The organism is Mycolicibacterium pallens (assembly GCF_019456675.1).
In the GTDB taxonomy this organism is placed as follows: Bacteria; Actinomycetota; Actinomycetes; order Mycobacteriales; family Mycobacteriaceae; genus Mycobacterium; species Mycobacterium crocinum.
This window is the reverse complement of the sequence record NZ_CP080333.1, coordinates 3,872,714-3,928,697: the sequence shown is the minus strand read 5'-3', so window position 1 is coordinate 3,928,697 and position 55,984 is coordinate 3,872,714. Positions and strand designations below refer to the sequence as shown.

The 55,984-nt window shown below is 67.3% G+C and carries 56 protein-coding genes and 1 tRNA gene (2 of these 57 cut by a window edge); 31 read left to right on the top strand and 26 right to left on the bottom strand.

The window, feature by feature from the left end; translation table 11 throughout:
• The 3 genes in view from cysT to K0O64_RS19260 are tightly spaced (at most 22 nt apart) and all read left to right on the top strand, a layout consistent with a single transcriptional unit that may run on beyond the window.
• Positions 1-406, top strand: the 3' end of a protein-coding gene (gene cysT, locus K0O64_RS19270; protein WP_071943188.1) for a sulfate ABC transporter permease subunit CysT. Its footprint begins 473 nt before the window's first position; 406 of the gene's 879 nt are visible here — the last part of the coding sequence; the start codon falls outside the window, past its left edge; its stop codon occupies positions 404-406.
• Entirely contained in the window at positions 403-1,215 is an 813-nt protein-coding gene (gene cysW, locus K0O64_RS19265; RefSeq protein WP_071943190.1) for a sulfate ABC transporter permease subunit CysW, read from the top strand. Before cysT ends, cysW begins: the two co-directional genes overlap by 4 nt.
• A 22-nt stretch (positions 1,216-1,237) precedes the next feature.
• Positions 1,238-2,260: a sulfate/molybdate ABC transporter ATP-binding protein gene (locus tag K0O64_RS19260; protein ID WP_071943192.1), complete on the top strand. Its 1,023-nt coding sequence runs from the start codon at positions 1,238-1,240 to the stop codon at positions 2,258-2,260.
• On the opposite strand, the gene K0O64_RS19255 is transcribed toward K0O64_RS19260, so the two are convergent.
• The 3 genes from K0O64_RS19255 to K0O64_RS19245 are packed head-to-tail and all read right to left on the bottom strand — an operon-like array spanning position 2,257 to position 5,338.
• On the bottom strand, positions 2,257-2,979 hold the full coding sequence (locus tag K0O64_RS19255) for a sirohydrochlorin chelatase (protein WP_071943194.1): 723 nt from the start codon (positions 2,977-2,979) through the stop codon (positions 2,257-2,259). The two genes, K0O64_RS19260 and K0O64_RS19255, sit on opposite strands and share 4 nt — an antisense overlap.
• A complete protein-coding gene (locus K0O64_RS19250; protein ID WP_071943196.1) occupies positions 2,958-3,671 on the bottom strand; it encodes a phosphoadenylyl-sulfate reductase in 714 nt (237 codons plus the stop codon). The genes K0O64_RS19255 and K0O64_RS19250 overlap by 22 nt, the downstream gene beginning before the upstream one ends.
• Positions 3,668-5,338 (bottom strand): nitrite/sulfite reductase, encoded by a 1,671-nt coding sequence (locus tag K0O64_RS19245; RefSeq protein ID WP_071943198.1) that lies wholly within the window; start codon positions 5,336-5,338, stop codon positions 3,668-3,670. Before K0O64_RS19245 ends, K0O64_RS19250 begins: the two co-directional genes overlap by 4 nt.
• 307 nt (positions 5,339-5,645) lie before the next feature.
• Here K0O64_RS19245 and hemW point away from each other — a divergent pair, with 307 nt between their 5' ends.
• On the top strand, positions 5,646-6,821 hold the full coding sequence (gene hemW / locus K0O64_RS19240) for a radical SAM family heme chaperone HemW (protein WP_071943200.1): 1,176 nt from the start codon (positions 5,646-5,648) through the stop codon (positions 6,819-6,821).
• Between the two features lie 75 nt (positions 6,822-6,896).
• Here the strand turns inward: hemW and K0O64_RS19235 are convergent, their stop codons facing one another.
• Positions 6,897-7,130, bottom strand: coding sequence for a hypothetical protein (locus tag K0O64_RS19235; protein WP_071943202.1), 234 nt, complete (start codon positions 7,128-7,130; stop codon positions 6,897-6,899).
• A 148-nt stretch (positions 7,131-7,278) separates the two neighbouring features.
• Positions 7,279-9,504, bottom strand: a complete 2,226-nt coding sequence (locus tag K0O64_RS19230; protein WP_220045667.1) for a SulP family inorganic anion transporter — start codon at positions 9,502-9,504, stop codon at positions 7,279-7,281.
• A gap of 369 nt (positions 9,505-9,873) precedes the next feature.
• Between K0O64_RS19230 and K0O64_RS19225 the strand changes: the two genes are divergently transcribed.
• Positions 9,874-10,653, top strand: coding sequence for a response regulator transcription factor (locus tag K0O64_RS19225; RefSeq protein ID WP_071943206.1), 780 nt, complete (start codon positions 9,874-9,876; stop codon positions 10,651-10,653).
• A complete protein-coding gene (locus K0O64_RS19220; RefSeq protein ID WP_225933485.1) occupies positions 10,650-12,155 on the top strand; it encodes a sensor histidine kinase in 1,506 nt (501 codons plus the stop codon). Before K0O64_RS19225 ends, K0O64_RS19220 begins: the two co-directional genes overlap by 4 nt.
• On the opposite strand, the gene K0O64_RS19215 is transcribed toward K0O64_RS19220, so the two are convergent.
• On the bottom strand, positions 12,137-12,460 hold the full coding sequence (locus K0O64_RS19215; protein ID WP_071943210.1) for a type II toxin-antitoxin system VapB family antitoxin: 324 nt from the start codon (positions 12,458-12,460) through the stop codon (positions 12,137-12,139). The two genes, K0O64_RS19220 and K0O64_RS19215, sit on opposite strands and share 19 nt — an antisense overlap.
• Before the next feature lie 193 nt (positions 12,461-12,653).
• Here K0O64_RS19215 and hrcA point away from each other — a divergent pair, with 193 nt between their 5' ends.
• The 3 genes from hrcA to K0O64_RS19200 are packed head-to-tail and all read left to right on the top strand — an operon-like array spanning position 12,654 to position 15,644.
• Positions 12,654-13,691 (top strand): heat-inducible transcriptional repressor HrcA, encoded by a 1,038-nt coding sequence (gene hrcA, locus K0O64_RS19210; RefSeq protein WP_071943212.1) that lies wholly within the window; start codon positions 12,654-12,656, stop codon positions 13,689-13,691.
• A 54-nt stretch (positions 13,692-13,745) separates the two neighbouring features.
• Positions 13,746-14,888: a molecular chaperone DnaJ gene (gene dnaJ / locus K0O64_RS19205; protein WP_220045666.1), complete on the top strand. Its 1,143-nt coding sequence runs from the start codon at positions 13,746-13,748 to the stop codon at positions 14,886-14,888.
• Between the two features lie 3 nt (positions 14,889-14,891).
• A complete protein-coding gene (locus K0O64_RS19200; protein WP_071943216.1) occupies positions 14,892-15,644 on the top strand; it encodes a 16S rRNA (uracil(1498)-N(3))-methyltransferase in 753 nt (250 codons plus the stop codon).
• A 1-nt stretch (position 15,645) separates the two neighbouring features.
• Here K0O64_RS19200 and K0O64_RS19195 read toward each other — a convergent pair whose 3' ends face one another.
• The gene (locus K0O64_RS19195; protein WP_220046512.1) at positions 15,646-16,830 is read right to left on the bottom strand and encodes a LuxR C-terminal-related transcriptional regulator; all 1,185 of its coding nucleotides are present in this window, start codon (positions 16,828-16,830) and stop codon (positions 15,646-15,648) included.
• Positions 16,831-16,942: 112 nt separating this feature from the next.
• Between K0O64_RS19195 and K0O64_RS19190 the strand changes: the two genes are divergently transcribed.
• The 6 genes from K0O64_RS19190 to era all read left to right on the top strand — a co-directional run bounded on the left by K0O64_RS19190 (position 16,943) and on the right by era (position 22,459).
• Positions 16,943-18,184 carry a cytochrome P450 gene (locus K0O64_RS19190; protein WP_071943220.1) on the top strand — a complete coding sequence of 414 codons (1,242 nt, stop codon included), beginning with the start codon at positions 16,943-16,945 and terminating at the stop codon, positions 18,182-18,184.
• On the top strand, positions 18,181-18,597 hold the full coding sequence (locus K0O64_RS19185; protein WP_071943222.1) for a nuclear transport factor 2 family protein: 417 nt from the start codon (positions 18,181-18,183) through the stop codon (positions 18,595-18,597). The genes K0O64_RS19190 and K0O64_RS19185 overlap by 4 nt, the downstream gene beginning before the upstream one ends.
• Positions 18,598-18,678: 81 nt before the next feature.
• Positions 18,679-19,707 carry a PhoH family protein gene (locus K0O64_RS19180; RefSeq protein ID WP_071943224.1) on the top strand — a complete coding sequence of 343 codons (1,029 nt, stop codon included), beginning with the start codon at positions 18,679-18,681 and terminating at the stop codon, positions 19,705-19,707.
• A 13-nt stretch (positions 19,708-19,720) separates the two neighbouring features.
• Positions 19,721-20,257 carry an rRNA maturation RNase YbeY gene (ybeY, locus tag K0O64_RS19175; RefSeq protein ID WP_071943226.1) on the top strand — a complete coding sequence of 179 codons (537 nt, stop codon included), beginning with the start codon at positions 19,721-19,723 and terminating at the stop codon, positions 20,255-20,257.
• Positions 20,254-21,546, top strand: a complete 1,293-nt coding sequence (locus tag K0O64_RS19170) for a hemolysin family protein (RefSeq protein ID WP_071943228.1) — start codon at positions 20,254-20,256, stop codon at positions 21,544-21,546. Before ybeY ends, K0O64_RS19170 begins: the two co-directional genes overlap by 4 nt.
• A gap of 10 nt (positions 21,547-21,556) precedes the next feature.
• Complete coding sequence (gene era, locus K0O64_RS19165) at positions 21,557-22,459, top strand: GTPase Era (RefSeq protein WP_220046511.1); 903 nt, start codon at positions 21,557-21,559, stop codon at positions 22,457-22,459.
• Positions 22,460-22,462: 3 nt separating this feature from the next.
• On the opposite strand, the gene K0O64_RS19160 is transcribed toward era, so the two are convergent.
• Together K0O64_RS19160 and K0O64_RS19155 are read right to left on the bottom strand one after the other, a co-directional pair.
• The gene (locus tag K0O64_RS19160; protein ID WP_225933484.1) at positions 22,463-22,777 is read right to left on the bottom strand and encodes a nuclear transport factor 2 family protein; all 315 of its coding nucleotides are present in this window, start codon (positions 22,775-22,777) and stop codon (positions 22,463-22,465) included.
• Between the two features lie 36 nt (positions 22,778-22,813).
• On the bottom strand, positions 22,814-24,268 hold the full coding sequence (locus K0O64_RS19155; protein ID WP_220045665.1) for an amidase: 1,455 nt from the start codon (positions 24,266-24,268) through the stop codon (positions 22,814-22,816).
• Between the two features lie 64 nt (positions 24,269-24,332).
• Between K0O64_RS19155 and recO the strand changes: the two genes are divergently transcribed.
• From recO to K0O64_RS19140, 3 genes are read left to right on the top strand one after another with little or no spacing between them, the layout of a single operon-like run.
• The gene (gene recO, locus K0O64_RS19150; RefSeq protein WP_220045664.1) at positions 24,333-25,154 is read left to right on the top strand and encodes a DNA repair protein RecO; all 822 of its coding nucleotides are present in this window, start codon (positions 24,333-24,335) and stop codon (positions 25,152-25,154) included.
• Complete coding sequence (locus K0O64_RS19145) at positions 25,114-26,028, top strand: decaprenyl diphosphate synthase (RefSeq protein ID WP_220046510.1); 915 nt, start codon at positions 25,114-25,116, stop codon at positions 26,026-26,028. The genes recO and K0O64_RS19145 overlap by 41 nt, the downstream gene beginning before the upstream one ends.
• Before the next feature lies 1 nt (position 26,029).
• Positions 26,030-26,413: a hypothetical protein gene (locus tag K0O64_RS19140; protein ID WP_220045663.1), complete on the top strand. Its 384-nt coding sequence runs from the start codon at positions 26,030-26,032 to the stop codon at positions 26,411-26,413.
• A gap of 110 nt (positions 26,414-26,523) precedes the next feature.
• Here K0O64_RS19140 and K0O64_RS30315 read toward each other — a convergent pair whose 3' ends face one another.
• The 3 genes from K0O64_RS30315 to K0O64_RS19130 form a co-directional block, all read right to left on the bottom strand.
• Positions 26,524-27,045: a GIY-YIG nuclease family protein gene (locus K0O64_RS30315; protein ID WP_344791261.1), complete on the bottom strand. Its 522-nt coding sequence runs from the start codon at positions 27,043-27,045 to the stop codon at positions 26,524-26,526.
• Positions 27,046-27,247: 202 nt separating this feature from the next.
• Positions 27,248-27,670: a Fur family transcriptional regulator gene (locus tag K0O64_RS19135; RefSeq protein WP_220045662.1), complete on the bottom strand. Its 423-nt coding sequence runs from the start codon at positions 27,668-27,670 to the stop codon at positions 27,248-27,250.
• Complete coding sequence (locus K0O64_RS19130; RefSeq protein WP_220045661.1) at positions 27,667-27,972, bottom strand: ArsR/SmtB family transcription factor; 306 nt, start codon at positions 27,970-27,972, stop codon at positions 27,667-27,669. The genes K0O64_RS19135 and K0O64_RS19130 overlap by 4 nt, the downstream gene beginning before the upstream one ends.
• Before the next feature lie 139 nt (positions 27,973-28,111).
• Between K0O64_RS19130 and K0O64_RS19125 the strand changes: the two genes are divergently transcribed.
• Positions 28,112-29,494, top strand: coding sequence for a glycine--tRNA ligase (locus tag K0O64_RS19125; protein ID WP_220045660.1), 1,383 nt, complete (start codon positions 28,112-28,114; stop codon positions 29,492-29,494).
• Here K0O64_RS19125 and K0O64_RS19120 read toward each other — a convergent pair.
• Positions 29,491-31,497: a TPM domain-containing protein gene (locus tag K0O64_RS19120; protein WP_096311779.1), complete on the bottom strand. Its 2,007-nt coding sequence runs from the start codon at positions 31,495-31,497 to the stop codon at positions 29,491-29,493. The two genes, K0O64_RS19125 and K0O64_RS19120, sit on opposite strands and share 4 nt — an antisense overlap.
• 44 nt (positions 31,498-31,541) lie before the next feature.
• On the opposite strand from K0O64_RS19120, the gene K0O64_RS19115 reads away from it, so the two are divergent.
• The 3 genes from K0O64_RS19115 to K0O64_RS19105 are packed head-to-tail and all read left to right on the top strand — an operon-like array spanning position 31,542 to position 35,109.
• Complete coding sequence (locus K0O64_RS19115; RefSeq protein WP_071949711.1) at positions 31,542-32,810, top strand: deoxyguanosinetriphosphate triphosphohydrolase; 1,269 nt, start codon at positions 31,542-31,544, stop codon at positions 32,808-32,810.
• 9 nt (positions 32,811-32,819) lie between these two features.
• Positions 32,820-34,742 (top strand): DNA primase, encoded by a 1,923-nt coding sequence (gene dnaG / locus K0O64_RS19110; RefSeq protein WP_071949712.1) that lies wholly within the window; start codon positions 32,820-32,822, stop codon positions 34,740-34,742.
• Positions 34,743-34,797: 55 nt separating this feature from the next.
• Positions 34,798-35,109 carry a DUF7155 family protein gene (locus K0O64_RS19105; protein ID WP_071943250.1) on the top strand — a complete coding sequence of 104 codons (312 nt, stop codon included), beginning with the start codon at positions 34,798-34,800 and terminating at the stop codon, positions 35,107-35,109.
• A 73-nt stretch (positions 35,110-35,182) separates the two neighbouring features.
• On the opposite strand, the gene K0O64_RS19100 is transcribed toward K0O64_RS19105, so the two are convergent.
• Entirely contained in the window at positions 35,183-35,431 is a 249-nt protein-coding gene (locus K0O64_RS19100) for a hypothetical protein (RefSeq protein ID WP_036344477.1), read from the bottom strand.
• 151 nt (positions 35,432-35,582) lie between these two features.
• Here K0O64_RS19100 and K0O64_RS19095 point away from each other — a divergent pair.
• A tRNA-Asn gene (locus K0O64_RS19095) sits at positions 35,583-35,655 on the top strand.
• A gap of 9 nt (positions 35,656-35,664) precedes the next feature.
• On the opposite strand, the gene K0O64_RS19090 is transcribed toward K0O64_RS19095, so the two are convergent.
• The 5 genes from K0O64_RS19090 to K0O64_RS19070 all read right to left on the bottom strand — a co-directional run bounded on the left by K0O64_RS19090 (position 35,665) and on the right by K0O64_RS19070 (position 40,668).
• Positions 35,665-37,056: an MBL fold metallo-hydrolase RNA specificity domain-containing protein gene (locus K0O64_RS19090; protein WP_096311777.1), complete on the bottom strand. Its 1,392-nt coding sequence runs from the start codon at positions 37,054-37,056 to the stop codon at positions 35,665-35,667.
• Between the two features lie 99 nt (positions 37,057-37,155).
• Positions 37,156-37,419, bottom strand: a complete 264-nt coding sequence (locus K0O64_RS19085; protein ID WP_071943254.1) for a cytochrome C oxidase subunit IV family protein — start codon at positions 37,417-37,419, stop codon at positions 37,156-37,158.
• Positions 37,419-37,997: a cytochrome c oxidase subunit 3 gene (locus tag K0O64_RS19080; protein ID WP_096311776.1), complete on the bottom strand. Its 579-nt coding sequence runs from the start codon at positions 37,995-37,997 to the stop codon at positions 37,419-37,421. The genes K0O64_RS19085 and K0O64_RS19080 overlap by 1 nt, the downstream gene beginning before the upstream one ends.
• Positions 37,994-38,650: a hypothetical protein gene (locus K0O64_RS19075; protein ID WP_220046509.1), complete on the bottom strand. Its 657-nt coding sequence runs from the start codon at positions 38,648-38,650 to the stop codon at positions 37,994-37,996. The genes K0O64_RS19080 and K0O64_RS19075 overlap by 4 nt, the downstream gene beginning before the upstream one ends.
• Positions 38,651-38,748: 98 nt before the next feature.
• Positions 38,749-40,668 (bottom strand): acyl-CoA dehydrogenase family protein, encoded by a 1,920-nt coding sequence (locus K0O64_RS19070; protein ID WP_220045659.1) that lies wholly within the window; start codon positions 40,666-40,668, stop codon positions 38,749-38,751.
• 101 nt (positions 40,669-40,769) lie between these two features.
• Here K0O64_RS19070 and K0O64_RS19065 point away from each other — a divergent pair, with 101 nt between their 5' ends.
• Together K0O64_RS19065 and K0O64_RS19060 are read left to right on the top strand one after the other, a co-directional pair.
• Complete coding sequence (locus K0O64_RS19065; protein WP_220045658.1) at positions 40,770-41,498, top strand: VIT1/CCC1 transporter family protein; 729 nt, start codon at positions 40,770-40,772, stop codon at positions 41,496-41,498.
• Positions 41,499-41,514: 16 nt separating this feature from the next.
• Positions 41,515-42,402 (top strand): bestrophin family protein, encoded by an 888-nt coding sequence (locus tag K0O64_RS19060; RefSeq protein WP_220045657.1) that lies wholly within the window; start codon positions 41,515-41,517, stop codon positions 42,400-42,402.
• A 4-nt stretch (positions 42,403-42,406) separates the two neighbouring features.
• Here K0O64_RS19060 and K0O64_RS19055 read toward each other — a convergent pair whose 3' ends face one another.
• Genes K0O64_RS19055 through K0O64_RS19045 form a run of 3 tightly spaced genes read right to left on the bottom strand, consistent with a single transcriptional unit; the run spans position 42,407 to position 45,020 of the window.
• Entirely contained in the window at positions 42,407-43,279 is an 873-nt protein-coding gene (locus K0O64_RS19055) for a TIGR03619 family F420-dependent LLM class oxidoreductase (protein ID WP_220045656.1), read from the bottom strand.
• Positions 43,280-43,309: 30 nt separating this feature from the next.
• Entirely contained in the window at positions 43,310-44,521 is a 1,212-nt protein-coding gene (locus K0O64_RS19050) for an MFS transporter (protein ID WP_220045655.1), read from the bottom strand.
• Between the two features lie 22 nt (positions 44,522-44,543).
• A complete protein-coding gene (locus tag K0O64_RS19045) occupies positions 44,544-45,020 on the bottom strand; it encodes a MarR family winged helix-turn-helix transcriptional regulator (RefSeq protein WP_220045654.1) in 477 nt (158 codons plus the stop codon).
• A gap of 135 nt (positions 45,021-45,155) precedes the next feature.
• Between K0O64_RS19045 and K0O64_RS19040 the strand changes: the two genes are divergently transcribed.
• On the top strand, positions 45,156-47,204 hold the full coding sequence (locus K0O64_RS19040; protein ID WP_220045653.1) for a DUF2232 domain-containing protein: 2,049 nt from the start codon (positions 45,156-45,158) through the stop codon (positions 47,202-47,204).
• Positions 47,201-48,025 (top strand): energy-coupling factor transporter transmembrane component T family protein, encoded by an 825-nt coding sequence (locus K0O64_RS19035; protein ID WP_071943268.1) that lies wholly within the window; start codon positions 47,201-47,203, stop codon positions 48,023-48,025. The genes K0O64_RS19040 and K0O64_RS19035 overlap by 4 nt, the downstream gene beginning before the upstream one ends.
• Here the strand turns inward: K0O64_RS19035 and K0O64_RS19030 are convergent.
• From K0O64_RS19030 to K0O64_RS19020, 3 genes are read right to left on the bottom strand one after another with little or no spacing between them, the layout of a single operon-like run.
• Positions 48,022-49,296, bottom strand: coding sequence for an ABC transporter substrate-binding protein (locus K0O64_RS19030; RefSeq protein WP_220045652.1), 1,275 nt, complete (start codon positions 49,294-49,296; stop codon positions 48,022-48,024). The genes K0O64_RS19035 and K0O64_RS19030 overlap by 4 nt on opposite strands.
• Positions 49,293-50,105, bottom strand: a complete 813-nt coding sequence (locus K0O64_RS19025; RefSeq protein ID WP_220045651.1) for a carbohydrate ABC transporter permease — start codon at positions 50,103-50,105, stop codon at positions 49,293-49,295. Before K0O64_RS19025 ends, K0O64_RS19030 begins: the two co-directional genes overlap by 4 nt.
• The gene (locus K0O64_RS19020; protein WP_220045650.1) at positions 50,092-50,961 is read right to left on the bottom strand and encodes a carbohydrate ABC transporter permease; all 870 of its coding nucleotides are present in this window, start codon (positions 50,959-50,961) and stop codon (positions 50,092-50,094) included. Before K0O64_RS19020 ends, K0O64_RS19025 begins: the two co-directional genes overlap by 14 nt.
• Before the next feature lie 18 nt (positions 50,962-50,979).
• Here K0O64_RS19020 and K0O64_RS19015 point away from each other — a divergent pair, with 18 nt between their 5' ends.
• From K0O64_RS19015 to K0O64_RS19005, 3 genes are read left to right on the top strand one after another with little or no spacing between them, the layout of a single operon-like run.
• Complete coding sequence (locus K0O64_RS19015; protein WP_220045649.1) at positions 50,980-52,497, top strand: TldD/PmbA family protein; 1,518 nt, start codon at positions 50,980-50,982, stop codon at positions 52,495-52,497.
• Positions 52,494-53,855 carry a metallopeptidase TldD-related protein gene (locus K0O64_RS19010; protein ID WP_220045648.1) on the top strand — a complete coding sequence of 454 codons (1,362 nt, stop codon included), beginning with the start codon at positions 52,494-52,496 and terminating at the stop codon, positions 53,853-53,855. Before K0O64_RS19015 ends, K0O64_RS19010 begins: the two co-directional genes overlap by 4 nt.
• A 7-nt stretch (positions 53,856-53,862) precedes the next feature.
• Complete coding sequence (locus K0O64_RS19005; RefSeq protein WP_096311766.1) at positions 53,863-54,705, top strand: carboxymuconolactone decarboxylase family protein; 843 nt, start codon at positions 53,863-53,865, stop codon at positions 54,703-54,705.
• Here K0O64_RS19005 and K0O64_RS19000 read toward each other — a convergent pair.
• Positions 54,687-55,727, bottom strand: a complete 1,041-nt coding sequence (locus tag K0O64_RS19000; RefSeq protein ID WP_096311765.1) for a threonine aldolase family protein — start codon at positions 55,725-55,727, stop codon at positions 54,687-54,689. The genes K0O64_RS19005 and K0O64_RS19000 overlap by 19 nt on opposite strands.
• A 66-nt stretch (positions 55,728-55,793) precedes the next feature.
• On the opposite strand from K0O64_RS19000, the gene K0O64_RS18995 reads away from it, so the two are divergent.
• Positions 55,794-55,984, top strand: partial view of a GAF domain-containing protein gene (locus K0O64_RS18995; RefSeq protein WP_096311764.1) — the beginning only. Its footprint extends 307 nt past the window's final position; only the first 191 of its 498 coding nucleotides appear in the window; its start codon is at positions 55,794-55,796; its stop codon lies off the right edge, out of view.

The following is a 55,984-nucleotide window of genomic DNA, read 5'->3' as shown; positions in this document are numbered from 1 at the left end:
GGGTGTGGCGCTGCTGTTCGTCACGTTGCCGTTCGTGGTGCGGTCGGTGCAGCCGGTGCTGCTCGAACTCGACCGTGAGGTCGAGGAGGCCGCGGCATCGCTGGGTGCGACGAACTCCGTCATCTTCACCAAGGTCGTGCTGCCTGCGCTGCTCCCGTCGCTGTTGTCCGGTGCCGGACTGGCCTTCTCCCGCGCGATCGGTGAGTTCGGCTCGGTGGTCCTGATCGGTGGTGCGGTGCCGGGTGAGACCGAGGTCTCGTCGCAATGGATCCGGACGCTGATCGAGAACGACGACCGCACCGGTGCCGCCGCCATTTCGATCGTGCTGCTGGTGATTTCGTTCATCGTGCTGCTGGTGTTGCGGGCGATCGGCTCACGCGCGGCCAAGCGGGAGGAGCTGGAGTGATCCTGTCTCCGGTGGTGCGGTATCTCACCCGCTACCTGGCGCTGGCCTACATCCTGGTGCTGGTGCTCGTGCCGGTCGGATTGATCCTGTGGCGGACGTTCGCACCTGGTTTCGGCGAATTCATCTCGGCCATCACGACGCCCGCTGCGATCTCGGCTCTGCAGGTGTCGCTGCTGGTGGTCGCGATAGTCGTGCCACTCAATGTGATCTTCGGCGTGCCGACCGCTTTGGTGCTGGCGCGCAACAAGTTCCGCGGCAAGGCCGCGCTGCAGGCCGTCATCGACCTGCCCTTCGCGGTGTCGCCGGTGGTCGTGGGTGTGGCGCTGATCCTGTTGTGGGGCACCGCGGGACTGTTCGAATTCGTCGAAAACAATCTCGGTCTGAAGATCATCTTCGGCCTCCCCGGCATTGTGCTGGCGAGCATCTTCGTCACCGTTCCGTTCGTCATCCGCGAGGTCGAACCGGTTCTGCACGAACTCGGCACCGATCAGGAAGAGGCGGCCGCCACCCTGGGATCCAGCTGGTGGCAGACGTTTTGGCGGATCACCCTGCCGTCGATCCGCTGGGGCCTGACCTACGGGATCGTGCTCACCGTCGCCCGCACCCTCGGCGAGTACGGCGCGGTGATCATGGTGTCGTCGAACCTCCCCGGCAAATCCCAGACATTGACCCTGCTGGTCTCCGACCGCTACAGCCGCGGTGCCGAATACGGCGCCTACGCCGTTTCGACGCTGTTGATGGCCGTCGCGGTACTGGTCCTCGTGGTTCAGGTGATCCTGGACGCCCGGCGGGCCAAGGCGAGCGAGTAATCCAACGAGGAGAACGACTTCCATGACCAATGCCATCACTGTCCTGGGCGCCAACAAGCGCTACGGTGACTTCGCCGCCCTCGACAACGTCGACTTCGTGGTGCCGGCCGGCTCGTTGACCGCACTGCTCGGTCCCAGCGGCTCGGGGAAGTCGACGCTACTGCGCGCCATCGCCGGCCTGGACCAGCCCGACACCGGGACCATCACCATCAACGGGCGCGATGTCACCAACGTGCCCCCGCAGCGGCGCGGTATCGGCTTCGTGTTCCAGCACTACGCCGCGTTCAAACACCTGACGGTGCGCGACAACGTCGCGTTCGGGCTCAAGATCCGGAAAAAGTCCAAGGCCGAGGTCAAGGCGAAGGTCGACGATCTGCTGGAGGTCGTCGGGTTGGCCGGCTTCCAAACCCGTTATCCCAACCAGCTTTCCGGAGGGCAGCGCCAGCGGATGGCGTTGGCACGCGCACTGGCCGTCGATCCGGAAGTGCTGCTGCTCGACGAGCCGTTCGGTGCGCTGGACGCCAAGGTGCGCGACGATCTTCGGGCCTGGCTGCGACGGCTCCATGACGAGGTGCATGTCACGACGGTGCTCGTCACCCACGATCAGGCCGAGGCGTTGGATGTCGCCGACCGAATCGCGGTGCTCAACAAGGGCCGCATCGAGCAGATCGGTTCGCCCACCGATGTTTACGACAGCCCAGCCAACGCGTTCGTGATGTCGTTCCTGGGCACAGTCTCGGCGCTCAACGGAATCCTGGTGCGGCCGCACGACATTCGAGTCGGCCGCAATCCCGAAATGGCAATCGCCGCAGGCGACGGCACCGCGGAGTCGACCGGGGTGACCCGAGCGACCATCGACCGGGTCGTCTACCTGGGCTTCGAAGTGCGGGTGGAACTCACCAGCGCCACCAACGGCGCGCCGTTCACCGCGCAGATCACCCGCGGTGATGCCGAGGCGCTGGGGCTGAAAGAGGGCGACACCGTCTATGTGCGGGCCACCCGCGTACCGCCGATCGCCGGTGAAGTTCAGGTCGCCGCCAGCTAGGCGGCAAGCCTGGCCGCGACCGCGTGGTCGAATCGGTCGAGCAGCGTCTCGGCCACCAGCCGATGCGCGCCCAGCGGTGCGACCATGGAAAGCCCTGCGGCATCGGCGATTGCGGCCACCCGGTCGGTGATGCGCCCCGGTGCGATGAACCACGGCGCGACGACGATCCGGCGTGCTCCGCGTGTGCGCAGCAGCTCAATGCCGTCCTGCACCGACGGATTCGGTCCGGTGGCGTAGGCGACCTGCACTCCGGACCACCGGGTGCCGCGGCCCAACGCGTCGGCCAGCGCGGCGGTGCGCGCGTTGGCGGCGGCATGTGACGAGCCGACGGCCACCACCAGCACCCCGAGCCCACGCTCGAACTGGTGAATCTGGTGCTCCGCCAAGCGTTCCCGCATGACTTTCAGCAGGCGCGGATCCTCGCCGAGCGTGTCGGCCTGCACCACATCGGCGCCGGCATCGGCGATCATCGCCGGGATGTCGACGCGAGCGTGATAGGCGCTGGCCAGCAGCAGGGGCGTGACGACGGCCGGGCCGTCGAGCGTGCGCAGAACATCACTCAGATTAGGAGAGTGCTTCTCGCAGAACGCCACTCGCACATCGAGCTCGGGTCGCAGTGCGCGGACATGGTCGGCCACCGCGTATGTGGTGACCGCTGAACGCGGATCGGCGCTGCCGTGTGCGGTGAGGATGAGGCTCACGAAACGTGGAGCCCGCATTCGGTTTTGGCCAGCCCCTGCCAGCGTCCGCTGCGCGGGTCGGCGCCCTCGAGCGGCTTGGCCGTGCACGGCGCGCATCCGATCGACGGATAGCCTTCCTCGACAAGCGGATTCACCAGCACGCCGTTGGCCTGGATGTAGGCGTCCATGTCCTCATCGCTCCACGCGGCCAGCGGGTTGATCTTCACCAGCTTGAAGCCTTCGTCGAAGCTGATCAGCGGGGCGTTGGCACGCGTCGGTGCCTCGACACGGCGAATGCCGGTGACCCAGGCGGTGTAGCCGCGCAGCGCCTTGCTCAGCGGCTCCACCTTGCGCACTCGGCAGCATTCCGTCGGATTGCTGGCGAACAGATCCTTACCCAGCAGCTGGTCCTGCTCGGCCACCGTGCGCTCGGGAGTCACGTTCACGACATGGATGTCGTAGACCGCCTCGACCGCGTCGCGGGTGCCGATGGTCTCGGCGAAGTGGTAGCCGGTGTCCAGGAACAGCACGTCCACGCCGGGGCGCACCTTGGCGGCCATGTCGACCAGCACCGCGTCCTGCATGTTGGAGGCCACGACGTATTCACCGCCGAAATGCTTGTCGGTCCACTCCAGCAGTTCGACCGCACTGGCATTGGCCAGCTCGGCAGCGCCCTGTGCCGCCAGCTCGCGCAGCTCGGCCTCGGTCACTCGATCCACCCCAATACTCATCGCAATTCCTCTTCTTCTGCCCGGATTGCCCACTGGGCGAAACGCTCTCCGTCGTTTCTTTGTTTCACGAAGTTGCGCACCACTCGCTCGATGTAGTCGCCGAGTTCCGCGCTGGTGACCTTGTGCTGGCGCAGTTTGCGGCCGAATCCGCTGTCCAGGCCAAGGCTGCCGCCCAGGTGAACCTGGAAACCCTCGACCGAGTTGCCGTCACCGTCGTCCACCATCTGGCCCTTGAAACCGATGTCGGCGACCTGGATACGGGCACACGAGTTCGGGCAGCCGTTGATGTTGACGGTGACCGGCACGTCCAGAGTGGAGTTGAGATCCTCCAGGCGCTGCTCGAGTTCGGGCACCAGCACCTGAGCACGGTTGCGGGTCTCGGCGAAGGACAGCTTGCAGTACTCGATGCCGGTGCAGGCCATCAGGTTCTTGCGCCACGACGACGGCCGTGACGGCAGACCCAGCGCATCGAGGCCGGCGACCAACTCGTCCAACTTGTCATCGGCCACGTCGAGGACGACCAGCTTCTGATACGGCGTCAACCGGATCCGGTCGGAGCCCGCGGCCTCGGCGAGGTTCGCGATCTTTGTCAGGATCGTGCCGGTGACGCGGCCCGCGATCGGGGCGACGCCGACGGCGTTGAGCCCGTTCTTCTGCTTCTGGATCCCGACGTGGTCGATCGGGTGCTTCAGCGGCTCCGGCGCGGGGCCGTCGATCAGCTTGCGGCCCAAATACTCGTCCTCGACGACCTGCCGGAACTTCTCGACGCCCCAGTCCTTGATCAGGAACTTCAGCCGCGCCTTGCTGCGCAGCCGGCGATAGCCGTAGTCGCGGAACGCCGAGGTGACGGCCTCCCACACCTCGGGCACCTCGTCGAGCGGCACCCACGCGCCGAGGCGCTGGGCGAGCATCGGGTTGGTGGACAGCCCGCCGCCGACCCAGAGGTCGAGGCCCGGTCCGTGCTCGGGGTGGTTCACCCCGATGAACGCGATGTCGTTGACCTCGTGAGCGACGTCCTGCAGACCCGAGATCGCGGTCTTGTACTTGCGCGGCAGGTTGGAGAACGACGGGTTGCCGACGTAGCGCCGCACGATCTCGTCGACCGCCCACGACGGGTCCAGCACTTCGTCTTTCGACTCACCGTTGAGCGGGCCGCCCAGCACCACGCGCGGGCAGTCGCCGCACGCCTCGGTGGTCTGCAGCCCGACCGCGGCGAGGCGCTCCCAGATCTGCGGCACATCCTCGATCCGGATCCAGTGGTACTGGACGTTCTCGCGGTCGGAGATGTCAGCGGTGTCGCGGGCGAACTCGGTGGAGATCTCGCCGATCGTGCGCAGCGCGGCGGCCGAGAGCGCGCCACCATCGCAGCGCACCCGCATCATGAAGTACTTGGCCTCCAGCAGGTCGGCGTTCTCATCGCCGGTGAACGTGCCGTCGTAGCCCTGCTCACGCTGGGTGTAGAGACCCATCCAGCGCATCCGGCCGCGAAGATCGGTCTTGTCGATGCTGTCGAAGCCCTGCTTGGAGTACGTGTCGAGGATGCGCGCCCGCACGTTGAGTGCGTCGTCGTCCTTCTTGAACTGCTCGTTGGGATTGAGCGGTTCGCGCTCACCGAGGGCCCACTGGCCTTCGCTGCGAGTCTTGGGCGCCTTGGTCGGCTGACTCATGAAATGTGCTCCTCAATGGTCAAGGAGCTGGCGTTCGAATCGCGCTGATCCACCGGTGAGCTGTTTCCGGCGGCGCAGATCCGGTCGGCCAGCTGAAATACAGGTGGGCGGGTCTACGGCGTCAAGCCAGACAACAACAGGTACAGACGCGCTTGAAATCGACATGCCGCCGCACCACCAGCGCAGGGCTGCGCAGGGTCTGGGGGGCTGTCATGCGGGCCATTCTGCCACGAACGACCTCGATAGCTCTAACCGGGCCAAATTTTGACTCGCGGTGAGCAAAACTCGGCTCTGGGACACTGGAGACATGTCGGTCCGTCCTGCGCCGACCGCCCTACCGGAACTCGCCCTGACGCCCGGCACGGCGTTCGGCATTTACGTCCATGTTCCGTTCTGCGCTACCCGCTGCGGGTACTGCGACTTCAACACCTATACCGCCGGTGAGCTGGGAGGCGCCTCCCCGCACGGCTGGCTGACGGCACTGCGCACCGAGCTGGAACTGACCGCAGGACTGCTGGGCGAGGTGGACGTCGACACGGTCTTCGTCGGCGGCGGCACTCCGTCGCTGCTCGGCGGCACCGGCCTGACCGAGGTGCTGAGCGCGATCCGGGACAACTTCACGCTTGCCGCCGACGCGGAGGTCACCACCGAAGCCAACCCGGAATCGACGTCCCCGGAGTTCTTCGACCAGATCCGTGCCGCCGGCTACACCAGGGTGTCGCTGGGCATGCAGTCAACCGCGCCTCGCGTGCTGGCTGTCCTGGACCGGACCCATTCGCCGGGGCGGGCGCTGCAGGCGGCGGCCGAGGCGACCGCCGCCGGCTTCGAGCACCTCAACATCGATCTCATCTACGGCACGCCGGGAGAGTCCGACGACGATCTGCTGCGTTCCGTCGATGCCGCGCTGTCCGCCGGTGTCGACCACGTCTCGGCCTACGCCCTGGTTGTCGAGGACGGCACCGCGCTGGCCCGCCGGGTGCGCCGCGGCGAGATCGCCGCACCGGATGACGATGTGCTCGCCCACCGCTACGAACTACTCGACCAGCGACTATCGGCGGCGGGGTTGGCGTGGTACGAGGTGTCCAACTGGAGTCGTCCCGGCGGTGAGTGCAGGCACAACATCGGCTACTGGAACGGCGGGCAGTGGTGGGGTGCGGGACCCGGCGCTCACGGGTTCGTCGGCGACACGCGGTGGTGGAACGTCAAGCATCCCAACGCTTATGCCGAGCAGCTCGCCGACGGCCGATTGCCGGTGGCCGATTTCGAGCGTCTCGACGCTCACGCCCGCCATATTGAGAACGTGCTGTTGGGGATTCGGTTGAGCAGCGGGCTACCGGTTTCGGCGTTGACGGACTCCGAACGGCTGCGCGCCGGTGTTGCGGTGACCGAGGGGTTGTTGATCCCGGCCGGTGATCGGTTCGTGCTAACCGACCGCGGCCGGCTGCTGGCCGACGCCGTGGTGCGAGACGTGCTCGACGACTGACGCCGGACACGGCAAGGCCGCGGGGGAGCCTGGGGGGTAGGCACTTCCCGCGGCCTTGCCCGGCATACCTGCCGGTTAGCCCAGCACCCACATGGGAATTCCGTTGAAGCCGAACGCCTGCTGGGGCGAGGTGGCAGGGGGTGTGGCGTGAATCCGCGCGTGACCGTTCTTCTGGCACATGGTCGCGCCGCCCTTGTCCAGGCAGTCGACCGGATTGGGTGCCGCGCCGGCGCTCGGGGCGAGGCCGACGGCCAGTGCTGCGGCACCGGCGGCAACGAGCGGGGCGAGGTGGCGGAGTTTGATCGTCATTGATCGTCCTTTCGTTGGTCGGGAGAGAAACCGTTGGGGGAGTGTAGGTTTCGGTGATCTGCCCGATAACTCCACTCTATGCTCCGAACCGGAGTCGGTCACGGGTTTCATGTCATAGTCAAATCTATTGACCGGCAAACGAACTCGATCATCGAACGCGGGATCCGTTGGTCTGCAACGAGGCGGTGGTCATCGGCTCGACGTGCAGCACTCTGGCGCTGGCGATGTCGTAGAACAACCCGACGACGGTCAGCCGACCCCGCTGGTGCAGATCGTGGATCAACGGGTGTCGCACCAGGGTGTCCACCTGCACCGCCACGCTGACCATGCTCAGCTGGTCCGCGGTATTGAACCCCTGCTCGGCCGCCGATTGCGCGATCGGATGCCGGCCCTCGTCGAAAGCGTCCAAAGCCGGCTGGGCATACTTCAGCCACGATCGCAGGTGTTCCTCACCGGGCTCCCGCTCGCCACCGACTCCCTGCTCGCGCAGCGCGGCATGCATTGCACCACAGGAGGAATGGCCGCACACGACGATGGACGACACCTTCAACCTGCCGACCGCATACGCGATCGCCGCTTCCACCGAGTGATCGAGCTGGTCGGCCGGCACCAGGCCGCCGACGTTGCGCACCGTGAACAGGTCGCCCGGCCCGCTGCTGGTGATCGCATTGGGCACGATCCGGGCGTCGGTGCAGGTGATGAACAGTGTCTCGGCCTGATGGGCATGCGCCAATCTCTCCATATGGGGCCGTATTTGGGGCGCGGTCCTGCGGTGGTACACCTCCAGCCCGTCGAGAACCGACTTCGGCGGGGTGTCGCGCCGGTCCTGGCCGTTGGTGGTGTCCGGGTCTTGCCAGGAACTCCACGGCACCATCCCGAGCCGCTTGTCGATCAGTGAAAAGGCCCGCTGCGGCGGTCCGTCCAGCGCGCTGCTCAGTTCGACCGAGCCGACTTCCTGCACCACCACGGTGCCGCCGGAGGCCTCATGCTGGCGCTGCCAGTCCTCGATGACCTGGTGTGCGGCGTGGTCGATGAAATCGACCGAGATCTCCAGCGTGACGCGCACACCGGGCGGCACCGACGCCAGGGTCTTGTGCAACGCAGGAAGAGACAGGAACGTGGCCGACCCCTCGACCGCGACGCGCCAGTCGTCGTTGTCCTCGTGATCATCGGCCGGCTGGGCGTGGACTCGGGCCCGCGCCACCCGCCACACGGTCAGCGCGACGGCCAGCGCCAACCCGAGCAGAACGCCCTCGAGCAGGTTGAGGAAGACCACCCCGGTGATCGTCACCAGGTACACCGCGATGTCCCCGGTCCGCCGGGCGGTCTTGATGTGGCTGAGCTTCACCAGCTGGATTCCGATGACGATCAGCAGCCCGGCCAGCGCCGCGGTGGGGATCTGCTGGGCCAGACCGGCGAACGGCAGCGCGAAGACCAGGACCCAGACGCCGTGCAGGATCGCCGAGGCGCGGGTCTTGGCACCTGCGGCGACGTTGGCCGAACTGCGCACGATCACACCGGTGATCGGAAGCCCGCCAACCGCGCCGGACACCACGTTCGCGGCACCCTGGCCCACCAGTTCGCGGTTGAGGTTCGACCGCGGACCGTCCTGCATGCGGTCCACCGCGACCGCGGTGAGCAGGCTTTCCACGCTGGCGATCAGCGCCACGGTGATTACGCCCGTCGCGAACGCGCCCCAGTTGCCGTCCGGTAGGCCGGGAGGCGCCAGGGCGTCGAGCAGCGAACCGTTGAGCTGAATGTGCGGCACGTTCAGCGCGAAGAGCACCGACACCGCACTGGCGACGACGATCGCGACCAGCGGGCCGGGCACCTTGCGAACTTTCGCGGGCACCCAGCGCCAGGCCACCAGGATTCCGATCACCAGCAGCCCGACGGCCAGCCCGGCGTGATCGGCGTTGACCAGCTGACCGGGCAGTTCGGTGATATTGCGCCAGGCTGAGCTCTCGGAGCTGCCGCCGAGCAGGACGTGGACCTGCTGCAGCGCGATCGTGACACCGATGCCGGCCAGCATGGCGTGCACGACCATCGGCGAGATCGCCAGCGCCGCGCGGCCCACCCGGCTGACCCCCAGGAGGACCTGGAGGAGGCCGGCGCAGACCGTGATCCCGCAGGTCACCGCCCAGCCGAATTCGGCGACGAGGCCCGCCACGATGACGGTCAGGCCGGCCGCGGGTCCGCTGACCTGCAGGGGTGAGCCGCCAAGGGCGCCGGCGATCACACCGCCGACGATTGCCGCGATCAAGCCCGCCAGCACCGGTGCGTCGGAGGCGATGGCGATACCCAGAGACAGTGGCAGAGCCACCAGAAAGACCACCAGCGAGGCCGGCAGGTCATAGCGCAGGATTGTGGACATCCTGCCCGGTTCTTCGGAACCTTCGAGAGGCGCGGTGGAACGCTGCAAGGCCAGACTCCTGACTGAGTAAGCGAGATCTATTAATTGACAGTCGATTCACGGATCCGGCCACTGACGCGGCGCGAATTCACAAGCGCGACAGTAGGTGTGGTTTCAGGACGCCTTCAAGGAATCCATATCGGATCCATATCTACGCGCCTGCGGCGGCATCGAGTTGTGACCAAAATGTGTCGCGCCTAACAGGTGCTGCCGGAAAGCCATGGCGGCGAACGCAATACGCCGACGCGTGCGTCAGTGCTGCGACCGGCCAAGATATGAAACAGATATGGGGTCCATGACAGATTCCTGTGTTTTCACCAGAATCGAAGTATGGCTATACCGGTCGCACAGTCCTCGTCCCGTCCGCTCCGCCCTCGTCAGGCCATCCTCGGGCAGCTTCCGCGCATCTCCCGGGCCGACGGTTCGCCCATCCGCGTGCTGCTCGTCGACGATGAGCCGGCGCTGACAAATCTGGTCAAGATGGCGCTGCACTACGAGGGCTGGGAAGTGGAGACGGCCGGCGACGGTCGCGACGCCCTGACGAAGTTCCGGGACTTCGAGCCCGACCTCCTGGTGCTCGACATCATGCTGCCCGACACCGACGGACTGCAGATCCTCAAGATGACCAGGGAGACGGACGCCTACACGCCGACGCTGTTCCTGACGGCTCGCGACTCGGTGATGGACCGGGTGACCGGACTGACCGCGGGCGCCGACGACTACCTGACCAAGCCGTTCAGCCTCGAGGAGTTGGTCGCCCGGCTGCGCGGCCTGCTGCGGCGTTCGAAGGCCACCACCGCACCCGAGGACGAGGTGCTCAAGGTCGGCGATCTGGTGCTCGACGGTGCGAGCCGGGAGGTCACCCGCGGTGACGAGCCGATCTCGCTGACCACCACCGAGTTCGAGTTGCTGCGGTATCTGATGCGCAATCCGCGGCGCGCGATCGCTCGCGCCGAGATCCTGGACCGGGTGTGGAACTACGGCTTCGGCGGCCGGTCCAGCATCGTCGACCTCTACATCTCCTATCTGCGCCGCAAGATCGACGCCGGGCGCGAACCGATGATCCATACGGTCCGCGGCGTCGGGTACATGCTCCGGCCAGAGCGGTGACGCCGGCTCACCACAACGAGAGGCGGTGGCATCCCCGCTCGCTGCGCCGGCGGTTGGTGATCTGGGTGTCGGCGATCAGCAGCATCGCGATGATCGGGATCGGTGCGGTTGCGGTGATGAGCCTGCGCGACGAGGCGGTGAGCCTGGCCAACAGTCAGGTCTCCAATTCGCTTGCCGCCTTTAGTTATTCGTATGCCAAAGCCAAACGGTACGGAGAGATCGAGCAACCGGCCGACGGTGGCGCGGGCCACGGCGACCTCAATGAGTTCCCGGGTCAGGGTCCGGGCACGGTGATCGCCATGCTGGACAACGACCGCGCGGTGTACGGCAGTGCGTTCACCGACGGCGAACCCGTCCCGGCGCCGCCGGACGTCCTGCGGGCGTTGGAGACGATCGACTGGGGCAAGGGCGACCCGCAGACCGTCGACCTCGGCAGTATGGGGTCGCATCGGGTGGGGCACCGGGATTTCCCCGGTGGTGAGCGACTGGTGTCGGCCGTGTCGCTGGATCTGGCGAACAAGACCGTGGCCGGCAAGGGCCTGACGGTGGCGGTGCTGGTGATCCTCGCCGTCGCGGTGACCGCGGTCGGGACGATGATCGTGGTGAACTACGCGCTGCGACCGCTGCGGCGGGTAGCGGACGTTGCCGGGCAGGTCGCCGCCCTGCCGCTCGATGCCACCGACTACCGGATCACCGCCCGTGTGAGCCCGGCCGACACCGACCGTCGCAGCGAGATCGGGGTCGTCGGCCACACCCTCAACCGGCTGCTCGCCAATGTCGACTCCGCGTTGGGTGAGATTGCCGCGTCGGATCGGCGGACCCGCCAGTTCCTCACCGACGCCAGCCACGAGCTGCGGACCCCGCTGGCCGCGATCCTCGGGTACGCCGAACTGACCCGGCAGGACAGCGAGGTGCTGCCACCGACCACCGAATACGCGCTCGCCCGCATCGAGGCGGAGTCACGGCGGATGACCTCACTGGTGGCCGACCTACTGCTGCTGTCGCGTCTCGACGAGGGTGGCGACCTCGAGGTCGAGGATCTCGATCTGTGCGACGTCGTCGCCGACGCGGTCAACGACGCCGCGGTGAGCGCACCGGAACACCACTTCACGATCGACCTGCCCGACGAGGCGATCTGGGTGCGCGGCGACCGCGCCCGGCTGCATCAGCTGCTCGCGAACCTGCTCGGTAACGCCCGGGTGCACACTCCTCCCGGCGTCACCGTGATCACCTCACTCACCACCGGCAGCGACGGGTGGGTAGATCTCGTCGTCACCGACGACGGGCCCGGCATCCCGGAGGAGATCATGCCCAATCTCTTCGGGCGGTTCGTCCGGGCCGACAAGTCGCGGTCGCGCGACCTGGGCTGCAGCGGTCTGGGGTTGGCGATCGTGTTGTCGATCGTCGAGGCCCACGGCGGGACCGTGACCGCTCAATCACGGCCGGGCAGAACGGAATTCAGGGTGCGGCTGCCGGCAGCCGCTCAGCTGGCCGAGAACTGATCGGCCGCGCTGCCATCCATGTCGTAGACCCGGGCATGCAGCACGGTCCGATTGCGCAGCGCGGCCCGTACCGCCCGGTGCAGGCCGTCCTCGAGGTAGATCACGCCCCGCCAGCGGACCGCGTGCGGGAACAGGTCCCCGTAGAAGGTCGAGTCCTCGGACAGCAGCCGGTCCAGCGCCAGCACCGTGGTGGTGGTGACCAACTCGTCGAGGCGGATCTGTCGCGGCGGAATCTGCGACCAGTCGCGGTAGCTCAGATTGTGCTCGGGGTATGGCTTGCCGTCCCGAACGCCTTTGAAGATCATCGGGCCGTCGTCCCGGCCGCAGCCGCCCGACCCCGCATCACCATTTGAGCAAGGCTAGTCGCTGGTGGCCGGAACGTCAGCGGTGGGCGAACATCCGTGCGTCGCCGGCACCACGCGGTGGCACTCGGCGTGCGTGGGTGCTAAAAGCGGACGTGAGAGTCCGTAAAATGGAGACGACTTGGAGGTGTACCGGATGGGAAGTGCTGACGACCGTCGTTTCGAGGTGCTCCGTGCCATCGTCGCCGACTTCGTGGCGACCAAGGAGCCGATCGGTTCCAAGGCCCTCGTCGACCGCCACAACCTGGGCGTTTCGAGCGCAACGGTGCGCAACGACATGGCGGTACTAGAGGCCGAGGGATACATCACCCAGCCCCACACGAGCTCCGGGCGGGTGCCCACCGAGAAGGGTTATCGGGAGTTCGTCAACCGCATCGACGACGTCAAGCCGCTGTCGACTTCTGAACGTCGGGCGATCATGCAGTTCCTCGAGTCCGGCGTCGACCTCGACGACGTGCTGCGCCGCGCGGTGAAACTGCTGGCCCAGCTGACCCGGCAGGTGGCGATCGTCCAGTACCCGACGCTATCCACCTCGACGGTGCGACACCTCGAGATCGTCGCGCTGACTCCGGCCCGGCTGCTGATGGTCGTCATCACCGATTCGGGCCGGGTCGATCAGCGCATCGTCGAGCTCGGCGACACCATCGACGAGCACCAGCTGTCGCAGTTGCGGGAATTGCTCGGTCAGGCGCTGGAGGGCAAACGTCTGGCGGCGGCCTCGGTCGCGGTGGCCGATCTGGCCGCGCGGCTCGACGGGTCGGGCGGCCTGGGCGATGCCGTCGGGCGGTCGGCGACCGTGCTGCTGGAGTCGCTGGTCGAGCACAACGAGGAACGCCTGCTGATGGGCGGCACCGCCAACCTGACCCGCAACACCGCCGACTTCGGCGGGTCGTTGCGCTCGATCCTCGAGGCCCTCGAGGAACAGGTCGTGGTGCTTCGGCTGCTGGCCGCGTCACAGGAAGCGGGTAAAGTCACGGTGCGGATCGGCCAGGAGACCGAGGCCGAACAGATGGCCGGAACGTCGGTGGTCACCACGACCTACGGCAGCTCGGGCACCGTGTACGGCGGTATGGGTGTTTTGGGACCCACCAGAATGGACTATCCGGGAACTATCGCCAATGTCGCGGCGGTTGCGATGTACATCGGCGATGTCCTAGGACACCGAGCCGGGTAGCCGGCGACATTAGACACCGAGCCGGCTAGCCGGCGGGGATTCGAAAGGTCAACAGTGGCACGGGACTACTACGGCTTGCTCGGGGTGAGCAAGGGCGCCAGCGATCAGGAGATCAAGCGCGCCTATCGAAAGCTGGCCCGCGAGTACCACCCCGACGTCAACCCCGACGAAGAGGCCCAGCACAAGTTCAAGGAGATCAGCGCCGCCTACGAGGTGCTGTCCGATCCGGAGAAGCGGCGCATCGTCGACCTGGGTGGCGACCCGCTGGAAGGCGCCGCGGCGGGTGCCAACGGGTTCGGCGGCTTCGGCGGCCTGGGTGACGTGTTCGAGGCGTTCTTCGGTGGTGGCGGCGGATCGCGCGGCCCGATCGGCCGGGTGCGCCCGGGTTCGGACTCGCTGCTGCGGATGCGCCTGGACCTCTCGGAGTGCGCGACCGGTGTCACCAAGCAGGTGACCGTCGACACCGCGGTGCTCTGTGATGTGTGCCAGGGCAAGGGAACTCACGGCGACTCCAGCCCGACGGCCTGCGACACCTGCGGTGGACGTGGTGAGGTGCAGACGGTACAGCGTTCGCTGCTGGGTCAGGTCATGACGTCGCGGCCGTGTCCGACCTGCCGCGGTGTTGGCGAGGTCATCCCCGACCCGTGCCACCGGTGCGCCGGTGACGGACGGGTGCGCGCCCGGCGCGACATCAGCGTGAAGATCCCGGCCGGTGTCGGCGACGGCATGCGAGTGCGGTTGGCCGCGCAGGGCGAGGTCGGTCCGGGCGGTGGTCCGGCGGGTGACCTCTACGTCGAGGTGCACGAGCAGCAGCACGACGCGTTCGTCCGCGACGGCGACGACCTGCACCTGACCGTGTCGGTGCCGATGGTGGACGCCGCGCTGGGTACCTCGGTCACCGTCGACGACATCCTCGACGGACTGACCGAGATCACCGTGGCGCCGGGCACCCAACCCGGCTCGGTGATCACGCTGCGCGGGCATGGGATGCCGCATCTGCGTTCCGGCGTCCGCGGTGACCTGCACGCACACATCGAGGTGACGGTGCCCGGCAAGCTCGACGCCCGGGCCAAGGAATTGCTCGGCGAGTTCAAAGCCCGCAGCCACGCCGAACCCGAGGTCAAATCCACGCATGCCGCGGCCGGCAACGCCGGCGGACTGTTCAGCCGGCTGCGCGAGACATTCAGCGGCCGTTAGGCGTTGGCCGACACACTGTTCTACGCCGACGCCATCCCGGCGGTCGGGCAGCAGGCTGTCGTCGACGGCGACGAGGGTTTCCACGCCGCCACGGTCCGGCGGATCCGGCCCGGGGAGCGGCTGGTCCTGTCCGACGGCGACGGAACGCTGGCGCGCTGCGAGGTCGAGGAGACCAGCAAGCGGGGCTTCTCGGCCCAGGTGCTGGAACGTTGGACGGCGCCGCGTCCGCACCCGACAGTGACTGTGGCGCAGGGTATTCCGAAATCGGAGCGTTCGGAGCTGGCGATCGAGTTGGCGACCGAGGCCGGCGCCGACGACTTCATCGCCTGGCAGGCCGACCGGTGTGTCGCGCGTTGGGACGGTGAGCGCGCGGAGAAGGGGCTGCGCCGCTGGCGTGCGGTCGCGCGTTCTGCGGCCAGGCAGTCACGGCGCGCCTACATCCCGCAGATCGACGGTCCGATGACGACGGCCGCGCTGGCGGGTGTGGTCGCCGAGCGTGCCGGTGCCGGCGGACTGGTGCTGGCACTGCACGAATCGGCCGACCGCCCGCTGGCCGAACTGCCGGTGGCCCAAGCGGATTCGATCCTGTTGCTGGTGGGTCCCGAGGGTGGTATCAGCGACGCCGAACTCGCCCGGCTGACCGACGCCGGTGCCACGGCGGTCCGGCTCGGGCCCACGGTGCTGCGCACCACGAGTGCGGCCGCGGTGGCTTTGGGCGCGCTCGGCGTGCTCACCGACCGATGGTCGACGGTCTGAGTCAGGACGGATCGGGCCGGGCGGCCAGGCGCGCGTAGATCGACGCGGCCTCGGCGCGGTTGCTGGCGTGCAGCTTCCGAAGCACCCGTTTCACATGGGATTTCACGGTCCCCGGGGTGATGACGAGTTCGTCGGCGATCTGCTGGTTGGTCCGCCCGTCGGCCATCAGCCGCAGCACCTCGGCTTCACGGCGGGTCAGCATCTCGTGCACCCGCGACTCGACCTCGGCCGGCCGGCGGCTGGCCGGACTGCGTTCGGCGGGTTCGACCTTGCGCAACTCCAAGTCCGCGTCCTGCAGTGCTTGGGCGGCCTGCTCCGCGGTGGCCAGTGCGGCGCGCACGTCGGCGTGCTGGCGGCGCATCCGCTCCATCAGCACGGTGCGTTCGAAGGCATAGCCGAATCCCTCGGCGAACGCCCACACGGTGTCGCGGTCGATCTCGTCGACGGTGCGCCCGGAGTACAGCCGGTCGGCGTGCAGGAAGCCGATCACCCGTCCGGTCGGCATGACCGGCGCCGCGACATAGGAGCGGGTCAGCGAGAAATCGATGATCGGGCGGTTGACCCGCGGATCGTTGCGGGCGTCACGCACGATTTCCGGTGCGTGCCTGCGGATCATCTGCGTCTGGAGCAGCATGTGATCCAGCGGTGGGGCGACCGACTGCGCGAAGGCGATCATCTTCTCGGCGCCGTCGACGTCGTCGCCGAAGTACGCCGATTCCATCACCATCTTGCCCTCGTGCACCCGGAACAGCACCGCACGGTCGAAGCCGCACGACTCGACGAGTTCCCGCGGAGCGCGGTCGACGATCTTGGCGACCTCGTCGATTCCGCGCAGCTTGGATAAGCCTTCCTGAACCCGCAGCAGCGCCAGCGTCCGGCGCCGGGCACTGTCCTCGATGAGCTGGCGCTCCAGCAGAGACAGGTCGAGCACGGCTTCCAGTGCGGCCAGCGCCTTCTCGTCGCCGAGGGCTTCCAGCGCCTCGCGCACCAGGGTGGCCTGGGCGTCGACGGTGTCGGCGACGGCCCGGATCGGGTCGTCGGCGCGTTCGACGATGCCCGACCGGCAGGCCTCGTCGTAACGGCGGGACACCGCACTGACCGGCGGGGCCTTGGAGGCCCAGCCGGGGTGGTTGCCGTCGACGAGCGCGGTGACGGGCAGACAGTCGGTAGGGGTGGTCACAGTCAGGCGATCGTCTCACCGCGATCGCGGCGGTGGTGGCAAAACTGCCCGCTCGGGAGCGCAACTGACCTCTATCGGGAGATCGACCATGCCCCCTGCCAGCAATGAAGCTGATGGCATGACCTCGACGACCGCCTCAGCCCTGCACCTGCTCACCACCGCGGACGGGATCGCGAACCCCTATCCGCTCTACGAGCAACTGCGGGATGCCTCCCCGGTGGCGGGCTATCAGGACTGGCCGCCGGGCACGGTGCCCGGTGCCGACGAACCGGTCACCGCGTGGGCGCTGTTCCGCTATGACCAGGTGCTCGCGGCGGCCCGCGACAGCGAGACGTTCTCCTCGCGCGACCCGATCCAGGAGGCGTCGTCGGCTCCGAGCCTGATGCTGGTGAACACCGACGCGCCCGCGCATACCGCCGAACGCAAGCTGGTCAGCCAGGCGTTCTCGCCGCGGCGCATTCGGCGGCTCGAGGACTGGCTGGATCAGTTGGTTCCGCGTCTGCTCGCCGACTTCGACGACCGCACCGGCGGCGACGGCGATCGCGATGTCATGGAGTTCGCCGACGAGGTGCCCACCCGGGCGATGGTGCGGCTGCTCGGTCTGCCCGAGGGTGACCATGTCCGGTTCAAGAACTGGGCCAATGCGTTCATGCTCTCGTCGACGATGAGCGCTGAGGAACGGATGGCCAGCAACTTCGAGATGGTGACCGCGTTCACCGAACGAGTGACGGAAAAGCTTGCCCGCGTGGATGATTCACAAGATATCGAGGACGCCGAAGACCTCATCTCGGCGCTGTTGCGCGCCGAACTGGACGGTCAGCGGCTGACTCCGGAACAGGTGGTGCGGTTCTGCGTGACGCTCGTGGTGGCCGGCAGCGAGACAACCACCTATCTGATCGGCAGCGTCCTGCATGCGATGGCACGCGAACCTGCGGTCACCGCCCGGCTGCGGGCCGACCGCTCGCTGCTGAGCACCTTTATCGAGGAGGTCGCGCGGCTCACCGGGCCCAACCGGTTGTTCCGGATCGCGACCCGCGACGTCGAGATCGACGGCGCCACGATCCGCAAAGGGGAGTGGGTGGCGTTGTTCTTCGGATCGGCCAATCATGACCCGGCCGTGTTCGACGATCCCGAGCGGCTGGACCTGGACCGGCCCAATATCCGTCAGCACCTGGCCTTCGGTCACGGCCTGCATTTCTGCCTCGGGGCGCCGCTGGCCCGGCTGGAGGTGCTCGCGATCGTCAACGCGGTGCTGGACCGCTATTCGGTGATCGGCCTGTCCGAGGAGCCCGGCGAGCGCCAGACCGCCAGCCTGCTGACCCACGGCTTCGTCCGCCTGCCGCTGCAGCTGACCCGATGACCATCACTGAAAGCGCCAATATCGCGACCACCAGGGCCATTTACGCCGCGGTCCCGGCCGGCGACCTCGACACCGCGCTGCGCCATCTGGATCCGGACATCCGCATCACCTACTACGGCAGTGACGCCATTCCCTACGCCGGGGACTACCGGGGCATCGCGGAGGCAACCGAGTTCTTCAGGACGGTCGGTGCTCACATCGACATTGTGGCGATGGAGCCGTGGCTGTTCATCGGCGATGGCGACAACCTGGCGGTCTGGGGACACCAGAAGTTCCGTCGGCCGGCGACCGGACACACCTGGGAATCGGAGTTTGCCCACATCATCACGCTGCGCGACGGTAAGTGGCTGCACTTCCGGGACTTCATGAACTCGGCGCTGACCCATCAGGCGTTCGCTCAGAGTGTGGGTTAACCAGTGGGAGGCGTGCCGTTCGGGCGGTAAACTGGGGCTTCAGTTGTAACCGGAACCCAGGAAGCAGGCTTCGAAGACCACGTGACGCCCCGCGAGACGACCGCTGCTCGCCCTGATGACAGCCAGGTGCGCAGCAGCATGACTGTTCCGCCCGACCTCGTCGTGGGCCTGCTGGGTTCCGCTGACGAAAACCTGCGCGCCCTCGAACGCAGCCTCTCGGCCGATGTGCATGTCCGGGGAAACACCGTCACCATCTCCGGTGACGCGGCCGACGTGGCGATGGCCGAGCGGGTTCTGTCCGAACTCATCGCGATTGTGGCCGGCGGTCAGACGCTGTCCCCGGACGCGGTGCGCCGCAGCGTCGGAATGATGGCCGGCGCCGACAACGAGTCGCCGGCCGAGGTGCTGACGCTGGACATCCTGTCGCGGCGCGGCAAGACGATTCGGCCCAAGACCCTCAACCAGAAGCGTTACGTCGACGCCATCGATGCGCACACGATCGTGTTCGGCATCGGACCGGCCGGCACCGGCAAGACCTACCTGGCCATGGCGAAGGCGGTCCACGCGCTACAGACCAAGCAGGTCACCCGCATCATCCTGACCCGCCCCGCGGTGGAAGCCGGTGAGCGCCTTGGCTTTCTGCCCGGCACGCTGACCGAGAAGATCGATCCCTATCTGCGGCCGCTCTACGACGCGCTGCACGACATGATGGATCCGGCGGCCATCCCAAACCTGTTGAGCGCCGGGGTGATTGAGGTTGCCCCGCTGGCCTTCATGCGCGGCCGCTCGCTCAATGACGCGTTCATCATCCTCGACGAGGCGCAGAACACCACCGCCGAGCAGATGAAGATGTTCCTCACCCGCCTCGGCTTCGGCTCCAAGATGGTCGTCACCGGTGACGTCACGCAGGTCGACCTGCCCGGCGGCGCCAAGTCCGGTCTGCGCGCGGCGATGGACATCCTCGACGGCATCGCCGACATTCACTTCGCCGAGCTCACCAGCGCCGACGTGGTGCGCCACCGGTTGGTCTCGGAGATCGTCGACGCCTACGCGAAAGCCGAGCAGCCCGCGCTGATGAACCGTTCCCAACGACGCTCGACGCGGCGGTAGGGACGCCCCAGACATGACTATCGAGGTATCCAACGAATCCGGCCTCGACGTTTCCGAAGAGGAACTGATCAGCGTCGCGCGCTTCGTGATCCGCCGCATGGACGTCAACCCGGCCGCCGAACTGTCGATGGTGCTGCTGGACACCAACGCGATGGCCGACCTGCACATGCGATGGATGGATCTGCCCGGCCCCACCGACGTGATGAGCTTTCCGATGGACGAGCTCGAGCCCGGCGGCCGCCCGGACGCGCCCGAACCGGGGCCGTCGATGCTCGGCGACATCGTGTTGTGCCCGCAGTTCGCCGCCGACCAGGCCGCCTCCGCCGGGCACAGCCTCGGTCAGGAGCTGGCGCTGCTGACGGTGCACGGGGTGCTGCACCTGCTCGGCTACGACCACGCGGAGCCGGACGAGGAAAAGGAAATGTTCGACCTGCAACGCAAGCTCCTCGAAGAGTGGGTGGCCGAGCAGGTCGAGGCCTATCACCAGGATCGGCAGAACGAGAAGGACCGGCGGCTGCTCGACAAGTCGCGGTATTTCGACCAACCGTGACCGGATGGAGTGCGCTGCTCGGCGCGATCGCGCTGATTGCGCTGGGCGGGCTGTTCGCCGCGATCGACGCCGCGATCAGCACCGTGTCGATCGCGCGGGTCGAGGAGCTGGTGCGCGACGAGCGCCCCGGCGCGCTGCGCCTGGCCAGGATCATGGCCGAGCGGCCGCGCTACATCAATCTCGTTGTGCTGCTGCGTATTGCGTGCGAGGCCGCCGCGACCGTGCTGTTGGTCGCCTTCCTGTGGGATGACCTCGGGCTGAAGTGGGGGCTGGTGGTGGCGGCAGCGATCATGACGGTCGCCAGCTTCGTCGCGATGGGCGTCGGACCGCGGACCATCGGCAGGCAGAACGCCTACACCATCGCCTTGACGTCGGCAGTTCCGCTGCAAGCCATTTCAGTGCTGCTCACTCCGATCAGCCGGCTGCTGATCGTGCTCGGTAATGCGCTCACCCCGGGTCGCGGTTTCCGCAATGGACCGTTCGCGTCCGAGATCGAGCTGCGTGAGGTGGTCGACCTGGCGCAGCAGCGTGGTGTGGTGGCCGACGACGAACGCCGGATGATCCAGTCGGTGTTCGAACTCGGCGACACCGCGGCGCGTGAGGTCATGGTGCCGCGCACCGAGATGGTGTGGATCGAGAACGACAAGTCCGCCAGCCAGGCGACATCGTTGGCGGTGCGCAGTGGCTACTCGCGCATCCCGGTGATCGGCGAGAACGTCGATGATGTCGTCGGCGTTGTCTATCTCAAAGACCTTGTGCAGCGCACTTACTATTCGTCGGACAGCGGTCGCGGCACCAAGGTCGCTGACATCATGCGCCCGGCGGTGTTCGTCCCGGACTCCAAACCGCTCGACGAGCTGCTGCGCGAAATGCAGCGCGACCGCAATCACATGGCCCTGCTGGTCGACGAGTACGGCGCAATCGCGGGCCTGGTCACCATCGAAGACGTCCTGGAGGAGATCGTCGGCGAGATCGCCGACGAGTACGACACCCGCGAGGTGGCGCCGGTCGAAGAATTGGGCGACAACAAGTTCCGGGTGTCGGCGCGCTTGCCGATTCAGGACGTCGGCGAGCTTTATGACGTCGAGTTCGAAGAGGACCTCGACGTCGACACCGTCGGTGGTCTGCTTGCCCTCGAGCTCGGCAGGGTGCCGCTGCCCGGGGCCGAGGTGGTCTCCCATGGGCTGCGGCTGCAGGCTGAGGGCGGCCGGGATCACCGGGGACGGCTGCGCATCGGCACCGTGCTGGTCAGCCGGATCGAGCCGGAAGGAAGCGACGAGGATGAGTGACGCGGCTGCGATAAGCGAATTCCGTTCTGGCTTCGTCTGTCTGGTCGGCAGGCCCAACACCGGGAAGTCGACGTTGACCAACGCTCTGGTCGGCACCAAGGTGGCGATCACCTCCAACCGTCCGCAGACCACCCGGCACACGATCCGCGGCATCGTGCACCGCCCGGAGTTTCAGATCGTGTTGGTCGACACCCCGGGCCTGCATCGCCCGCGCACCCTGCTGGGTAAGCGGCTCAACGACCTGGTCCGCGACACCTACTCCGAAGTCGACGTCATCGGGCTGTGCATTCCCGCCGACGAGAACATCGGGCCCGGCGACCGCTGGATCTACGAACAGATCCGCGAGGTGGCGCCGCGCACCACGCTCGTCGTCATCGTCACCAAGATCGACAAGGTGGCCAAGGACCGGGTGGCCGCGCAGCTGATCGCCGTCCACGAACTGGTCGGCGACACCGCGGCCGAGATCGTCCCGGTGTCGGCGACGCGAGGCGACCAAGTCGACGTCCTGATCGACGTGCTGGCCGGTCAATTGCCGCCCGGCCCGGCCTTTTATCCCGACGGCGAGCTCACCGACGAACCCGAAGAAGTGCTGATGGCCGAGCTCATCCGCGAGGCCGCGTTGGAAGGTGTGCGCGACGAATTGCCGCACTCGCTGGCGGTGGTGATCGAGGAGATCGAGGAGCGCCCCGACCGGGATGATCTGATCGATGTGCATGCCGTGCTGTATGTCGAGCGGGACAGCCAGAAGGGCATCGTCATCGGTAAGGGCGGGGCCCGGCTCAAAGAGGTTGGGACGGTGGCCCGTACGCAGATCGAGAAGCTGCTCGGCACCAAGGTGTACCTCGATCTGCGGGTCAAGATCGCCAAGAATTGGCAGCGTGACCCCAAACAGCTTGGCCGGCTTGGGTTTTAGAGGTTAGAGCTTAAACCCGCTCTGCCGTTCGAAGTCAGCGAGATCGAAGTAGTCGCTGAACCGGACGATCTTGCGGCCGTCGTTCATCGTGAAGTAGTCGCTGCGCTCGACGAGCACCAGACCGGGTTCGGCGGCCAGCGTGACGATGTCGAGCTTGGCCTCGGCGAACGCGTCCAGGAACGCGCGAAAGATTGCGCGGATACCGGCGATTCCGGTGATCGGTGCGACGGGCACATTGTGGTAGACCGCGTCGTCGGCGAATGCCTCACAGATGACGTCGAGGTCGCGGTCCTCCCAGGACCCGAGAAGTCCTACCAACGCACCCGTGTGCCGACAATTACCCGTAATGGCTATTTATTGGTGATCGGTCGGCACCGGGGTGTTCCACCAGATCTCGGGTTGCTTGTTGGCCCAGCCGTTGATGGCCTCCAGCTCGGCGGCCAGTGAGATCAGCAGCGGCTCGCTATTGGCCGGGCCCATCAGCTGTACCCCGATCGGCAGGCCGTCGGAGGTGAAACCGGCCGGGACGCTGATCGACGGCCAGCCCAACAGATTCCACGGGAACGTGACCGGGCAGGCGGCGATCATCGCGCGGTCGGTGCCCATCGGTCCTAGGCTGTCGAACCTGCGCGCCGGGGGCGGAGGCTGCGCAGTCGTCGGCGCGAGCACGACGTCGACGGAGCGGAAGATCTCTCCGACGCGGCGGTGCAGCCTGGGTTCGCTGGCCCGGGCGTGGCGCAACATCGATCCCGACAACAGCCGGCCGATCCGCATGTTGGACTCGGTCCGCGGATCGAAGGTGACGTCCTCGCCGAGCCGCTCGGCCCAGTCCAGCAGCCCGGCGGTGGAGCGGGGCAGGAACGTCAGCGGCAGCCGCAGCCCGTAGTTGGGGTTGCCCGCCATCACGGTGTGGCCGAGCATGCCGAGCTGTTCGGCGACCCCGCTCAGCGCGACGCGGATCTCCGGATGCAACTTGGCGCCGAAGAACGTGAACGGAAACCGGGTGGACAGCGCGATCTTCAGCGGCCCCTGGGCGGCGCCGACAGAGTCCGACATCAGCACCGGCGGCGGCTTGAACGGGTCGTCCTCGTGGTTGCCCGACACGGCGTCGAGGAGCAGCGCCGCGTCGGCCACCGTGCGGGCCAGCACCCCATTGACGGTGATGCCGTTGAACGGGTCGTGCACCGGCCAGGTGGAGATGCGGCCACGCTGCGGCTTGATGCCGACCAGGTGGGTCCAGGCGGCGGGCACCCGGACGCTGCCCGCGCCGTCGGAACCGATGGCCGCGGGGACCAGGCCTGCGGCGACCGCGGCGGCGCTGCCGCCCGAGGAGCCGCCCGGAGTGTGCTTGCGCGACCACGGATTACGGGTGTGCCCGAAGGCCGGTCCGCTGGTGAACGGCCACTGTCCGAGTTCGCAGCAGTTCGTCTTGCCGACGATGACCGCGCCCGCCTCCCGTAGCCGACGTACCATCTCGGCGTCCTCGGTGGCGGGCCGGATGCGTCCGGCGGTTCCGAAGGAGGTCGGCACCCCGGCGATGTCGACGTCGTCCTTGACCGCGATGGGGATGCCCAGCAGGGGCGCCTGTTCACCGGCGGCGCGGCGGCGGTCTGCGTCGGCGGCCTCGGCGAGCGCGGACTCGGTGAGTACCACCCGGAAGGCGTTGAGGGTGGACTGGCTCGCGGTGATCGCGCGCAATGACCGGCGGACCAGTTCGGCGGACGTGACCGTGCCGCTGGCCAACTGATAGAGCTGCTCACCGATGGTCGGAAACCGCGGCGGCCTGCCCAAACTCCCGTGAGCTGTCATGGCGACGTCGAGACTAACGGCGCGCGTCCGTGCTTATGTCGCAATGCGGTGGGAAACTCGTCAGATGCGGCTGTATCGGGATCGGGCGGTCGTGCTGCGCCAGCACAAGCTCGGTGAAGCCGACCGCATTGTCACCTTGCTGACCCGCGACCACGGCCTGGTCCGCGCGGTTGCCAAGGGTGTGCGCCGTACCCGCAGCAAATTCGGTTCCCGGCTGGAGCCGTTCGCCCACATCGACGTCCAGCTGCACCCCGGTCGCAACCTGGACATCGTCACCCAGGTGGTGTCGATCGACGCCTTCGCCACCGACATTGTCAGCGACTACGGCCGCTACACCAGCGCCTGCGCGGTGCTGGAGACCGCCGAACGGCTGGCCGGCGAGGAACGTGCTCCGGCGCCGGCACTGCACCGGCTCACGGTCGGGGCGTTGCGTGCGGTGGCCGACGGCACCCGCAGCCGCGAACTGGTCCTGGACGCCTACCTGTTGCGGGCCATGGGGATCGCCGGCTGGGCGCCGTCGCTGACCGAATGTGCCCGCTGCGCGGCGCCGGGCCCGCACCGCGCATTCCACATCGCCGCTGGTGGCAGCGTCTGTATGCATTGCCGTCCGTCCGGCTCGACGACGCCGCCGCAGGCCGTGCTGGATCTGATGGCGGCGCTGCACGACGGCGACTGGGAGCTCGCGGAGGCCTCGACGCCGTCGCACCGCAGCCACGCCAGCGGCTTGGTGGCTGCGCATCTGCAGTGGCATCTGGAACGCCAGCTGCGCACCTTGCCGCTGGTGGAGCGGGTCTACCGGCGGGCCGCTGACCACGGGATGGAGAGGTTCAGGCAGGATGAGCCATATGGCGATGAACCGGGTGACCAGCTCGTGGCGGGGGGCTGAGCGCAGGCGGAAAGAGACCTTTCCGCAGCTGCCCCCGGCGCCCGACGATTACCCGATGTTCCCGGACACCTCTGTGTGGCCGGTCGTGTTTCCCGAGCTGCCGCCCGCGCCGGACGGCGGGCCGCGCCGGCCGCCCCAGCACACCTCCAAGGCCGTGCCGCCGTCGATCCCGGCCGCCCAGATGCCCAAGCACGTGGCCGTCGTGATGGACGGCAACGGGCGATGGGCCACGCAGCGCGGGTTGAGCCGCACCGAGGGCCACAAGATGGGTGAGGCGGTGCTGATTGACATCACTTGTGGAGCCATCGAGATCGGTATCCAGCATCTGTCGGTGTATGCGTTCTCCACCGAGAACTGGCGGCGCAGTACCGAAGAGGTGCGGTTCCTGATGGGCTTCAACCGCGAGGTGGTGCGCCGGCGCCGCGAAAACCTGGACGCCATGGGCGTCAACATGCGCTGGGTGGGGTCGCGGGCGCGGATGTGGCGCAGCGTGATCAAGGAATTCGACATCGCCGAGAACATGACCGTCGGCAACGACGTCATCACTGTGAACTACTGCGTGAACTACGGCGGCCGGGCCGAAATCGCCGAAGCGGCAAAACAAATCGCGCGCGATGCGGTGGCGGGCCGGGTCGACCCGGAACGGGTGAACGAGGCCACGATCGCCGAGCACCTGCACCGGCCCGACATTCCCGACGTCGACCTGTTCATCAGGACGTCGGGGGAGCAGCGGGCGAGCAACTTCATGCTGTGGCAGTCCGCGTACGCCGAGTACGTCTTCCAGGACAAGCTCTGGCCCGATTACGACCGGCGCGATCTGTGGGCGGCATGCGAGGAGTACGCCGAACGCAACCGGCGCTTCGGCCGGGCCTGAGATGGGACTCGACGCACGGCTGGCCGAGGCGTTGAGCGCGGTCCTGCCCGTCGAGGTGGAGGCCGACGGCGCGCTGACGGTGCGCTACGAAGGCACGTTCGCCTCGCTGCGCGTGGTCACGATCGCCGAGGACATCGAGATGGTGTCGGTGACGCAGGTGCTGGCCTGGGATCTGCCGCTGAACGCCGGCTTGCGTAAACGTGTTGCCGCACAAGCACAGTCGACGATGCTGGGGACCGTGACGTTGGTCGAGTCCGGCAAGAAGGGCGACGTGATGCTGCGCTACAACTTTCCCGGCGACGGCCTGGCCGACGGGGCGCTGCAGACGCTGGTGTTGATGGTGCTGGCCGGCGGGGCCGATGCCCGCCGCGCGCTCGTCGACTAGGCGCGTCCCCTCGCCCAAACCGACGTTTCGCAGCGAAAGTTCGAGTGGATCGCGACAAAACGTCGATCTCGGCGACGAGCCCGCGCACTGCCCGGGGCGACGGCGGTTAATCAGATGTGAGTTCCACCGATACCTGGATTGGGCAGCGCGGGAAGTGACCGTGCTTTCTCCCTTGCTGTAGCGCGGGCATGCTTCAGCCTCGCGTGAAATGGGTTGCGGTTGTTCTTATCCAAGTTGAGCGGAAGATCAAGCGTCTCCAACAGGTGGTCCTCTAGGAGCCAGGGTTGGGCAATCGGGTACCACGATACGAAAGCGTTTGCGGCCATCCATCGAGACAGATCCTGTTCGCCAGCTCCGAAGTGAAGACGCGCCCCCGAGCCGTACAGTCGCAACTCGATAGCCAGGCGGTCCGCCAACAGGCAGCCGAGGGTGAGGCGCAGCGTCGATCGAGCGGCATTACCGGTGTAATGGGTTCGAATCCGTTTGTGGAGCGTCTGCTTACTGGGGCTTCGTCCGCTCCGTGGCGGCGCTTGCGGGCTGATGCCCGCGTAGAGAAGGGTTAGTCCGTCACGAGACTGGCAGTCTGCGATATCGATGTCGGCTGGCAGCTCCCGAAACCACCACCCATACACCCCAGGGGCAGGCTCCACGAGGGGTGACTTCGCCAAGACGTCTGCGCGGCTGTGGATATTCGCGGCCAGGTAGCGTGCGACGTCATCTGAGGTGGGCACGCTTCGATACTGCAGGACGCAACGGGCATGCGCGTTGAGTGAGCAACCACGTTTCACGCCACTCGCACGTTGTCTGCGTCAACGCTCACTCAATGTGTACAGCTCAGTCGCGGCACTGTCCGCAGGTGCCGAACAGCTCGATGGTATGGCTGACATTCGAAAAGCCGTGTTGCTCAGCCACTTCCGCGGCCCAGGCCTCGACCTCACGGCCGCTGACCTCCACCGCCGCACCGCAACTGCGGCACACCAGATGGTGATGGTGGTCGTTCCCGGCGCAGCGGCGGTAGACCGACTCGCCGGTGTCGGTGCGCACCATGTCGACCAGGTCGGCCGCCGACAGCGACTGCAGTGTGCGGTACACCGTGGTCAGTCCGATGTTCTCGCCGCGGCGGCGCAGCTCGTCATGCAATTCCTGAGCCGAGCGGAACTCGTCGACGGTGTCGAGCAACGCGATGATCGCCGCCCGCTGGCGGGTGGCGCGTACGCCGCCGGCGCCGGCGCGAGGACGAGTGTCGGCGCCGGTCACGGGTGTTCCTCGCCGGCGTGGTCGATGGCGGCGACGATGATCTCGGCCAGGTGTTCGTCGACCAGCCGATACATCACCTCGCGCCCGGACCGTTCGCCGGCCACCACCCCGGCGGCCTTCAGGATTCGCAGGTGCTGGCTGACCAGCGGCTGCGGGACGTCGAGGACGTCGACGAGTTCATGCACGCAGCGCTGAGATTCCCGCAGTTGCAGCACAATCGCGATGCGCACCGGCGCGGCCAGCGCGCGCAACAGCTCACCGGCGCGTTCGAGGAGGGCGGCGTGGTCGGTGGCGGTGGTCATGCAACACCTCCACGCTATTGGAAACGATTTCCACTTGCCGCTCCACTTTTCCATGCACGATCACGCATGTCAAAAGTTGCTTCGGTGGGTCGTTAGGCTGTATGGCTGTTGTCCGCCAACAGACAGGAGTGGCCCCACCGTGGCGTCCGTCATCGATTCCGTCGTCAACCTGGCCAAGCGTCGCGGTTTGGTCTATCCAGCCGGCGAGATCTACGGCGGGACCAAGTCGGCCTGGGACTACGGGCCGCTGGGTGTGGAGCTCAAGGAGAACATCAAGCGCCAGTGGTGGCGCTCGGTGGTGACCGGCCGCGACGACGTCGTCGGCCTGGACAGCTCAATCATCCTGCCGCGCGAGGTGTGGGTGGCCTCCGGCCACGTCGAGGTGTTCAACGACCCGCTCATCGAGTGCCTGAACTGCCACAAGCGGCATCGCCAGGATCACCTCCAGGAGGCGTACGCCGAGAAGAAGGGCATCGACGATCCCGAATCGGTCGCGATGACCGAGATCGTCTGCCCCGACTGCGGCACCAAAGGCCAGTGGACCGAGCCGCGCGAATTCAACATGATGCTCAAGACCTACCTCGGTCCGATCGAGTCCGAGGAAGGCCTGCACTACCTGCGGCCCGAGACCGCGCAGGGCATCTTCGTGAACTTCGCCAACGTGGTCACGACGTCGCGCAAGAAGCCGCCGTTCGGCATCGGCCAGATCGGCAAGAGCTTCCGCAACGAGATCACCCCGGGCAACTTCATCTTCCGCACCCGCGAGTTCGAGCAGATGGAGATGGAGTTCTTCGTCGAGCCGGCCAGTGCACCCGAGTGGCACCAGTACTGGATCGACACGCGGCTGCAGTGGTACATCGACCTCGGCATCAATCGCGACAACCTGCGCCTCTTCGTGCATCCCCAGGAGAAGCTGTCGCACTACTCGGCGGGCACCACCGACATCGAGTACAAGTTCGGCTTCCAGGGCAACCCGTGGGGTGAGCTCGAAGGCATCGCCAACCGCACCGATTTCGACCTCAAGACGCACTCGCAGCATTCCGGCACCGACCTGTCGTTCTACGACCAGGCCGCCGACACCCGCTACATCCCGTATGTCATCGAACCCGCTGCGGGACTTACCCGTTCGTTCATGGCGTTCCTCGTCGACGCCTACGCCGAGGACGAGGCGCCCAACGCCAAGGGCGGGGTGGACAAGCGCACGGTGCTGCGGCTGGACCCGCGGCTGGCGCCCGTGAAGGCCGCGGTGCTGCCGCTATCCCGGCACGCCGACCTCAGCCCCAAGGCCAAGGACCTCGCCGCGGAGTTGCGCAAGAACTGGAACATCGAGTTCGACGACGCCGGCGCGATCGGCCGCCGCTACCGTCGCCAGGACGAGATCGGAACGCCGTACTGCGTGACCGTCGACTTCGACACCCTCGAGGATCACGCGGTCACCGTGCGCGAGCGCGACCAGATGACCCAGGAGCGCATCGGCATCGACTCGGTGGTCGACTACCTGGCCACCAGGCTGAAGGGTTAGAAGCGGCCGCCGCCGCCCAGCATCCCGCCGCCGTCGCCGCCCGAGGATCCGCCGAACGTCGTCGACGACCACCCGCCGCCGCTCCAACCGCCGCCGAAGCCGCCGCGCATACCGCCGGACAAGATGTTGCCGAGGATGATGCCGCCGATCACGGCGCCCATGTTCGACGAAGCGCCAACGCCGCCATAGTGATTCATATACGTCCGCTGGGCGTTCTGCACGTCGGTGTTGGCCAGCTGCTGAGCCTGCGCGGCCAACATCGACGCGCCGTTGGCATGGGCGATCGCCTCGGTGACGTTGGTCTTGCGCTTGGCCTGTGCGGCTTCTAGTTGTCGCACTGCCTCGTTGAGGCGGGTGCGGGCCTCGGGCCCGACGCTGCCGCGGCGGGTGTCGATGTAGTCCGACACCGACCGCACCCGCGATTGCGCGGTGAACAGCGCCTGGTCGTAGGACCGGCCCAGCCGCTCGGCGTTCTCGCGTTCCTCGGCGACGGTGGCCAACAGCCGGTCCAGGTCCGCGTCGGCCTGGGTCAGCTGGGTGAACGCCCCCAGCGGGTCTGCCGACCCGTCGGTCTGCGCGGCGGTGACCGCCTTGACCGCGGCGTCGCGGGCCGCGGTCAGCTCGGCGGCATTGGACAGCCCGCCCTGGGTCAACTGGGCGACGGCCTGATTGATGCCCTGCTGAGTGTCAGCGATCGCCGCGGGCAGGGTGGCGACGGCGCGCCTGATGTCGCTGGCCGCACTGTCGACTGCGTCGAGCATCGAATTTGCTTGCTGCAGGGCGGCTTCTGCGCCGCGCACGCAGTCGACCAATTCGCTCTGCTCGCCGGCGACCGGCTTGGCCACCAGCTCGCGGGCCCGGCTGATCGAATGGTCGGCGAAGTCCAGCCGCTCCTTGGCGGCGCCGACGTTGCGGGCCACCGAGGCCAGCGCCGACTCGGCGAACTCGGTATGCAGCTGGGTCAGCGTCTGCTGGGCGGGATCGATGCGGGCGCTGACATCGACCAGCTTCTGGGTGAGTGCGTCGAGCCGGTCGGGGGCGTTGATGACGAGATCGCGCAATTGGTGGAACGCCTGGTTCTGGGCTTCCAGCTCGCGGTTGGCCCGGGCTGCGGCAACGATCACCCGGGTCAGCAGATCGCGGCGCTGGGCCGGCGTCTCGGGAACCGCGTCGTCGAGTTGCTGACGCACGTTGAACGCCTGCTGCAGCGTGGCTTTGGCGTTGTCGACGGCACGGGTGAACGGTTGCGTCTGCTGGTCGCCGAATTCCTCTGTCGCCAAGACCAATTCGTTGGAGCTGGTGCGTACGGCGTTGTCGACGTCGACGACGATCGAGCGGGACAGATCGTCGAGGGCGTCGAGCGGAACCGACGCCAGGGCATTGGGGTCGGTGGGGTCCACCCGCTTGGCGGCGGCAACCTCGGCTTCGTGGCGCTTACGGCGGCGCCGGCGGCTCCACAACAGCAGCACCACGACCGCCAGCACGATGACCGCCAGAATGATGACCAGCGGCAGCAGCGAGAACCCGCCGACACCGCCGGTGTTCTTCGCCGCCAATCCGTCGGCCGCCGCAACCGCCGCACCGGCCCAGTCGCCGCTGTGTAGCGCGGGCTCGATCTTGTCGTGACGCAGGTCGTCGATCTTGGCGCCGCCGGCCGCTGCGCTGGGCACCAGGAAGGCGTACGAGCGTTGCGACGTCGCGACCGCCAGGATCGCGTCCTGATCGCTCAGATCGCTGGCCAGCCGGGTTTCCTCGGTCCAGCCGACGGCGGACTTGGGTGCGAACGAGTCGACGAAAACCACCCACAGCCGGACGTGCCGGTCGCGGTAGAGCGTGTCGACGGCGGCCTGCACATTGGCGATCTGGCCGCCACTCAGGACGCCGGAGTTGTCGGTGACGTAGTCGGGCAGCCGAAACGGCGGCTCGGCCGTGGCGGCCGGTGCCACCAGAGCGGCGGTCGTCAGGATGGCCACGAGCAGGCTGAGCAGACGAGCGAGGCGCATGACCGTCAAATGTAGTAGGGCCGGTGCTGGCAGACTGTGCGTCGGTGACGACGAATGAGCACGGCCACTACGACGAGGCCGACCGTGAGCGGGTGGTGCACGAGCCGCCGAAGACTGCCGGGCTGCCCGGTACGTCGACGGAGCATCGCACCGACTTCGCTCGCGACCGTGCACGCGTGCTGCACTGTGCCGCTCTTCGCCGGCTGGCGGACAAGACTCAGGTGGTCGGCCCGCGGGAGAGCGAGAACCCCCGCACCCGGCTCACACATTCGCTCGAGGTGGCCCAGATCGGGCGGGGGATGGCGCTGCCGCTGGGGTGCGATCCCGACCTCGTCGACATGGCCGGCCTGGCCCACGACATCGGGCATCCGCCGTACGGCCACAACGGCGAGCGCGCGCTCGACGAGTTCGCCGCCGCCTGCGGCGGCTTCGAGGGCAACGCCCAGAACTTCCGCATCCTCACCCGTATCGAGCCGAAAGTACTTGACGCACAAGGGCGTAGCGTCGGCCTGAACCTGACGCGGGCGGGGCTCGACGCCGTCACCAAGTATCCGTGGTTCCGCGAGCCCGGCGTGCGTAAGTTCGGCTTCTACGAAGACGACCGGACGCTGGCCGAGTGGGTGCGCGGCGCGGCGCCCTCGCGCCGCCCGTGCCTGGAATCCCAGGTGATGGACTGGGCCGACGACGTGGCGTACTCCGTGCACGACGTCGAGGACGGTGTGGTGTCCGGCCGCATCGACCTGCGGGTGCTGGCCGATGCCGATGCCGCCGCCGCGCTGGGCACGCTGGGGGAGTCGACCACGGTCGCGGCCGCCGAGCTGGAAGCCGCCGCGCAGCGGTTGTCCGAGCTGCCGGTGGTGGCCGGCGTCGGCAAGTACGACGGGACGCTGGCGGCATCGGTGGCGCTCAAGCGGCTGACCAGTGAGCTGGTGGGCCGGTTCGCCTCGGCGGCGGTCCGCCTGACCCACGAGGTGGCCGGGCCGCAGCCGCTGGTCCGCTACCAGGCCGATCTGCAGGTGCCCGCGACGGTCCGCGCCGAGGTGGCACTGCTCAAGACGTTGGCGCTGCAGTTCATCATGTCCGACCCGCGGCACCTCGAACTGCAGGCGCGGCAACGGGAACGGATCCACCGGGTGGCGACGTGGCTGCTCGATGGCGCGCCCGCGACACTGGATCCGGTGTTCGCCCCGGAGTTCACCGCGGCCGCCGATGACGCCGCCCGGATGCGCGTCGTCGTCGACCAGCTCGCGTCCTTCACCGAGGGTCGGGTGGAGCGCATCGACGCGCACATCGCCGACGCCCGCGAGTCCTAGACTGTGCCGATGACGACAGCGGTGAGCGGAGGTGGGGACCGAAAGGGCCGCATCCCCGAACGCGATATCGCCGCGATCCGCGACCAGGTCCGCATCGAAGACGTCGTCGGCGACTACGTTCAGCTGCGTCGGGCCGGCGCCGACTCGATGAAGGGCCTGTGTCCGTTCCACGACGAGAAGTCGCCGTCATTCCATGTGCGCCCGAACCACGGGCACTTCCACTGCTTCGGCTGCGGCGAGGGCGGCGACGTCTACGCGTTCATCCAGAAGATCGAACACGTCAGCTTCGTCGAAGCCGTCGAGGTCCTCGCGGATCGGATCGGCTACACCGTCAGCTACAGCGGCGGCGGCACAAGCGTCCAGCGTGACCGCGGCAGCCGCAGCCGGCTGATCGCCGCCAACGCCGCCGCGCAGGAGTTCTACGCTGCCGCACTGGAATCCGAGGAAGCCGCACCGGCGCGGCAGTACCTGACCGAGCGCAATTTCGATGCCGCCGCGGCCCGCCAGTTCGGCTGCGGCTTCGCGCCCTCGGGCTGGGATTCGTTGACCAAGCATCTGATCCGCAAGGGCTTCGAGTTCAAGGAACTCGAAGCGGCCGGACTGTCGCGGGAGGGCCGCCGCGGCCCGATCGACCGGTTCCACCGCAGGCTGCTGTGGCCGATCCGGACCGCCAGCGGCGAGACCGTCGGATTCGGTGCGCGCCGCATCTTCCCCGATGATCAGATCGAGGCGAAGTACGTCAACACCCCCGAGACCGTGCTCTACAAGAAGTCCAACGTGTTGTTCGGCATCGATCTGGCCAAGCGGGACATCGCCAAGGGTCATCAGGCCGTTGTCGTCGAGGGCTACACCGACGTGATGGCCATGCATCTGGCCGGCGTCACCACCGCGGTCGCCTCGTGCGGCACGGCGTTCGGCGACGAGCACCTGTCGATGCTGCGGCGGCTGATGATGGACGACAAGTTCTTCCGCGGCGAGCTGATCTACGTCTTCGACGGCGACGCGGCCGGGCGCGCGGCCGCGCTCAAGGCGTTCGCGGGGGAGCAGAACCTCGCCGGGCAGAGCTTCGTGGCGGTGGCCGCCGACGGCATGGACCCGTGCGATCTGCGGTTGGCGCAGGGCGACGGCGCGCTGCGCGATCTGGTGGCGCGGCGCACACCGCTGTTCGAGTTCGCGATCCGCACCGCCTTGGCCGAGCACGACCTGGACTCCGCCGAGGGCCGGGTCGCGGCGCTGCGGCGCTGCGTGCCGATGGTCGCCCAGATCAAGGACCCGACACTGCGCGACGAATACGCCCGTCAGCTCGCCGGCTGGGTGGGATGGGACGACGTCGCCCAGGTGATCGCCCGAGTTCGTGAGGAAGCCGGTCACAAGCCGGCCGGCCGGGACAACCGGCGCGCGGCGCGCCCCAAGGCCGCGGACGCCGGGGCTCGCCGACCCGACCCGCGGGACCCGACGCTGTGGCCGCAGCGCGAGGCGCTCAAGGCCGCACTGCAGTACCCGGCGCTGTCCGGACCGGTATTCGATTCACTGACCGTCGAGAGCTTCACCCATCCCGGATACGCCGCGGTGCGCACCGCGATCGAAGCGGCCGGCGGGACGTCCTCGGGCGTCATCGGTGCCCAGTGGATCGACAAGGTGCGCGAACAGGCCGGCGCGCCGCTGACCGAAGGTCTGATCACCGAGCTCGGTGTGGAGACGATTCGGGTCGACGAGGAGGAGAAACTGCCCCGCTACATCGGCGGTGTGCTCGCCCGGCTGCAGGAGGTCTGGGTGGGCCGGCAGGTCGCCGAGGTCAAGTCCAAGCTGCAGCGGATGTCGCCGGTTGAGCAGGGCGACGAGTATCACGCGCTGTTCGGCGACCTGGTGGCGCTGGAGGCGTATCGGCGCAGCCTGCTGGAACAGGCCAGCGGCGACGACCTCACTGCGTGAAAACTGCCATCGGGTTATGGTTAACGTGCTGCCTGTCTCCGGCGAAAGGTCAGATATGACTACCGCGAACACTCGTGCCCGGCGTATCGCCACCTTCGGTGCGCTTGCCGTGGCTGCGGCGGCGGTGCCGGCCCTGGCCGCACTGGAGGCTCCGACGGCTTCGGCGAATCCCGGCGGCACCTGCCTGGCCTGGTTCGGTTCGCGCGGCGACGGCCAGTGCCTGTCGTACTCGAACAACAACGTGAGCATCGGCACGCCGCAGTTCGGCGTCTACGGTCCCGACGCGGGCTCGATGCCCGGTGGTGGTATCGGTGTCAGCACGGGCCCGCTGCTGCCGGGTCAGACCATCAGCATCCCGCTGGGCTAATTCCTGGGTCGAGATCGACCTGAGGGCTGTGAATCCGCGCGATTTGACGACCGTCAGGTCGATTTCGTCGTGTCTACTTCTCCGACCGCTGTGGTTCCACCACGGTGGTGTTCGCGTCGATCTCGGTGAGTGTGACCATTTTGGGGTCCGGGTCCGGTGATACCCGGTCGGCGAGTTTGCGGCGTCCGGCGTCGATCACGGTTTTCGTGGCGGGATTGTCAGTGATGGCTCGATACGTGCCGACGATCTGCTCATAGCGCTTGCGGCCGGCCTTGGTGCCCAACACGTAACCAACGCCGAGCACGGCCAAATACTGAATCACTGCGTTCCCTTCCTGAAAGCTCGCCTCCCCATCCTGCCTGACGTACCTGTGTTGGCGCTCGCCCGCCGGTTTGGCATCCGGAGTCCCCGGTAAGCTAGAGTCACTCTCCGGCCCGCAACAGCGCAAGAGCGCTCACGTGGGCAGCAGATAGTCCCCTGTAGCTCAATTGGCAGAGCTTCCGACTGTTAATCGGACGGTTGATGGTTCGAGTCCATCCGGGGGAGCAAGGACTGTCACAGGCTGAATAGTTGATTCGGCCTCGGAACCGTTGCTTGCCAACCAAATTCGCGGTCCAGGCGGGTCCGCATGGTATCGGCCGGCTGGGGTTCACCGTGCACCACGAACACCTCTCGCGGCGGCGTAGTGAAGCCGGAGGCCCAGCGGATGAGCTCGTCGGCGTCGGCGTGCGCGGACAACATCGCGAGGTTGGCCACCTGGGCTTTGATCGGGACCCATTCGCCGTAGATCCTGACGTAGCGCTGGCCGGCGGCAATGGCTGCACCGCGGGTACCCGGCACCTGGTAGCCGGTCACCATGATCGTGTTCCGCGGATCGGGTGCGAACGCCTTCAAATGGTGCAGAATCCTGCCGCCGGTGGCCATCCCGCTGGCCGAGATCACGATCTTCGGTGCACGGCTGGCCGAGATCTGCATCGACTGCTCGGGTTCGCGGGTGTACGTCACCATGGCGCACATCGCCTCGTAGACCTGCGGGCGCAGGCGGTGGTCATCGCGATAAGTGCCCAATAGGTCGCTCGCGTTGATCGCCATCGGGCTGTCCAGGTACACCGGGATGTCCGGCAGCCGGCCCGCGGAGCGCAGCTGCCACAGGTAGTAGAGCAGCGTCTGAGCCCGACCCACCGCGAACGCCGGTATCACCACGGTGCCGCCACGCGCCACCGTCGCGTCGATGACGTCGGCGAGGGCGTCGGCGGGGTCGGCTCGATCGTGCAGGCGATCCCCGTAGGTCGACTCCATCACCAGGTAGTCGGCGGCGGTCACCGGGTCGGGATCGAGCATGATCGGGTCGTCGTAGCGCCCCAAGTCTCCGGTGAACACGATGCTGCGGCCGTGCCACCGCACCTCGACCGTCGCCGCCCCCAGAATGTGTCCGGCTCGGCGGAATGTGACCGCAGGCCCGTCGTCGGGCGCAGCGAACTCGCTGCCGAACGGATGGGTATCGAACAGCTCCATCGCCCGTCGGGCGTCCTCGCTGTCATACAGCGGCAGCGCGGGATGGTGCTTGGTGGCCTTGTGCTTGTTGAGGAAGGCGGCGTCTCGCTCCTGCAGGTAGGCGCTGTCCCGCAGGATGATCTCGGCGACGGCGGCGGTGGCGGGGGTGGACAGGATCGGCCCGCTGAAGCCGTCGCGCACCAACCGTGGCAGGTAACCGGTGTGATCGAGGTGAGCGTGGGTCACGATCACCGCATCGATGCTCGACGGGTCGACCGCCAGAGGTTCCCAGTTCAGCTCGCGCAAGTTCTTCACGCCCTGAAACAGCCCGCAGTCCACCAGGATTCGCTTGCCGCCGGCTTCCAACAGGTGTTTGGATCCGGTGACCGTGCCGGCTGCGCCAAGGCTGCGCAAGCTGAGTTCAACGTCGTGCGATCGGCTCTCACCAGGCATGACGTCAGTCTCTCAGAGACACCGCCGGTTCCGAGATGATGACGGGTCACGCAAGGTGGTGACTTGTGGCCCTGGTGCGCGCCGTTCGCTGAGACGCCGTCAGAGCCACAGATACACACCGGACAGCAGAGCCCACAACGCGACGCAGTACACCTCGAAGGCCACCCGCAGCGGGATCGGTGCGTGCCGCAACTCCATGAAGTCCAGGCCGACCAGTCGCACCTTGATCGCGGCGATGGCCAGCACCGCGACCGCGACCAAAGACCCGGTGCCGTGGTCGGCGCCCAGGGCGAACGATGCCAGCGTGGCGGCCACCAGAATCAGCCAGCTCACGCCGGCGCGGTTACGCATCAAGGCCAGCATCAGCTCACCAGGTACAGGAGTGGGAACAGGACAATCCACAGCAGGTCGACCAGATGCCAGAAGCAGCCGCCGCCCTCGATCACCGCCAGCCGGGTCGCCGACAGCTCGGTGCGCCGCGTCTGGGTCAGCATCAACACCAGCACCAGGATGCCGATGCAGACGTGCAGCAGGTGCAACCCGGTGAGGATGAAGTAATACAGGTAGAAGTGGTTGACGCCCGCGGTGTGCCCGTCCTGAACCAGCAGGACGTACTCGGTCACCTTCAGCGCCACGAACACCACGCCGCAGCCGGCCGCGGTCACCAGGGCCTGCGCGGCAGTGGAGCGCAAACCGGTGCGCAGCGCGCCGATCGCCGCCACCACGAACAGCGAGCTGGTCAGCAGCACCAGGGTGTTGACCAGCCCGATGTTGACGTGCAGCGTCTTGCGGGCTGCGTCGAAAACCTCTGGCGCTTTTGATCTTTCGACCATGAACGTCGCGAAGAACGCCGCGAATACCAGCATGTCGCCCAGCAGGAAGACCCACGTGCCCGCTTCGCCCGGGATACGACGGCCGGTAGTGGCTGAGGCCGCCGTCATGCGTGTTCGGCGCGCTGCTGAGCCTTGATGCCGCGGTTGAGCACATAGGTGGTGGCGAACAGCCACACCACCAACGCGAAACCGGGGATGTAGAACGCGAACACCCCGTGCCAGGCCAGCGGCCCGTCGTTGAACACCACCACCACACACCCCGGCAGCGACAGGAGTGCCACCCACAGGTTGAGGTAGCCGTACCAGCGTGGGAACGTCTGCGGTTCGGTCTTGTCGATGAACGACGCGATCGCCAGCGTGATGTTCTGCACGATGATCGTGCCGACGATGCCGATGAACATCAGCCAGAACACATCGTTGAGCGCCTGCGTGATCTCCGGTGACCTGCCCTCGGGGCGGAACGCCGCGGCCGCCAGCACCAGGAACGGAAACAGCAGTGCGGGAACGAAAATCGTCGCCGCGAACAACTGCGTCATCGAGAGCATGCCCCACTGCCCTTCGATCCGGCGGATGCGCAGCACGATGGTCGCCAGGAACGGCAGCGCGATCACCGAGGTGAGCAGACAGCCGGCGATGCCGATGCGGATCCAGATCTTGTGGTCGACGAAGAACTCGGTGACTTCCGTCGGCGACCACACCGGCGAGATCGGCGGGAACAGCCGCGCCAATCCCGACATGCAGGTGCCGTACAGCAGGATCATGATCGTTCCGCACCACGCGCCGATGCGCTGCAGCCTGAGCTCCACGGCGGCGACGTTACCGCCTCAAACCCGCTGTTTTGTCAAAATTGTCAAAACTGCTAGTCGTTGAGGATGTTCTCCGGGTGCAGCATCTCCGCGTAGCGCAGCTGTTCGGGGATTCCGAAGCCGTCGACGAGCAGTTCGGCGTGCGGCCGCAGGTCGCGGCAGCGTTGGTTGATGCCCCGGGTGACGGCTTTGGCGCGCTCGGTCGACAGGAACCGGTGCTCGATGAACCACGCCTTGTCGTCCTCGATCACCGACAGGGCATAGAGGTCGCACACCATCCCGAGGATGCTCCGGGCCTCGTCGTCCTCGCACGCGTCGATACCGGCGACGAACGCCTCGAGCACGATCCGGTCGATATGCGCCTTCGCGGTGTGCAGCACGTGGTCCTGCACGGAGTTGAAGGCGTCGAACGCCGACATCTCCTTGGATTTGCGCTGTAGCCGACGCGCCACCGAGGACAGCAGGTACTGCTCGCGGTCCTCGAACATCTGAACCTGCGTGCCGCGGTTGAACAGGCTGCCTTCCTCCTCGTTGTCCTGACGCGAGTCGAGGATGGTCTGCATGATCGTCTCGGCCGCAGTCCTTTTCAGCACCCGGTCACCGGCGAAGTTGGCGGCGAAGCGGACCCACTCCACCGGGCTCATGCCCTTGATGTCGTCGGCGTAGGCGGTCAGCAGTTCCTTGGCCACCAACTGGGTCAGCACATGGTTGTCACCTTCGAAGGTGGTGAACACATCGGTGTCGGCGCGCAGCGCGATCAACCGGTTCTCGGCGAGATAGCCTGCGCCGCCGCATGCTTCGCGGGCTTCCTGGATGGCGGTGCTGGTGTGCCAGGTGTTGGCCGCCTTGAGCCCCGCCGCCCGGGACTCCAGCTCGCGTTGCTCCTCGGTGTCGGGATTGTCCGCGGTTTGCAGGTCGTGCAGTCGGGCGACCAATTCGTTTTGGGCGAACTGCAACGCATAGGAGCGTGCGATCAGCGGGAAGAGCCGGCGCTGGTGCACCAGGTAATCCATGATCAGCACCTCGCCCTCATCGTCGGGCGCGCTGAACTGCTTGCGCTGCAACGCATATCGAACAGCGATGTCAAGGGCCACCCGTCCGGCGGCCGCGGCACTGCCGCCGACCGTGACACGGCCGCGGATCAGCGTCCCGAGCATCGTGAAGAAGCGCCGGTTCACGTTCTCGATCGGCGAGGAGTAGGTGCCGTCCTCGGCGACGTCGCCGTACTTGTTCAGCAGGTTGTCACGCGGAATGCGGACGTTGTCGAACATGATCCTGCCGTTGTCGACACCCGGCAGGCCGCCCTTGTAGTGGCAGTCCGAGGTGGTGATGCCGGGCAGATCGTTACCGTCCTCGTCGCGCAGCGGCACCACGAAACAGTGCACCCCGTGCGATTCGCCGTTCGTGATCAGCTGCGCGAAAACTGCTGACACCCGGGCGGTTTCGGCTGCTCCACCGATGTAGTCCTTGCGTGACGTCGGGGTGGGGGAGTTGATCACGAACTCCTGGGTCGCCGGGTCGTAGGTGGCGGTGGTCTCCAGGGACTGAACGTCGCTGCCGTGCCCGGTCTCGGTCATGCCGAAGCAGCCCACCAGGTCCAGGTCGATGATGCGCTGCACATAGGCCTTGTGGTGACGCTCGGTGCCCAGGTTCTCGATGGCGCCGCCGAACAGGCCCCACTGCACGCCCGCCTTGACCATCAGCGACAGGTCCGACATGGCGAGCATCTCGATGCGCGTGACCGCAGCTCCCACGTCTCCGTTGCCGCCGTGCTCTTTACGGAACCCGTCCTCGGCGGCGCCGTGGGCCGCCATGATCTTCATCTGCTCAGCCACCTTCGCGCGGGCGATGACGGTGTTGGGCGTGTAGTGCGGCCGGAATACTTCGGTGGAGAGTTCGGCGCGCACGGCGTTCTTGACGTCTCGCCAACGGCCGTCGAGGGCGTTGCGAAGGTGCTCCGCAGTGGTGGTCATGGCATGAAGGTATCCCCGCAACCGATTTGGCAAACGCGGATGTGGCAAACGCAGGTAAACCTGAGTCGATGTGACCTGACAGGCCGGCGTTGAATGGCGGTATGTCCGAGCCCGAGGGGGAGGTCGCGCCGGGCCACCTACCCCACGACATCGACCACTCCCATCCCGACGTCACCGGAGGCTGGCTGCGTGCGGCGACGTTCGGCGCGATGGACGGTTTGGTCTCCAACAGCGCTCTGATCGCCGGGGTCGCGGCCGGCGGCGGGGCCCACACGGTGGTACTGAGCGGGGTGGCCGGGCTGCTCGCGGGCGCGTTTTCGATGGCGCTCGGCGAATTTACATCCGTCACCACCGCCAACGAGCAGATCGACTCCCAGGTGCGCATCGAACGGCGGTCGTTCGAGCGGCATCCGCACGCCGAACGGGACGAACTCGTGTCGATGTTGATGGACATGGGGATGTCCGAGACCACCGCCCGGCAGGCCACCGAGGAGATTCACCGCGACGAGGAGCAGGCGGTGCACTTCCACCTGGCGCAGGAGTTGGGTGTCGATCCTCGCGAGAAGCCGTCGCCGGTGATTGCCGCGATCTCGTCGTTCGTGATGTTCGCCGTCGGCGCTGTCATTCCGCTGCTGCCGTATCTGTTCGGCGCCGAGAAGCTGTGGCTCGGTCTGGTGTGCAGCGCGGTCGGGTTGGTGGTGGCGGGTGCGGTGGCCGCTCGCTTCACCAAGGGATCGGTCTGGTTCGGCGCCGGGCGGCAGCTGATGTTCGGGGCCATCGCGATCGCGGCGACCTACGCGGTCGGAAATCTCGTCGACGCGGCGCTGTGAGCAATACGCTGACGCGGTGATCCGTAGCGTCGGGAAGCTGGGCCCGCTCAAGGTTTCCGGTCTCGTGTGGTGGCAGCTGCGCTGGGATCTGCTGGCGATCGTCGTGGTAGCCGCCATCCTGATCCCCATCCCGGACCCCACCCAGATCGACTACGCCTCGGCCGTGCTGTCGGTGTTGGGTATCGGCGCGTCGGTGTTCATCGGTTTTCGCAACACCACCGCCTACAACCGGTGGTGGGAGGCCCGCACGCTGTGGGGCAACGTCATCATCAACTCGCGCGCCACCTACAACACCCTGTGCTCCGTCGACTCCGGCGCCCCGGGGATGGCAGAGATCGTGAGTCGGATGCGTCGACGCCAGGTGCGCTACGCCTGGCAGCTGGCTGCCGACCTGCGCAAGATTCCTGCGGTGCCAGGCGTCGACGATCTCACGCCCGAGGATCCCGCGGACATCGGCGCCACCGATCTGATGACCCGCCAGGCCGTCGACATCCAAACCCTGTCGGCCGAGGGCCACATCGACAATCAGGCCCGGGTGATGCTGATGAGCGTCAACACCGCACTCGTCACGGCCCAAAGCGGTCTGGAACGCATCCGCAACGAACCGATCCCGCTGCAGTACGAGGTGTTCATCCGCGGGCTGGCCTGGTTCTTCGCGATCATGGCCTTCAGCCGGTTGGACGGCTCATCTCATCCGTACGCCGGTGTGACCATCGGCCTGCTGCTGATGGCGGTGTTCATCGGGGCCGAACGACTCGGCCATTTCATCGAGCAGCCCATGCACAACGGGATCTTTGACATCGCGATGTACCGGTTCTGTGCCGTCATCACCGGCGACTTACTGGGAAAGGATCACCCGCTGGCTCAGCCCCGGGAAAGCGCCAACGCCACCATCTGGATGTGAGTGCTCAGCGACATTCGGCGACAACCGATTCGGCGAATCGCTCGATCGGGCCGCGGTAGCGTTCGACGTCTCCGTCTGCTGCGACGGCCGGGTCGGTCATCCATGGGGCGCACATCACCGCGGTGATGCCGATGTCTTCGGCGCGCTTGTAAAGGTCCGGCGACGGCGGATCCATCAACGCCAGCATGATCTCGAAAGGTTGGTCCGCGCGGCCGAATTCGCGGCGTAGTGCATCCAGCTTGGACACGTAGGCTTTCGCGTCGTCGAACGTGTAGGCCGTGCCGATCCAGCCGTCACACAGGGCTGCGGCGCGCCGCAGGGCCGCGTCGGATTCGCCGCCACACAGGATGGGCACCGGCTGCGGCGGATGCGGCTCGATCATCATCTCGGGCACCTCGTAGTACCGGCCGCTCCACGACACCCAGCCGCCCTGCCACAGTGCCCGCAGCGCGGGGATCATCTCGTCCAGACGCTTGCCGCGGTTGCCGAACTCCTGACCCAGCAGCTCGTATTCCTCACGCATCCAACCGATTCCGACGCCCAGGGAGACCCGGCCGTCGGACAGCGATGCGGCGGTGGCCACCACCTTGGCGACTTCGATCAGCGGGCGGGCGGGTGCGACGTAGACCGCGTTGGAGAAGCGCAGGCGCGTCGTCACCGCCGCCATCGCTCCGATCATCACCCAGGTGTCGGGCCACGCGGTCTCCGGCTGCCAGCCTGGCTTGCCGGTCGGTGACGGGTACGGCGAACGCAGATCCCGCGGATAGATCAGGTGATCGGCGCAGATCATGCCGTCGTAGCCGGCGTCGTCGACCATGCGGGCGACTGCCAGAGATTCCGTCGTCTTCATGAACGGGGTGCCGCACCAGAACTGCATCGTTCTCCTCGGGGTCGGCCCCCGCGTCGCTCAGCTTTCGCTGCCGACGGTCACCGCGGTGGCCTGATCGGTGATCTCCTCGAGCTCATCTTCCTCCGTGTCAATAGCGCTCAGATGCCGGCTCGACATCGCCAGCACACCGGCGCCGAGCAGCACCGCACCGGCGCCGACCCAGAACGGCAGGTGCACGCTGACCCGCTCGCCGAGCACACCGGCCAGCCACGGGGCGACCGCGGCGCCACCGAACCGCATGAAGCTGTAGGCCGCCGACGCCACACCGCGTTCGACCGGCGCGGCCTTCATGACGGTTTCGGTGATCAGCGTGTTGTTGACGCCGATGAACAGGCCGGCGATCACCACGCAGGCGGCGAGGATGGTCTTGTTGTCGGTGCCGAGCGCCATCACGACCAGCAGCGCCGAGAAGCACAGCAGGTTCACCAGCAGCACCCGCACAGTGCCGAATCGGTGCTGCAGCTTCGGGGCAACCACTACCGAGGTGAACGCCAGTGCCAGGCCCCAGCCGAAGAAGATCAGGCCGATCTGGTGTGCGTTCATGTCGAGCGGGAACGGCGTGAACGCCAGCAGCGTGAAGAAGCCGAAGTTGTACAGCAGCGCGGTGATGGCCACGCCGAGCAGGCCGCGGTGACGCAGCGCGCGGAACGGGTCTGCCAGCGTCGTCATCCGTTGCGGACGGGGCGTCTCAGGCAACAGCACCGCCGTCACCACGAGTGCGAGGGCCATCAACGCCGACACCCCGAAAAACGGCCCGCGCCAAGAGATTCCACCCAGCACGCCGCCGACCAGTGGGCCGACCGCGATGCCCAGGCCCAGCGCGGCTTCGTACAGAATGATGGCCTGGGCCACCGAGCCGCGCGCCGAGCTGACGATGGTGGCCAGCGCGGTCGCGATGAACAGCGCGTTGCCCAATCCCCACAGTGCGCGCCAGCCGACGATGCCCATCACGGTGTCGCTCATCCCGGCCAGTCCGGCGCCGGCGATGATGATCACCAGACCGAGCAGCAGCGTGCGCTTCGGGCCGATGCGGCTGGACACCACGCCGGTGACGAGCATGGCCACACCCATGACGGCCATATAGCTGGTGAACAGCAGCGACACCTGTGACGGTGTGGCATTGAGATTGTCGGCGATGGGTTTGAGGATTGGGTCGACGAGTCCGATGCCCATGAAGGCGACGACGGATGCGAATGCGACGGCCCAGACGGCCTTGGGTTGGCGCCACATGAGTGGCCTCACTCCTTACTACTTATTGGGGAAAGCTGTCGATGTCGTCGAGCAGGCGACGGATCGCCTCGACGGCAGCCGACAGAGTTTCGCGGTCCTCTTCGGAAAGCCGCTCGATGCGCGGGTCGATGACCGCGGCGCGGTCCGCGCGGACTTGGGCCAGCATGGTCTGACCAGCCGGGGTGATGCGGATGCGGACGGCACGCGCATCGTCGGGGTCGGGGGTGCGGGTGACCAGTCCGGCGTCCTCGAGTCGGCGCACCTGGGTGGTCATCGTCGGCTGGGAGCAGTGATCGAGCTCGGCCAGATCGGAGATGCGGGCCTCGCCCTGGTCGTCGATGGTGCCGAGCAGGCGGGCCTGCGCCCAGGGCAGCGGCAGCCGGATGCGCTGGGTGGCCAGCCGATTGAGCCGTGCGACGACAGTCAGCAGCTCAGAACCCAGGCCGGTCTGGTCGGTGGACGCGGCGCCGGGTCGTTCCTGGGTGGGCGTCGGACTCATACGTCCATATTTACATAGAAATACTATGTTGTCTTCTGCCTGGCCCGTGGGCTTTCTCACAGCATGTCCACAGGAGCGCCTGACCGCGGCAGGTCGAGGCGACGAGCAGTCCGCGGCGGCTGGCAGAATCGGGTGATGACTGCGACGAGACCGGAGGCGCCTGCGCAGCCGTCCCGTCCGTCGATCGATCGCCGTGCCGGCCGCTCCCTGTCGCCGGTGGAGATGGCCCAGGCCTCCGTGATGGCCGCGCTGGCGGCCGCGCTGGCGATCATCTCCGTCGTCGTGCCGTTCGCCGGGGGACTGTCGCTATTGACCACGGTGCCGATGGGGCTGCTCGGCTACCGCTACCGCCTTCGGGTGTTGCTGGCCTCCACGGTCGCGGCGAGCGTCGTCGCCTTCCTGATCGCCGGCATCAGCGGACTCATGGTGGTGGTCAACTGCGCCTACGTCGGCGGGCTGGCCGGCATCATGAAACGCCGCGGCCGCGGCACCCCGACGGTCATCGCGGTGGGCTTGGTGGCCGGCGTGATCTTCGGCGTCTTCATCATCGCCGCGCTGACCGTGCTGGTTCGGCTGCGCACGCTGACGTTCTCGGCGATGACCGCCAACTTCGACGGCGTCGTCTCGGTGATGTCCCGCTTCGAGCCGTTCCGGCCGGCGGCCGAGGACGCCCGCCACATGTTCGGTGTTGCGCTGCAGTATTGGCCGGCGCTGCTGATGGTGTACGCGATCTTCTCGATCATGGTGGTGACCCTGGTCGGGTGGTGGGCGCTGTCGCGGGTGCTGGACCGGTTGCGCGGCATACCCGATGTACACAAGCTCGAGACCCCTGCCGAGTCCGGACCGGTCGCGCCGGTCCCGGTGCGCTTGGTCGACGCCCGCTTTCGGTATCCGGGCGCCGCCCACGACGCACTGCGCCCGCTGAGCCTGACCGTGGACGTCGGGGAACACGTGGCGATCACCGGCGCCAACGGCTCCGGGAAGACCACGCTGATGCTGCTGCTGTCCGGGCGTCAACCGACGTCGGGCACGATCGAGCGGCCGGGCGCGATCGGCTTGGGTCAGCTGGGTGGGACGGCCGTGATCATGCAGCACCCCGAAAGTCAGGTCCTCGGAACACGAGTCGCCGACGACGTCGTCTTCGGCCTGCCGCCGGGAACCCGCACCGATATCGCGGCGCTGCTCGACGAGGTCGGCCTGGCCGGTATGGAGGAGCGGGACACCGGCGGGTTGTCCGGCGGCGAGCTGCAACGTCTGGCGGTGGCCGCGGCGTTGGCCCGGCAGCCGTCGATGTTGATCGCCGATGAGGTCACCAGCATGGTCGACCAGCGGGGGCGCGAGGCACTGCTGAGCGTGCTGTCCGGCCTCACCGAACGTCACCGGATGGCGCTGGTGTCGATCACGCACTACAACAACGAAGCCGATACCGCCGACCGGGTCATCAATCTCAATGAGTCGCTGGACAACACCAACATGGTGGAAAGCACCGACGCACCGACCGCGACGGAAAGCGCCCCGCCGCGCAAGGCGGAACCGGTGCTGCAGCTCGAGCACGTCACCCACGAATACGCCGCGGGCACACCGTGGGCCAAGCCCGCGCTGACCGACGTCACGTTCACCGTCCACGAAGGTGAGGGCCTGCTCATCCACGGCGGCAACGGTTCCGGGAAGTCCACCCTGGCGTGGATCATGGCGGGGCTGACGACACCGACGAGCGGTTCGTGCCTGGTGCGCGGCCGGCCCGCGCCGGATTGCGTCGGCGAGGTGGCGATCGCCTTCCAGGCTGCCCGGCTGCAGTTGATGCGCAGCCGCGTCGATTTGGAAGTTGCGTCGGCAGCGGGCTTTTCACCACATGACACGGCGCGGGTGACGGCTGCGCTGGCGAAGGTGGGTCTGGACGCCGCACTGGCCGGGCGTCGCATCGACCAGCTGTCCGGTGGGCAGATGCGCCGGGTGGTGATCGCCGGGCTGCTGGCCCGCTCACCGCAGGCGCTGATCCTCGACGAGCCGTTGGCCGGGCTGGACGCCGCCAGTCAGCAGGGCTTGCTGCGGCTGCTGAGCGATCTGCGCCGCAACAGTGGGCTGACCGTCGTGGTGATCTCGCACGACTTCGTCGGACTGGAAGAGCTGTGTCCGCGCACGCTGCACCTGCGTGACGGTGTGCTGACCGAGGGGCCGTCATGACCACCGACCGCCAGCCGCGTCCGGTGGTGCTGCTGCGGCCCATTCCCGGCACGTCGCCGATTCACGAGTTGTGGGCGGGCACCAAACTGATTGTCGTTCTCGGCTTTTCGGCGCTGCTGGCGTTCTACCCGGACTGGGTGCCGCTCGCGTTGGTCGCGATCCTCATCGGTATCGCGATCAAGATGGCGCGGATCCCGCGCGGAGTGGTGCCGTCGGTGCCGAAGTGGTTGTGGTTCCTGCTGCTGCTCGGCGCGGTGACCGCGGCGCTGGGCGGCGGAACTCCGGTGGTGCACCTGGCGTCACACGCATTCGAACTCGGGGGGCTGCTGAAGTTCCTGCGCGTCACCGTGGTGGCGATCGTGCTGCTGGCGCTTGGGATGATGGTGTCGTGGACGACGAACGTCGCCGACATCGCACCGGCGGTCGCGCGGCTGGGCCGGCCGCTGAAGGTCTTCCGGATTCCGGTCGACGACTGGGCGGTGGCACTTGCCTTGTCGCTGCGGGCATTCCCGATGCTGCTCGACGAGTTCCGGTTGCTCTATGCCGCGCGACGGCTGCGGCCGCGGCCGGTGCTGACCAGTCGCCGGGCCCGGCGGCGGCGGTGGGCGATCGAGATGGTGGACCTGATGTCGGCCGGTGTCACGGTGGCGCTGCGGCGGGCCGACGAGATGGGCGACGCGATCACCGCACGCGGCGGGACCGGGATGATCTCCGCGGCGCCGTCCGGGCCGAAGCGCGCTGACTGGGTGGTGCTGGCGATCTCCGCGATTGTGTGCGCGGTGTCGGTCGGCTTGCAGGTGACCGTGCTGGCGGGGATCTAACGCGACGCCGCGGCATTCGCCGCCTGCTGAGCGGCCGCCAACGCCTGGTCGACCGGCGTTCGGCCCAGAAACATCTCGTCGAAGTACGGCTTGATCGCCTGATATCCCGCGGCGAAGCCGGGTCCGCCCGGTGCGGCGATGCGCGGCCCGTCGAGCACCCGGAAGAACGGTGTGACGTCCACACCCTTGGCTGACCAATAGTCGAAGTACGCCTGCTGGGCGGGCAGCACTGCCGGAATGGCCGCGCCATGCCGGCCGACGAAAGAGTTGCCGTGCGCACTGCCCAGCCACGCCAGCACCTCACGCACCGCGTCCGGATGACGGCTGGCCGGATTACCCGCGGCGACAATCCCGTTCGTGACGCTGACCCGGCCCGCGGGCCCGGCAGGCAGCATGGCCACACCCCAGCGGAACGTGGCCTGCTCGGCGACCTGAGCCAGGTTGTAAGTGCCCGACTGGAACAGCGCCATCCGCCCGGACAGGAACTGGTTGCGCGAGAAGTCACCGTTGTCGTTAGTGTCCGACGCCGGCGGCGCGACCCGGTCGGTGTTGATCAGTCCGACGACATACCGGAATGCGGTGGCGGCCTGCGGGTTGTCGAGTGCGAACCGATCTCCGTCGTTGAAGATGCCGCCTGCCGAGCCGATGTAGTTGAGGTAGATGGCCTGTAAGTCGTTGGCGGCGTTGTATCCCCATTGCCTGCCGTGGGTGAGGCGCTTCAGCAGCGGCCGCAGCGTGTCGACGCTCGGGTTCGGATTCCAGCGCAGCGCATCCAGTTCGGCGGGGTCGACGCCGACGGAGGCCAGCAGATCGGCGTTGTAGTACAGCGCGATCCCGGCGTCGGTCAGCTGCGGCACCCCCCACAGCGAGCCGCCGCGGGTGAACTGCGCGACCACCGACGAGTCCCACTCGCCGAGCGGTTCGACGGCCATCAGTCGGTGGTTGTCGGCGTACTCGGCGAAGTTGGCGTTGTTGAGCCAGAAGACATCGTCGGCGCCGCCGCCGGCGACGTCGGTGCGCAGGGTATTGAAGTAGTTGGCGTAGGGGACGACGTTCGTGCGCACCTCGATCCCGGGGTGGGTGCGGGTGAATTCGGCGAAGGACTCGGCGTAGGCGAGCGCGACCTGGGGATCCCACAGCCGCACGGTGAGGACGGTCTTGCCCGACGGGTCCGTGGTTCGGCCGAGCGCCAAGGCGCCCGCCACCAGCAGCACAGCGACGGCGATCAGCCCGGCCAACAGTCGGGTGGAGAACCGTGGCGGCCAGCTCATTTGAGCCCGGTGACGACAATCGAGCGCACGATCTGGCGCTGAAACACCAGGAACAGCGCAATCAGCGGCACGATCGCCACCGTCGTCGCCGCCATCACCAGCGTCCACTGCGCGTTGTACTGCGTCTGCAGGCCCGCCGTCGCGACCGTCAGCACCCGCCATGTTCCGCCGCTGGTGATGACAAGCGGCCACATGAACGAATTCCATTGACTGACAACGGTGATCAGCGTCAGTGTCACCAGGATCGGCTTGCTGGCCGGCAACACCACGTGCACGATCACATCCAGGGTGTTGGCCCCGTCCAGGCGGGCGGCGTTCACCAGGTCGGCGGGGATACCGCGGAAGTACTCGCGCAGCAGGAAGATGGCGTACGGCGAGCCGAACAGGAACGGCAACACCAACGCCCAGAACGTGTTCCGCAAGCCGAGCTCGGCCATCATCAGATACAGCGGCACCACGGTGACCGTGCCGGGCACCATCAACGTCGCGACGTACACCCAGAACAGTGCGTCGCGGCCGCGGAACTCCAAGCGGGCGAACGCATATCCGGCCAGCACTGAGAACGTCAGCTGCGCCAGCGTGATGATGGCGGTCATCAGCGCGGTCACCGTCAGCGCCCGGACGAATCCGGCGTCACCGAGCGCCGCGTAGTTGGCCAGCGTCGGCGGGTTGGGCAGTGACAGCGGTGTGCCGGTGGCGAACTGCTGCGCCGAGGTGAACGACGTCAGCAGACCGAGCCCGAACGGCGCCAGGGTGATCAGCGCGCCGAGCAGCAGCCCGAGGTAGATCAGCGCGTTACGTGAGGTCATAGCTGATCCGCCGGCGGAAGTAGAGGTGCTGGACGATCGTCGCGCCCACCAGAATGACGAACAGCACCAGCGCCATCACCGCCGCGCGCCCGATCGCGGCCGCGCCGAACGCCTCGGCATAGATGCGATGCGCCACCAGATCGGTGCGCCCGGCGGGGCCGCCGCCGGTCAACGCGTACACCGTGTCGAACACCTGGGCCGCGCTGACGATGCCGGTGACCGAGACGAAGAACAGCGTCGGACGCAGCATCGGCAGCGTGATGTGCCAGAACCGCTGCCAACTCGTCGCGCCGTCGAGTCGGGCCGCGGCGTGGATCTGCGGGGGAATAGCCAGGATGCCCGCCAGGAAGAACAGCGTCACATAGCCGACGTTCATCCATACCGTCACCGCCGAGACCACCGGCAGCGCCAGCCCCGGATCGGTCAGCCACTCGATGCGACGCCCCAACACAGTGCTCACCGCGCCATCAGTGGGCGCCAGGATCCAATGCCACAACACCGCGACCGCCAGCGGCGAACACACCCACGGCAGCACGTACAGGGTGCGGAACACCCCGCTGCCCGGTAGCTCGTGGGCCAGCAGCCCGGCCGCGAACAACCCCAGCACGATCTGCACCGGAACCACGATCGCGATGAAGGCCAGCGTCACCAACAACGAGTTGCCGAAGCTGGCATCGGTGAGCACCGAGCGCCAATTGTCCAGCCCCACATAGCGGATAGGCCCCAGCAGATCCCAGCGGTGCAGGCTCAGCCACACCACCACCAGCATGGGTAGCAGCAGGAAGCAGACAACCCCGAACAGGCTCGGCGCCAGCAGCGCGTACCCCAGCAGGGCCGGGCGTGCTCGCCGAGTCATCACGTTACGGTAGAGCACGTGAGTCCCCGTGATGTCGACGCCGACTTCTTGGCCTTGCCGCGCCATGCCCTCGCCGACGCGGCCCTGTCCGCCGCCCGCGCCGCCGGTGCGAGCTACGCAGACCTGCGCATCCACGCCATCACCAACGAGGTGGTGCAGCTACGCGACGGTGAGCTGCAGAGTGCGGTCACCGATCGGGAGATCGGGCTGGCCGTGCGGGTGATCGTCGACGGCACCTGGGGCTTCGCCTCGCACGCCGAACTGGCCCCCGAGGTCGCAGCGGACACCGCGCGCCGCGCGGTTGAGGTGGCCACCACCCTGGCCGCGCTGAACGCCGAGCGCATCGAGCTGGCGGCCGAACCCGTCTACCGCGACGTCACCTGGGTCTCGACTTACGCCATCGACCCGTTCACGGTGCCGACCGCCGACAAGATCGCGCTGCTGGGGGAGTACTCCGGGCGGCTGCTGGCCTCCGACGGTGTGGACCATGTGTCGGCGATGGTCATCACCGTCAAGGAGCAGACGTTCTACGCCGACACGTTCGGCTCGTCCATCACCCAGCAGCGGGTGCGGCTGCAGCCGCAGCTGGATGCGGTGGCCGTCGACGCCGCCGCCGGCAGTTTCGAGTCGATGCGCACGCTCGCTCCGCCGACCGCGCGCGGCTGGGAAGCGGTGGCAGGTGACGACATCTGGGACTGGACTGCCGAGCTGGCCGAGTTGCCCGGCTTGCTGGCCGAGAAGACCAAGGCCCCGACCGTGGTCGCCGGGCCGACCGATCTGGTGATCGACCCGACGAACCTGTGGCTGACCATCCACGAATCCATCGGACACGCGACCGAATATGACCGCTCCATCGGTTACGAAGCGGCCTACGCGGGCACGTCGTTCGCGACGCCGGACAAGCTGAACACGATGCGGTACGGCTCGCCGGTGATGAACGTGACCGCCGACCGCACCGTCGAATACGGTTTGGCCACAACTGGATACGACGATGACGGGGTGGCCGCGCAGAGTTGGGACCTGATCCGCGACGGCATCTTCGTCGGTTACCAGCTCGACCGGGTGTTCGCGCCGCGGCTGGGTCTGGCTCGCTCCAACGGCTGCAGCTACGCCGACTCCCCGCACCACGTCCCGATACAGCGGATGGCCAATGTCTCGCTGCAGCCGGGCACCGAGAATCTCGGCACCGATGACCTGATCGCCCGAGTCGAGAACGGGATCTACATCGTCGGCGACAAGTCATGGTCGATTGACATGCAGCGCTACAACTTTCAGTTCACCGGCCAGCGGTTCTACCGAATCCGCGACGGACGGCTGGACGGTCAGCTGCGTGACGTCGCCTATCAGGCGACCACCACCGATTTCTGGAATTCGATGGAAGCCGTTGGCGGGCCGGCGACGTGGCAACTGGGTGGGGCGTTCAACTGCGGCAAGGCCCAGCCCGGGCAGGTCGCGGCAGTCAGTCACGGCTGCCCATCGGCGTTGTTCCGCGGCGTGAATGTGCTCAACACGCGCGAAGAAGCGAGCCACTCATGATTCCCGCACAGCAGGTCGTCGAACTGGCGCTGCAGGCCGCGACCGTCGACGAGACCATCGTCATCGTCACCGACCGGGCCGCGGCGGCACTGCGGTGGGCCGGGAACTCGATGACCACCAACGGTGTGTCGACCACTCGGTCCACCACCGTGATTTCGATTGTGCGCAAAGGAAATACATCGCACACCGGCGCCGTGCGCAGCAGCGACGTCAACCCCGCCGCGATCGCGGTGCTGGTGGCCGCCGCCGAACACGCCGCGCACGCTGCACCCGACGCCCGCGACAGCGCCCCGTTGTTGACCGGCAGTGGTCTACCCGACGACTGGAACGAGCCGGTACCCGAGACGGGTGCCGGGGTGTTCGCCGATGTCGCGGAATCGTTGTCGGCGGGCTTCGGGCGTGCCGATCGGTTGTACGGCTACGCACACCACGTCGTCGAGACGACGTTCCTGGCCACCTCGACCGGGATCCGCCGGCGCTTCACCCAACCCACCGGAACTGTGGAGATCAACGCCAAACGCGATGGCGCCAGCGCATGGGCGGGGATCAGCACGCCGTGGTTCACCGATGTCCCGACCGACAGCCTGCTCGACGACCTGGCGATGCGGCTGGGCTGGGCCAACCGCACCGTCGAGCTTCCCGCGGGCCGCTACGAAACGCTGCTGCCGCCGTCGGCGGTCGCCGACATGATGATCTATCTCGGCTGGTCGATGGACGGCCGCGGCGCGGAAGAGGGCCGCACGGCGTTGTCGGCGCCCGGCGGCGGAACCCGGGTCGGGGAGAAGCTGACCGAGCTGCCGCTGACGATGTACTCCGACCCGTTCGCCCCGGGCTTGGAGTGCGCGCCGTTCGTCGCGGCCACCACCGGATCGGAATCGGTCTCGGTGTTCGACAATGGGCTGGACATCGGGCGGGTGGACTGGATTCGCGACGGGTCGATCCACGCGCTGGCCTATCCGCGCGCCGCGGCGGCCGAGTTCGGGACGGCACCGGCCGTGCCGGCCGACAACCTGCTGATGACCGGCGGTAGTGCGGAGCTCGCCGACATGGTGGCCGCCACCGAGCGTGGCCTGCTGCTGACCACGCTGTGGTACATCCGCACCGTGGACCCGACGACGCTGCTGCTGACCGGGCTGACCCGCGACGGCGTGTACTTGATCGAAGACGGCGAGGTCACCGGGGCGGTCAACAACTTCCGCTTCAACGAAAGCCCGCTGGATCTGCTGCGCCGGGCCACCGAGGCCGGTCTGCCCGAACAGACGCTGCCGCGGGAGTGGGGCGACTGGGCCACTCGCGCAGTGATGCCGACGCTGCGAATCCCCGACTTCCACATGTCCTCGGTCAGCCAGGCGCAATAATCGGCAGATGGCCGATGATCTTGACGTAGTGCTGACCCAGCTGGTGGTGCAGTCACCGGCCGACCTTCAGCGCATTGTGGGACTGGTCCGCACCACCTGTGGCGAAACGCTGTCGCTGACGCCGTTGCCCGCGCAGACACCGGTGCGCGCGCCGGAGTCGGACGCCGAGAAGGTGGTGGCCGAGTTCGCCGAGCAGTTCAGCATCGACGTCTCGGCGATCTCCGATCGGCAGCGGGAAGCGTTGACGACTGCCCTGGGTGCGGCGAGCTTCGCGGCGGTCATCCAGATGTTCTTCGCCGACTTCCTCCCCAGGGTGCGCAACGGTCTGGAGGTGCTGGGCCTGCCGGTGAGCTGGGTGCCTGACGAGCCGGTGTGGGATTCGGGTATCGACGCGGCCGACGTGTTGTTCAACCAGCTGCTGCCGGGGGTGGCGAGGCTGAAGTCGTTGGATCCGGTGACCACGGAGGTGGTGCGGCTGCGTGGGGCGGTCGCGCACAACTGCCGGTTGTGCAAGTCACTGCGGGAGGGCAACGCCCTCGACGCCGGCGGCAGCGAGTCGATGTACGACGACATCGAGCACTTCGAGTCCTCCGAATTACTTTCCGACGCGCACAAGGCGGCGTTGCGCTACGCCGACGCGCTGATCTGGTCGCCGGCGCGCATCAGCCCGGCGGTGGCTTCCGGTGTGCGGGGACACTTCTCGCATGAGCAGGCCCGCGAACTGACATTGGACGTGATGCGCAATGCCAGCAACAAGATCGCGGTGTCGTTGAAGGCCGACCAGGCCCGCGTCGCCGAGGGCACCGAGCGCTACTTCATCGACGCCGACGGTCAGACCGTCTTCGCCTGAGCCAGCGCCTTCAAGGCGGCCTCGACGTCGGCCTCGGTGGTGGCCCAGGAGCAGACGAACCGGACCGGGGGCTTGTGCGGGTCGGGCGCATGCACGGCGAAATGTTCGCGCACGGAGTCCAATGCCTCGGCGGGAAGGTCGACGAACACCTCGTTGGCCTCGGTGGGCGAGCTCAGGTGCAGGCCGAGATTGGTGATTCCGACGCTGAGCCGAGCAGCCATCGCGTTGGCGTGCCCGGCCGCCTGCAGCCAGACGCCGTCGCTGAGCATGGCGTCGAATTGTGCTGATACGTAACGGTGTTTGCTCGCCAGGTGACCGATCTGCTTCTGGACGAACTCGATGTCCGCGAAGTGTTCGGGGCGGCGTACCAGGATCGCGTCGCCGAACAGCATCCCGTTCTTGGTGCCGCCGATTGTCACGATGTCGGCGTCGCCGACCGCCAGTGCGGGCGGGACATCAAGGGCGGCAACCGCGTTGGCAATCCGGGAGCCGTCGACGTGCACCAGTAGGTCGAGCTCGTGGGCGTGATCGATGAAGGCGGCGATTCCGTCGGGCTGCCACACGCGGCCGTTCTCGGTGGACTGGGTGATGGTGACGATGCGCGGCTGGGAGTGGTGCACGTCGCCGCGCCGGGTGATGCGCCGGTCCAGCTGTGCCGGATCGAGGATGCCGTCGTCACTGGGTAATGCGACCAGGCTGGCACCCGACACCAGGGTCGGCCCGCCTGCCTCGTCGAGCAAGGAATGGGCGATATCGGTGCAGAGGATCTCGTGAAAGGGCCGCACCGCCGAGGCCAGCGCGATGATGTTGGCGCCGGTGCCGGTGAATGCGAACAGGACGTCGGCATTGGGGGAGTCGAAGGTGTCCCTGACCCGATCGGCGGCACGCTGCGTGATGGGGTCGTCACCGTAAGACGTGGTGGTTCCGGTGTTGGCGGCGACGACCGCTTCGAGAGCGATGGGGTGTGCTGGGGCGGCGTTGTCGGAGGCAAAAGCGCTGGATACGGCGGGCACCCTGTCCATGATGTCACCGGGCTCGCAGTGAGCGGAACGGTTGCCGCCCGGTCGGGGCGCCGGGAGACTGGAGCAATGTCGGACGCCGAACCCCACAAGACGGACACCACACCCGGGCTCGCGCCCGTGGCCGGTCAGCTCGAAGGGATCGCGGCGCAATTGGGGGTGAAGTCAGTTCTGGTGATGCGCTCCGAAAACGATTCGATGGTGGTCGCGGCCACCGCGGGCGAGGCCACCCAGCACTACACGGTCGGGGCGGCAGGCAA

Bases quoted from the DNA above. Each gene is read 5' to 3' on its own strand.
- K0O64_RS19260 (WP_071943192.1), top strand. From the start codon at position 1,238: ATGACCAATGCCATCACTGTCCTGGGCGCCAACAAGCGCTACGGTGAC.
- K0O64_RS19255 (WP_071943194.1), bottom strand. From the start codon at position 2,979: ATGCGGGCTCCACGTTTCGTGAGCCTCATCCTCACCGCACACGGCAGC.
- K0O64_RS19250 (WP_071943196.1), bottom strand. From the start codon at position 3,671: ATGAGTATTGGGGTGGATCGAGTGACCGAGGCCGAGCTGCGCGAGCTG.
- K0O64_RS19245 (WP_071943198.1), bottom strand. From the start codon at position 5,338: ATGAGTCAGCCGACCAAGGCGCCCAAGACTCGCAGCGAAGGCCAGTGG.
- hemW (WP_071943200.1), top strand. From the start codon at position 5,646: ATGTCGGTCCGTCCTGCGCCGACCGCCCTACCGGAACTCGCCCTGACG.
- K0O64_RS19235 (WP_071943202.1), bottom strand. From the start codon at position 7,130: ATGACGATCAAACTCCGCCACCTCGCCCCGCTCGTTGCCGCCGGTGCC.
- K0O64_RS19230 (WP_220045667.1), bottom strand. From the start codon at position 9,504: ATGTCCACAATCCTGCGCTATGACCTGCCGGCCTCGCTGGTGGTCTTT.
- K0O64_RS19225 (WP_071943206.1), top strand. From the start codon at position 9,874: ATGGCTATACCGGTCGCACAGTCCTCGTCCCGTCCGCTCCGCCCTCGT.
- K0O64_RS19215 (WP_071943210.1), bottom strand. From the start codon at position 12,460: ATGATCTTCAAAGGCGTTCGGGACGGCAAGCCATACCCCGAGCACAAT.
- hrcA (WP_071943212.1), top strand. From the start codon at position 12,654: ATGGGAAGTGCTGACGACCGTCGTTTCGAGGTGCTCCGTGCCATCGTC.
- K0O64_RS19190 (WP_071943220.1), top strand. From the start codon at position 16,943: ATGACCTCGACGACCGCCTCAGCCCTGCACCTGCTCACCACCGCGGAC.
- K0O64_RS19185 (WP_071943222.1), top strand. From the start codon at position 18,181: ATGACCATCACTGAAAGCGCCAATATCGCGACCACCAGGGCCATTTAC.
- ybeY (WP_071943226.1), top strand. From the start codon at position 19,721: ATGACTATCGAGGTATCCAACGAATCCGGCCTCGACGTTTCCGAAGAG.
- K0O64_RS19155 (WP_220045665.1), bottom strand. From the start codon at position 24,268: ATGACAGCTCACGGGAGTTTGGGCAGGCCGCCGCGGTTTCCGACCATC.
- recO (WP_220045664.1), top strand. From the start codon at position 24,333: ATGCGGCTGTATCGGGATCGGGCGGTCGTGCTGCGCCAGCACAAGCTC.
- K0O64_RS19145 (WP_220046510.1), top strand. From the start codon at position 25,114: ATGGCGATGAACCGGGTGACCAGCTCGTGGCGGGGGGCTGAGCGCAGG.
- K0O64_RS19140 (WP_220045663.1), top strand. From the start codon at position 26,030: ATGGGACTCGACGCACGGCTGGCCGAGGCGTTGAGCGCGGTCCTGCCC.
- K0O64_RS19130 (WP_220045661.1), bottom strand. From the start codon at position 27,972: ATGACCACCGCCACCGACCACGCCGCCCTCCTCGAACGCGCCGGTGAG.
- K0O64_RS19120 (WP_096311779.1), bottom strand. From the start codon at position 31,497: ATGCGCCTCGCTCGTCTGCTCAGCCTGCTCGTGGCCATCCTGACGACC.
- dnaG (WP_071949712.1), top strand. From the start codon at position 32,820: ATGACGACAGCGGTGAGCGGAGGTGGGGACCGAAAGGGCCGCATCCCC.
- K0O64_RS19105 (WP_071943250.1), top strand. From the start codon at position 34,798: ATGACTACCGCGAACACTCGTGCCCGGCGTATCGCCACCTTCGGTGCG.
- K0O64_RS19090 (WP_096311777.1), bottom strand. From the start codon at position 37,056: ATGCCTGGTGAGAGCCGATCGCACGACGTTGAACTCAGCTTGCGCAGC.
- K0O64_RS19085 (WP_071943254.1), bottom strand. From the start codon at position 37,419: ATGCTGGCCTTGATGCGTAACCGCGCCGGCGTGAGCTGGCTGATTCTG.
- K0O64_RS19080 (WP_096311776.1), bottom strand. From the start codon at position 37,997: ATGACGGCGGCCTCAGCCACTACCGGCCGTCGTATCCCGGGCGAAGCG.
- K0O64_RS19075 (WP_220046509.1), bottom strand. From the start codon at position 38,650: ATGATCCTGCTGTACGGCACCTGCATGTCGGGATTGGCGCGGCTGTTC.
- K0O64_RS19070 (WP_220045659.1), bottom strand. From the start codon at position 40,668: ATGACCACCACTGCGGAGCACCTTCGCAACGCCCTCGACGGCCGTTGG.
- K0O64_RS19065 (WP_220045658.1), top strand. From the start codon at position 40,770: ATGTCCGAGCCCGAGGGGGAGGTCGCGCCGGGCCACCTACCCCACGAC.
- K0O64_RS19055 (WP_220045656.1), bottom strand. From the start codon at position 43,279: ATGCAGTTCTGGTGCGGCACCCCGTTCATGAAGACGACGGAATCTCTG.
- K0O64_RS19050 (WP_220045655.1), bottom strand. From the start codon at position 44,521: ATGTGGCGCCAACCCAAGGCCGTCTGGGCCGTCGCATTCGCATCCGTC.
- K0O64_RS19045 (WP_220045654.1), bottom strand. From the start codon at position 45,020: ATGAGTCCGACGCCCACCCAGGAACGACCCGGCGCCGCGTCCACCGAC.
- K0O64_RS19040 (WP_220045653.1), top strand. From the start codon at position 45,156: ATGACTGCGACGAGACCGGAGGCGCCTGCGCAGCCGTCCCGTCCGTCG.
- K0O64_RS19035 (WP_071943268.1), top strand. From the start codon at position 47,201: ATGACCACCGACCGCCAGCCGCGTCCGGTGGTGCTGCTGCGGCCCATT.
- K0O64_RS19030 (WP_220045652.1), bottom strand. From the start codon at position 49,296: ATGAGCTGGCCGCCACGGTTCTCCACCCGACTGTTGGCCGGGCTGATC.
- K0O64_RS19025 (WP_220045651.1), bottom strand. From the start codon at position 50,105: ATGACCTCACGTAACGCGCTGATCTACCTCGGGCTGCTGCTCGGCGCG.
- K0O64_RS19020 (WP_220045650.1), bottom strand. From the start codon at position 50,961: ATGACTCGGCGAGCACGCCCGGCCCTGCTGGGGTACGCGCTGCTGGCG.
- K0O64_RS19010 (WP_220045648.1), top strand. From the start codon at position 52,494: ATGATTCCCGCACAGCAGGTCGTCGAACTGGCGCTGCAGGCCGCGACC.
- K0O64_RS19005 (WP_096311766.1), top strand. From the start codon at position 53,863: ATGGCCGATGATCTTGACGTAGTGCTGACCCAGCTGGTGGTGCAGTCA.
- K0O64_RS19000 (WP_096311765.1), bottom strand. From the start codon at position 55,727: ATGGACAGGGTGCCCGCCGTATCCAGCGCTTTTGCCTCCGACAACGCC.